General features: G+C 42.4%; 61 protein-coding genes and 1 pseudogene (2 of these 62 running past the window's edge). 20 read left to right on the plus strand and 42 right to left on the minus strand.

Annotated features, from left to right (window positions below):
* The 4 genes from FTV88_RS06260 to FTV88_RS06275 all read right to left on the minus strand — a co-directional run.
* A protein-coding gene (locus tag FTV88_RS06260) for a gluconate 2-dehydrogenase subunit 3 family protein (RefSeq protein WP_153724885.1) crosses the window boundary here: on the minus strand, positions 1-127 show its beginning. 485 nt of this gene lie to the left of the window's left edge; only the first 127 of its 612 coding nucleotides appear in the window; the start codon lies at positions 125-127; its stop codon lies off the left edge, out of view.
* Positions 128-179: 52 nt separating this feature from the next.
* Entirely contained in the window at positions 180-572 is a 393-nt protein-coding gene (locus FTV88_RS06265; RefSeq protein WP_153724886.1) for a hypothetical protein, read from the minus strand.
* A gap of 34 nt (positions 573-606) precedes the next feature.
* Entirely contained in the window at positions 607-984 is a 378-nt protein-coding gene (locus FTV88_RS06270; protein ID WP_153724887.1) for a hypothetical protein, read from the minus strand.
* An 82-nt stretch (positions 985-1,066) separates the two neighbouring features.
* Positions 1,067-2,038 carry an MBL fold metallo-hydrolase gene (locus tag FTV88_RS06275; RefSeq protein ID WP_153724888.1) on the minus strand — a complete coding sequence of 324 codons (972 nt, stop codon included), beginning with the start codon at positions 2,036-2,038 and terminating at the stop codon, positions 1,067-1,069.
* Between the two features lie 551 nt (positions 2,039-2,589).
* Between FTV88_RS06275 and FTV88_RS06280 the strand changes: the two genes are divergently transcribed.
* Positions 2,590-2,793: a 4Fe-4S binding protein gene (locus tag FTV88_RS06280; RefSeq protein WP_153724889.1), complete on the plus strand. Its 204-nt coding sequence runs from the start codon at positions 2,590-2,592 to the stop codon at positions 2,791-2,793.
* Between the two features lie 4 nt (positions 2,794-2,797).
* On the opposite strand, the gene FTV88_RS06285 is transcribed toward FTV88_RS06280, so the two are convergent.
* Complete coding sequence (locus FTV88_RS06285; protein ID WP_153724890.1) at positions 2,798-3,283, minus strand: NUDIX domain-containing protein; 486 nt, start codon at positions 3,281-3,283, stop codon at positions 2,798-2,800.
* A 91-nt stretch (positions 3,284-3,374) separates the two neighbouring features.
* Here FTV88_RS06285 and FTV88_RS06290 point away from each other — a divergent pair, with 91 nt between their 5' ends.
* Positions 3,375-4,706 carry an ATP-binding protein gene (locus FTV88_RS06290; RefSeq protein ID WP_153724891.1) on the plus strand — a complete coding sequence of 444 codons (1,332 nt, stop codon included), beginning with the start codon at positions 3,375-3,377 and terminating at the stop codon, positions 4,704-4,706.
* An 80-nt stretch (positions 4,707-4,786) separates the two neighbouring features.
* Positions 4,787-5,386, plus strand: a complete 600-nt coding sequence (locus FTV88_RS06295) for a YitT family protein (protein ID WP_153724892.1) — start codon at positions 4,787-4,789, stop codon at positions 5,384-5,386.
* On the opposite strand, the gene FTV88_RS06300 is transcribed toward FTV88_RS06295, so the two are convergent.
* From FTV88_RS06300 to nth, 3 genes are all read right to left on the minus strand, one after another.
* Positions 5,387-6,088: a YetF domain-containing protein gene (locus FTV88_RS06300; protein WP_153724893.1), complete on the minus strand. Its 702-nt coding sequence runs from the start codon at positions 6,086-6,088 to the stop codon at positions 5,387-5,389.
* A gap of 111 nt (positions 6,089-6,199) precedes the next feature.
* Entirely contained in the window at positions 6,200-7,150 is a 951-nt protein-coding gene (locus FTV88_RS06305) for a D-2-hydroxyacid dehydrogenase (protein WP_153724894.1), read from the minus strand.
* A gap of 12 nt (positions 7,151-7,162) precedes the next feature.
* Positions 7,163-7,798, minus strand: a complete 636-nt coding sequence (gene nth, locus FTV88_RS06310; RefSeq protein WP_207707946.1) for an endonuclease III — start codon at positions 7,796-7,798, stop codon at positions 7,163-7,165.
* A gap of 98 nt (positions 7,799-7,896) precedes the next feature.
* Between nth and FTV88_RS06315 the strand changes: the two genes are divergently transcribed.
* Positions 7,897-8,160: a DUF896 domain-containing protein gene (locus FTV88_RS06315; RefSeq protein WP_153724895.1), complete on the plus strand. Its 264-nt coding sequence runs from the start codon at positions 7,897-7,899 to the stop codon at positions 8,158-8,160.
* Positions 8,161-8,224: 64 nt separating this feature from the next.
* On the opposite strand, the gene FTV88_RS06320 is transcribed toward FTV88_RS06315, so the two are convergent.
* The 6 genes and pseudogenes from FTV88_RS06320 to FTV88_RS06340 form a co-directional block, all read right to left on the minus strand.
* A complete protein-coding gene (locus FTV88_RS06320) occupies positions 8,225-8,470 on the minus strand; it encodes a DUF3243 family protein (protein ID WP_153724896.1) in 246 nt (81 codons plus the stop codon).
* Positions 8,471-8,619: 149 nt separating this feature from the next.
* Complete coding sequence (locus FTV88_RS16015; protein WP_153724897.1) at positions 8,620-8,949, minus strand: rubredoxin-like domain-containing protein; 330 nt, start codon at positions 8,947-8,949, stop codon at positions 8,620-8,622.
* 111 nt (positions 8,950-9,060) lie between these two features.
* Entirely contained in the window at positions 9,061-9,219 is a 159-nt protein-coding gene (locus FTV88_RS06330; RefSeq protein WP_153724898.1) for a hypothetical protein, read from the minus strand.
* A gap of 11 nt (positions 9,220-9,230) precedes the next feature.
* Positions 9,231-9,449 carry a helix-turn-helix domain-containing protein gene (locus FTV88_RS16020; RefSeq protein ID WP_279236993.1) on the minus strand — a complete coding sequence of 73 codons (219 nt, stop codon included), beginning with the start codon at positions 9,447-9,449 and terminating at the stop codon, positions 9,231-9,233.
* Between the two features lie 15 nt (positions 9,450-9,464).
* Positions 9,465-9,818 (minus strand): annotated as a pseudogene (locus tag FTV88_RS16025) (helix-turn-helix domain-containing protein); the annotation flags it as partial.
* 188 nt (positions 9,819-10,006) lie between these two features.
* Positions 10,007-11,767 (minus strand): beta-propeller domain-containing protein, encoded by a 1,761-nt coding sequence (locus FTV88_RS06340; RefSeq protein ID WP_153724900.1) that lies wholly within the window; start codon positions 11,765-11,767, stop codon positions 10,007-10,009.
* A gap of 199 nt (positions 11,768-11,966) precedes the next feature.
* Between FTV88_RS06340 and FTV88_RS06345 the strand changes: the two genes are divergently transcribed.
* On the plus strand, positions 11,967-12,782 hold the full coding sequence (locus FTV88_RS06345; RefSeq protein ID WP_153724901.1) for a LysM peptidoglycan-binding domain-containing protein: 816 nt from the start codon (positions 11,967-11,969) through the stop codon (positions 12,780-12,782).
* A gap of 252 nt (positions 12,783-13,034) precedes the next feature.
* On the plus strand, positions 13,035-14,381 hold the full coding sequence (locus FTV88_RS06350; RefSeq protein WP_153724902.1) for a sodium-dependent transporter: 1,347 nt from the start codon (positions 13,035-13,037) through the stop codon (positions 14,379-14,381).
* A gap of 10 nt (positions 14,382-14,391) precedes the next feature.
* Here the strand turns inward: FTV88_RS06350 and FTV88_RS06355 are convergent, their stop codons facing one another.
* The 5 genes from FTV88_RS06355 to FTV88_RS06375 all read right to left on the minus strand — a co-directional run bounded on the left by FTV88_RS06355 (position 14,392) and on the right by FTV88_RS06375 (position 18,862).
* Positions 14,392-14,967, minus strand: coding sequence for a TVP38/TMEM64 family protein (locus tag FTV88_RS06355; protein WP_153724903.1), 576 nt, complete (start codon positions 14,965-14,967; stop codon positions 14,392-14,394).
* Positions 14,968-15,164: 197 nt separating this feature from the next.
* Entirely contained in the window at positions 15,165-15,536 is a 372-nt protein-coding gene (locus FTV88_RS06360) for a phage holin, LLH family (RefSeq protein WP_153724904.1), read from the minus strand.
* A gap of 222 nt (positions 15,537-15,758) precedes the next feature.
* The gene (locus FTV88_RS06365) at positions 15,759-17,060 is read right to left on the minus strand and encodes a tetratricopeptide repeat protein (protein WP_153724905.1); all 1,302 of its coding nucleotides are present in this window, start codon (positions 17,058-17,060) and stop codon (positions 15,759-15,761) included.
* 25 nt (positions 17,061-17,085) lie between these two features.
* The gene (locus FTV88_RS06370) at positions 17,086-17,853 is read right to left on the minus strand and encodes an NAD-dependent protein deacylase (protein WP_153724906.1); all 768 of its coding nucleotides are present in this window, start codon (positions 17,851-17,853) and stop codon (positions 17,086-17,088) included.
* A 49-nt stretch (positions 17,854-17,902) separates the two neighbouring features.
* Positions 17,903-18,862, minus strand: a complete 960-nt coding sequence (locus FTV88_RS06375) for a diacylglycerol/lipid kinase family protein (RefSeq protein ID WP_162007926.1) — start codon at positions 18,860-18,862, stop codon at positions 17,903-17,905.
* Positions 18,863-19,124: 262 nt separating this feature from the next.
* On the opposite strand from FTV88_RS06375, the gene FTV88_RS06380 reads away from it, so the two are divergent.
* The 4 genes from FTV88_RS06380 to FTV88_RS06395 all read left to right on the plus strand — a co-directional run bounded on the left by FTV88_RS06380 (position 19,125) and on the right by FTV88_RS06395 (position 21,982).
* Positions 19,125-19,421 (plus strand): zinc-ribbon domain containing protein, encoded by a 297-nt coding sequence (locus FTV88_RS06380; protein ID WP_153724908.1) that lies wholly within the window; start codon positions 19,125-19,127, stop codon positions 19,419-19,421.
* 78 nt (positions 19,422-19,499) lie between these two features.
* Positions 19,500-20,267, plus strand: a complete 768-nt coding sequence (locus tag FTV88_RS06385) for an ABC transporter ATP-binding protein (protein WP_162007927.1) — start codon at positions 19,500-19,502, stop codon at positions 20,265-20,267.
* A gap of 2 nt (positions 20,268-20,269) precedes the next feature.
* Positions 20,270-21,040 carry an ABC transporter permease gene (locus FTV88_RS06390; RefSeq protein ID WP_153724910.1) on the plus strand — a complete coding sequence of 257 codons (771 nt, stop codon included), beginning with the start codon at positions 20,270-20,272 and terminating at the stop codon, positions 21,038-21,040.
* Between the two features lie 96 nt (positions 21,041-21,136).
* A complete protein-coding gene (locus FTV88_RS06395) occupies positions 21,137-21,982 on the plus strand; it encodes a hypothetical protein (RefSeq protein ID WP_153724911.1) in 846 nt (281 codons plus the stop codon).
* Positions 21,983-22,194: 212 nt separating this feature from the next.
* Here the strand turns inward: FTV88_RS06395 and katG are convergent, their stop codons facing one another.
* Complete coding sequence (katG, locus tag FTV88_RS06400) at positions 22,195-24,390, minus strand: catalase/peroxidase HPI (RefSeq protein WP_153724912.1); 2,196 nt, start codon at positions 24,388-24,390, stop codon at positions 22,195-22,197.
* A 342-nt stretch (positions 24,391-24,732) separates the two neighbouring features.
* On the opposite strand from katG, the gene hcp reads away from it, so the two are divergent.
* Positions 24,733-26,361 carry a hydroxylamine reductase gene (gene hcp, locus FTV88_RS06405; protein ID WP_153726542.1) on the plus strand — a complete coding sequence of 543 codons (1,629 nt, stop codon included), beginning with the start codon at positions 24,733-24,735 and terminating at the stop codon, positions 26,359-26,361.
* Positions 26,362-26,566: 205 nt separating this feature from the next.
* Here hcp and FTV88_RS06410 read toward each other — a convergent pair whose 3' ends face one another.
* From FTV88_RS06410 to FTV88_RS06420, 3 genes are all read right to left on the minus strand, one after another.
* Positions 26,567-27,103: a GNAT family N-acetyltransferase gene (locus FTV88_RS06410; protein WP_153724913.1), complete on the minus strand. Its 537-nt coding sequence runs from the start codon at positions 27,101-27,103 to the stop codon at positions 26,567-26,569.
* Positions 27,104-27,250: 147 nt separating this feature from the next.
* Positions 27,251-28,405: a serine hydrolase domain-containing protein gene (locus FTV88_RS06415; protein ID WP_162007928.1), complete on the minus strand. Its 1,155-nt coding sequence runs from the start codon at positions 28,403-28,405 to the stop codon at positions 27,251-27,253.
* 284 nt (positions 28,406-28,689) lie between these two features.
* Positions 28,690-29,856, minus strand: a complete 1,167-nt coding sequence (locus FTV88_RS06420; protein ID WP_153724915.1) for an iron-containing alcohol dehydrogenase — start codon at positions 29,854-29,856, stop codon at positions 28,690-28,692.
* Between the two features lie 539 nt (positions 29,857-30,395).
* Here FTV88_RS06420 and FTV88_RS06425 point away from each other — a divergent pair.
* Positions 30,396-30,746, plus strand: coding sequence for a DUF6568 family protein (locus tag FTV88_RS06425; protein ID WP_153724916.1), 351 nt, complete (start codon positions 30,396-30,398; stop codon positions 30,744-30,746).
* Positions 30,747-31,161: 415 nt separating this feature from the next.
* On the opposite strand, the gene FTV88_RS06430 is transcribed toward FTV88_RS06425, so the two are convergent.
* The 8 genes from FTV88_RS06430 to FTV88_RS06465 form a co-directional block, all read right to left on the minus strand.
* A complete protein-coding gene (locus tag FTV88_RS06430) occupies positions 31,162-31,443 on the minus strand; it encodes a GIY-YIG nuclease family protein (protein ID WP_151620010.1) in 282 nt (93 codons plus the stop codon).
* A gap of 112 nt (positions 31,444-31,555) precedes the next feature.
* A complete protein-coding gene (locus FTV88_RS06435; RefSeq protein ID WP_162007929.1) occupies positions 31,556-32,179 on the minus strand; it encodes a hypothetical protein in 624 nt (207 codons plus the stop codon).
* Between the two features lie 486 nt (positions 32,180-32,665).
* A complete protein-coding gene (locus FTV88_RS06440; RefSeq protein WP_243137373.1) occupies positions 32,666-32,998 on the minus strand; it encodes a nucleotidyltransferase domain-containing protein in 333 nt (110 codons plus the stop codon).
* Positions 32,999-33,369: 371 nt separating this feature from the next.
* Positions 33,370-33,606 carry a hypothetical protein gene (locus FTV88_RS06445; protein WP_153724919.1) on the minus strand — a complete coding sequence of 79 codons (237 nt, stop codon included), beginning with the start codon at positions 33,604-33,606 and terminating at the stop codon, positions 33,370-33,372.
* Positions 33,607-33,717: 111 nt separating this feature from the next.
* The gene (locus FTV88_RS06450) at positions 33,718-34,155 is read right to left on the minus strand and encodes a type II toxin-antitoxin system HicB family antitoxin (RefSeq protein ID WP_243137375.1); all 438 of its coding nucleotides are present in this window, start codon (positions 34,153-34,155) and stop codon (positions 33,718-33,720) included.
* Between the two features lie 39 nt (positions 34,156-34,194).
* A complete protein-coding gene (locus FTV88_RS06455; protein ID WP_153724921.1) occupies positions 34,195-34,410 on the minus strand; it encodes a type II toxin-antitoxin system HicA family toxin in 216 nt (71 codons plus the stop codon).
* A gap of 822 nt (positions 34,411-35,232) precedes the next feature.
* Positions 35,233-35,436, minus strand: coding sequence for a helix-turn-helix transcriptional regulator (locus FTV88_RS06460; RefSeq protein WP_153724922.1), 204 nt, complete (start codon positions 35,434-35,436; stop codon positions 35,233-35,235).
* Entirely contained in the window at positions 35,437-35,739 is a 303-nt protein-coding gene (locus FTV88_RS06465) for a hypothetical protein (protein WP_153724923.1), read from the minus strand. It abuts the gene before it with no gap.
* 464 nt (positions 35,740-36,203) lie between these two features.
* On the opposite strand from FTV88_RS06465, the gene FTV88_RS06470 reads away from it, so the two are divergent.
* The 4 genes from FTV88_RS06470 to FTV88_RS06485 all read left to right on the plus strand — a co-directional run bounded on the left by FTV88_RS06470 (position 36,204) and on the right by FTV88_RS06485 (position 40,848).
* Complete coding sequence (locus FTV88_RS06470; RefSeq protein ID WP_153724924.1) at positions 36,204-37,703, plus strand: S-layer homology domain-containing protein; 1,500 nt, start codon at positions 36,204-36,206, stop codon at positions 37,701-37,703.
* Between the two features lie 292 nt (positions 37,704-37,995).
* Entirely contained in the window at positions 37,996-39,102 is a 1,107-nt protein-coding gene (locus tag FTV88_RS06475) for a response regulator (RefSeq protein ID WP_153724925.1), read from the plus strand.
* A 305-nt stretch (positions 39,103-39,407) separates the two neighbouring features.
* Positions 39,408-39,902 (plus strand): hypothetical protein, encoded by a 495-nt coding sequence (locus FTV88_RS06480; protein WP_153724926.1) that lies wholly within the window; start codon positions 39,408-39,410, stop codon positions 39,900-39,902.
* 82 nt (positions 39,903-39,984) lie between these two features.
* On the plus strand, positions 39,985-40,848 hold the full coding sequence (locus FTV88_RS06485; RefSeq protein ID WP_153724927.1) for a copper amine oxidase N-terminal domain-containing protein: 864 nt from the start codon (positions 39,985-39,987) through the stop codon (positions 40,846-40,848).
* Here the strand turns inward: FTV88_RS06485 and FTV88_RS06490 are convergent.
* The 3 genes from FTV88_RS06490 to rlmD all read right to left on the minus strand — a co-directional run bounded on the left by FTV88_RS06490 (position 40,823) and on the right by rlmD (position 46,275).
* A complete protein-coding gene (locus FTV88_RS06490; protein WP_153724928.1) occupies positions 40,823-43,915 on the minus strand; it encodes an ATP-binding protein in 3,093 nt (1,030 codons plus the stop codon). The genes FTV88_RS06485 and FTV88_RS06490 overlap by 26 nt on opposite strands.
* A gap of 294 nt (positions 43,916-44,209) precedes the next feature.
* Complete coding sequence (locus FTV88_RS06495; protein WP_243137377.1) at positions 44,210-44,542, minus strand: nucleotidyltransferase family protein; 333 nt, start codon at positions 44,540-44,542, stop codon at positions 44,210-44,212.
* A 314-nt stretch (positions 44,543-44,856) separates the two neighbouring features.
* A complete protein-coding gene (gene rlmD, locus FTV88_RS06500) occupies positions 44,857-46,275 on the minus strand; it encodes a 23S rRNA (uracil(1939)-C(5))-methyltransferase RlmD (RefSeq protein WP_153724930.1) in 1,419 nt (472 codons plus the stop codon).
* Positions 46,276-46,431: 156 nt separating this feature from the next.
* On the opposite strand from rlmD, the gene FTV88_RS06505 reads away from it, so the two are divergent.
* Together FTV88_RS06505 and FTV88_RS06510 are read left to right on the plus strand one after the other, a co-directional pair.
* Positions 46,432-47,106 (plus strand): hypothetical protein, encoded by a 675-nt coding sequence (locus tag FTV88_RS06505; protein WP_153724931.1) that lies wholly within the window; start codon positions 46,432-46,434, stop codon positions 47,104-47,106.
* 9 nt (positions 47,107-47,115) lie between these two features.
* Positions 47,116-48,180: a hypothetical protein gene (locus FTV88_RS06510; RefSeq protein ID WP_153724932.1), complete on the plus strand. Its 1,065-nt coding sequence runs from the start codon at positions 47,116-47,118 to the stop codon at positions 48,178-48,180.
* On the opposite strand, the gene FTV88_RS06515 is transcribed toward FTV88_RS06510, so the two are convergent.
* Together FTV88_RS06515 and FTV88_RS06520 are read right to left on the minus strand one after the other, a co-directional pair.
* The gene (locus tag FTV88_RS06515) at positions 48,177-49,808 is read right to left on the minus strand and encodes an amidohydrolase family protein (RefSeq protein ID WP_153724933.1); all 1,632 of its coding nucleotides are present in this window, start codon (positions 49,806-49,808) and stop codon (positions 48,177-48,179) included. The two genes, FTV88_RS06510 and FTV88_RS06515, sit on opposite strands and share 4 nt — an antisense overlap.
* The gene (locus tag FTV88_RS06520) at positions 49,805-50,368 is read right to left on the minus strand and encodes a CPBP family intramembrane glutamic endopeptidase (RefSeq protein ID WP_162007930.1); all 564 of its coding nucleotides are present in this window, start codon (positions 50,366-50,368) and stop codon (positions 49,805-49,807) included. The genes FTV88_RS06515 and FTV88_RS06520 overlap by 4 nt, the downstream gene beginning before the upstream one ends.
* 113 nt (positions 50,369-50,481) lie before the next feature.
* Here FTV88_RS06520 and FTV88_RS06525 point away from each other — a divergent pair, with 113 nt between their 5' ends.
* Together FTV88_RS06525 and FTV88_RS06530 are read left to right on the plus strand one after the other, a co-directional pair.
* Complete coding sequence (locus tag FTV88_RS06525; protein WP_162007931.1) at positions 50,482-51,216, plus strand: DUF4912 domain-containing protein; 735 nt, start codon at positions 50,482-50,484, stop codon at positions 51,214-51,216.
* Positions 51,203-52,807 carry a glycoside hydrolase family 57 protein gene (locus FTV88_RS06530; RefSeq protein ID WP_368277550.1) on the plus strand — a complete coding sequence of 535 codons (1,605 nt, stop codon included), beginning with the start codon at positions 51,203-51,205 and terminating at the stop codon, positions 52,805-52,807. Before FTV88_RS06525 ends, FTV88_RS06530 begins: the two co-directional genes overlap by 14 nt.
* Positions 52,808-53,472: 665 nt before the next feature.
* Here FTV88_RS06530 and FTV88_RS06535 read toward each other — a convergent pair.
* From FTV88_RS06535 to FTV88_RS06560, 6 genes are all read right to left on the minus strand, one after another.
* Positions 53,473-54,720 (minus strand): glycosyltransferase family 4 protein, encoded by a 1,248-nt coding sequence (locus tag FTV88_RS06535; RefSeq protein WP_153724936.1) that lies wholly within the window; start codon positions 54,718-54,720, stop codon positions 53,473-53,475.
* A 61-nt stretch (positions 54,721-54,781) separates the two neighbouring features.
* Entirely contained in the window at positions 54,782-55,147 is a 366-nt protein-coding gene (locus FTV88_RS06540; protein ID WP_243137379.1) for a carbohydrate-binding protein, read from the minus strand.
* Positions 55,148-55,399: 252 nt separating this feature from the next.
* The gene (nifV, locus tag FTV88_RS06545; RefSeq protein WP_153724937.1) at positions 55,400-56,536 is read right to left on the minus strand and encodes a homocitrate synthase; all 1,137 of its coding nucleotides are present in this window, start codon (positions 56,534-56,536) and stop codon (positions 55,400-55,402) included.
* Positions 56,537-56,681: 145 nt separating this feature from the next.
* Positions 56,682-56,897 carry a hypothetical protein gene (locus FTV88_RS06550; RefSeq protein WP_153724938.1) on the minus strand — a complete coding sequence of 72 codons (216 nt, stop codon included), beginning with the start codon at positions 56,895-56,897 and terminating at the stop codon, positions 56,682-56,684.
* A 41-nt stretch (positions 56,898-56,938) separates the two neighbouring features.
* Positions 56,939-57,412, minus strand: a complete 474-nt coding sequence (locus FTV88_RS06555) for a peroxiredoxin (protein ID WP_153724939.1) — start codon at positions 57,410-57,412, stop codon at positions 56,939-56,941.
* A 114-nt stretch (positions 57,413-57,526) separates the two neighbouring features.
* Positions 57,527-57,671 carry the 3' portion of a sugar phosphate isomerase/epimerase family protein gene (locus tag FTV88_RS06560; protein WP_162007932.1) on the minus strand. The gene runs 662 nt beyond the window's last position, so the window shows 145 of its 807 coding nt (coding positions 663-807); its start codon lies beyond the right edge, outside the window — the gene reads right to left on this strand; it ends in the stop codon at positions 57,527-57,529.

The following is a 57,671-nucleotide window of genomic DNA, read 5'->3' on the forward strand; positions in this document are numbered from 1 at the left end:
GGCGATGTAAAGCGGCCTTTAATAAGGCCAACTCTTGAGGCGAAAAAAAAGTAGGCATACCTGGCGCTTTTAGACGCGATTGAATTACATGGTACGTATTTTCATCCCAACGATCCTGCTCTTTCATGACGTCATAATCAGGATATATTGTTTTTACACTAATATCTTTCGCCCCCTTTCTACAGTAAGAGAGCTAGTAAGCCCAATATGGAAAGACCGGAAACCATCAAGGGCAATAATGGAGGTGGACCAACCATAACATTGTTGATGTCCCATCCCCCTACGCGCTGGCTAATACCTTTTCCATGATAATAAAAACCCGCAAGGCCACTTGCTATTTCAATCACTAATAAAATCAAAAAAAGCCAGCGAAACAAGGTCAGATCACGCCAAGTTAATAAAAAACCTACAATTGCCACCAAAGGTAGACCAATGGTCGGTCCCCACATGGCCCAATGCCTAAAATTTTGCCGATAATGAAAAAGCGTTGTTTGCAGCGCCATCACCAGAAAAGCAATCGATGTAAAAAGAATTAAATAGCGCTCCAGAGGCCAACCAAGCCATCGTTCCATTTACTTTCCTCCCGGCCAGAACGAATCTCAGGAATCACACTCCCACTTTACCACCATAGGAAGCCAGCAATTGCTCTGCTTCTTTCGTTCTTTTCTTATCACAAACGACAGTTACGATATAGTTCTCTCCCGTAATCATTGTACTATTATCAGCCATACCGGAAGAAGTTGGCATGGCCGCCGCCAGTGGTGACGTATCGTCGCCACCTTCAATTCCTTCTGTCAAAGCAGTAACAGAAAGACGCTCATCACCTGTAAGGGGATTAAAATAGCGCTCTGCCGTTTGTGGTTCCGGAAAGTGATGAAAATTATCCAACTGCACGATCTCAAAGCCAGCTTGCTTAAGATGTTTCGTCGCATCTTCAGCAGCATCAGCTTGCGAAAAATAAGCGAGGATAGAACTTTCAGGCATAGAAAAACCTCCTTTTCGAGACTATTTTGTCGAAAAGGAGGTTTCCTTATCCTCATAAATCTTGTTCAGGGAAAGACCTTTACTAGTGATACTTTACTTCCTTCTCTTCTCGTTCCCGACCCTGCTTTATCGTCAAAGTACCACCAATTGGAAGAGGATGGGCCTGTTCCGTCAAGTTCTCTTCCCTAGCCGCTTTCTTAAAGCGTTCCCGCGGTTCATCAATCGATTCTAATGACAACACAAAAGTCTCATGATGCATTGGAACAATGAAGCGAGCCCCCATCTCTTGGGCCATCTTCAAGGCTTCTTCCGGATTGCAGTGATCATCATGAAACTCTTCCGGCTTATAAGCAGCAATCGGCACAATGGCACAATCAATGCCATCGGGACGAGCCTGACGAACTTGCTCCGCCAGCTCGGGGCTGTATCCGCTATCACCCACATAAACGATGGAAGAATCACCTTTTTCGATAAGATAGACCAATGTAAGATTAGAAGATAGCCCCATCGCTCTTTTTCCTTCATGTTCCGCTTTAAAAGTTTTGATAGTAAGATCTTCTGACCTATAAGTATCGTTGGCTTTCAGCGTAACTTTTTTCTGCCTTAGGTCTTTAACCACTTGCCCATCCCCTTCCGGCAACACAAGGATAGCCTCATCGGGCAAAGCTTGCAAACTAGCGATATCTAGATGATCATAGTGGGCATGAGAAAGCAAGATATAATCTAAAGAATCAATCTGATCTGGCTGCAAAGCTGGTGCAACAAGACGCTTCGGAAAAACAGCTCTTTCAGAAAAAATGGGATCTGTAATCAGACGCTTTCCTTGCATTTCAAGTACCCAGGTCGAATGACCGACCCAACCAATGGTGACATCATCATCAGGACCCATCGGGATTGTCAACAGATGGGGCGGCTTTTTCACTTCACCGGTAAACTCTCGACCTACATTCAAAGCTAGCATAGCTGCCGTAGGACGGTATTTCGGAAGAAGAAATAAGATCGCAACAGCGGCAAATAGGAGCAGTAAAATGATTCCAATAATAGGTCCGAGCACGGTACATTCTTCCTTTCCCTGTACTCATTGTTGGCTTCCGTTAAACCTATTATTGATTGCTAAGTCGGAAATATACAGTTACAAAAGAGCATCAGTAGAGGAAAGAGCCAGCCTGATACCATACCCCCCAAGATAATGAACTTTTCTTCCTTGCAAAGCCTATTTTTAGAGCAATATCTCAAGCATACCCCCATCCCGTATATTGACAAAGACAGAGCATTCGTCTTACTATGTAAATAGGTCGTTGATTGCGTTAGGGTTACTTCATAGAGGGGCCAGGGCATCACGCTTTCCTCCGCTCTGGACTGGTCCCACGCTGTTACCGCCAGCAAGCTGGCGACAGCTGAGGTCCCAAGTCCCGCTGCGGAAAGCGTGATGACCTGGCCCAGAGGGTTTTTGCTGATTGTTACTCCCGTTGGAATAGCTTGGCGAAACTTCCTTCTATACGCAACTACCTATTGTATTTGCATTTGCAATAGGCTCAAACCCAGTCACAACCAGCAAGATGCACACAAGAAGAAGTGCAAGAAAATAATCAGGAGGTTTTCCCCATGCTTTATATTGACTCCAACAAGTGTGATAAGTTTAAAGGCTGTCCCCCAGCAAAGATCTGCCCCACAGAAGCCATACGAGCCGTCGGTTCGAACAAACTCTTCTGGGTAAAAGAGTGGGTAATTGACGAGGATAAGTGTATTAACTGTAAAAAATGTATTGCTCGTTGTCCTCATCACGCTATTTTAGAGAAAAAGAAATAAAGAGCTAGAGTTCTTCCACTTCTCGACCCAGATAGACTTGATGATTCTGGAAGTTTCTTTCGTAGTCTTGCCAGAATTGATTGCGCAGTATGGTTGGGTAAACAGGTAAAATGGCAGCTCGGATTTCTTTTTCTGTCATGAAGAAGCAGTCAAAAATCATTTGGTCCTTCTCATCCACTTCAGGATCTCGTCCTTTTTGCAAGGTTCCTGCCAAATATTGGACTTGTATGTATAATTCTAGATGATGTATTTTCCGGACTTCATCAAGCCACTCCACCACATAGAGTAGCTTTTGGGCTTTGCAGTGCAGGTTACACTCCTCAAGCATTTCTCTTTCTGCTGCCTCGAAGATCGTTTCACCTTTCTCCACACCACCGCCAGGCGGTGAAAGCCAGTGATACTGGCGCCGTGGATGGCGATGATGGATCAGTAGAACTTGCTTTTGTGCATTAACTAAGATGGCAGCGGCTCGCATACGATGTCGAAACATAGAATCACCACTTCCGTTATAGTAAAAGCTTGCTTTAAAGGATTTCCTCTGCTATTGTCAAAAAAGATCCTACAGAAGGGATGCGTCTTTCATGACAACAGCTTCTTTGTTTAGAAAAGAGCAAGAATTATACGAAGAAATCATGAGCGCTTGGCACTCGTTAGGCTTTTATCGCCCACTAAGAGACGATGAGACTTTACAACTAGCTTACCAGCTTTGTACTCATTTTTATAGATCTTCGAAAGAGTCTTTACAAGTTTCCGATCTGTACTGGCAATTGTTCGAACGTTTGGTTGGCTATAGTGAGCTAAGCAAGGGCGTTCTCATAGGAGACAGTTGGCAAAACTACCTTTTGGATCGCCTCTTAGAAATCGAGACACCCTTTTCCCTCAAAGCCTCTCTTGATGAACCAACAGGGCTTGCTTTGCGTTCTGCTCTTGCTATGGAATACCATTCGCTACAGAAGCTATTTAACCTTTCTGCCACTTGGTGGCAACAAGAAGCAGAGAAGATCCTAGGGCGACCGCTTCCCCTTTGGTCTGATCTTGAAGCGTTACCTTCTTCTCAAGAAGATTGGCTAAGGACAGGCTATTTGCAGATGAAGGATCATCTTGCCAAAGCAGAAGATTGGTCCATGGAACTTCCCGCTCTTGGAGCCTACTACAAACAGTATGGCTCTGGCCTTTTCTCTCGCTATCTTGCTTTTCGTTGGGAAGGAACGCTTATAGGCATTGAAGAACCTGATCCCATTCGATTGGAAAATTTAGTAGGCTATAAGAAGCAACGACAATGGATTGTGGAGAATACAGAAAGGCTACTACAAGGCTATCGTGCCAACAATATCTTGCTTTATGGCGATCGTGGTACGGGCAAGTCTTCTACCGTTAAAGCCTTGCTACATCGCTTTGGACAAGCTGGATTACGGCTCATTGAAGTTCCTAAGAGCCGACTTGGTGATTTTCCTGCGATCATTGAAGCGACGCGAAAATCGAAAGTGCCTGTTATTCTTTTTGTAGACGATCTTTCTTTTGAAGATGGGGAATCAGGGTACCAGGAGATGAAAGCGCTCTTAGAAGGCGCTGTAGCAGTTCGACCCGATCATATGGTGATTTATGCTACATCTAATCGAAGACATTTAATCAAAGAAAAAGCAAAGGATAGCCTTGCGACGATGCAGGAAGAAGAACTGCGCCCTGGTGACAGCTATCAGGAGAAAATGTCTTTGGCCGACCGCTTTGGCATCACCGTAACGTTCCTAGCGCCGAACCAAGAAGAGTACTTGCAAATTGTAGATGCTTTAGCAGCAGAACGCTCTCTTCACATAAGCAAAGAAGAACTGCATAGGCGCGCGCTCCTCTGGGAAAGACGGCAAAATGGGCGTTCTGGTCGTACAGCAAGACAATTTATTGATTCCATCACCTAAGAATCAAGTCATAGATTGCACTTTTGACGACTACTAATGAGTGAATAGCAATCGCTAAAAAGCTTGTTGGGGGTCGTCATATGAATATGAAAATAAAAAAAGCCCCCTCCCTATCAACAATAATCGGTGAGAGAATTTTTCTTCTCGTCGGCTCTTTTTTTGTTGCCTTGGCTTTAGAAACTTTTCTATCTCCTAATAAAATTATGGATGGTGGTACAACGGGTCTCGCCATTATTCTGGCGCACCTTACGCCACTTTATCTGGGGTTTTGGATTGTTTTATTAAATATTCCTTTTTTAATTTTGGGGCATCACTTTTTTGGTGCTCTTTTTGCTCGTCGAACCGTTTTAGCCCTATTATTTCTGGGCTTTTTTATTTATCTGCTTCACTTTGTGCCAACAATAACGAACAATGACTTGCTGGCTTCTGTCTTAGGTGGTCTGGCCATCGGAATTGGCGTAGGGCTGGTAATCCGTGGCAGAGGCTCTATTGACGGCATTGATGTCTTGGCCATTGTACTATCTCGCAGCAGCCGCTTTAGCTTGGGGCAGATTATTTTGTTCTTTAATATTTTCATTCTAATCCTAGGTGGCTTTGTCTTTGGTTGGCCGAAAATGTTTTATTCTTTGATCACCTATTTTTTTGCCTACCAGATTATCGACCTCGTAATTCGCCTCTAACTATTTGGGCCCATCTTTTTTTAAGTCCACATAAAGCTTCCCTTCTGTATCTATCTGCGCAATAAAAACTTCATTGATATCTTTGATACCACGATTACGAAGCTGTGTGAGCAACCATTCTTTGCTTAGCCTAATTTCTCTTAGACGATGCTCAATAATCTGACCGTCTTCTAAGAGTGTTGTTGGTAAGCCTGTATAGGATGTAGAAAGATGAAGATCTTCTGGCGTCACAGGCCTTTTCTGTGATTTTTGCAATACGGAAACAGAACCATCGGTCTCAAGAATGGCAAACTCTATATCATGTAGGTTAAAAACACCTTGTTCACGAAGATTTGATAAGAGATCGTCAAGATTAAAGCGGTGTCGCTGTAACGCTTGCTTATCAATGGTACCGTTAACAATAATAATTGAAGGTTCCCCTTCTACTATTTTTCGAAGCCAAAAGGATCGTAAGGTAAACCAACCTAAAAGGATGGGCAGAACAATCCATACAGCCAAAGCAAGAGCTCCGTCCCAAAAGTTATCACTACCGGCTAAGGTCATATCCGCGGCCAAAGAGCCTATCGTAATGCCTACAACATATTCAAAAAGAGTCATTTGAGAGATAAGTTGACGTCCTAGCAAGCGGGTAAAGAGTAACAAGAATGTATAAGCAGCAAAACCACGAATAAGAATTCCGACAACATCTACATCCATGATCATGATCCTTTACAACCCCTTGCAATCTTCTAAATAGCAAAAGCCTTGCCAAATACGGCAAGGCTTTTGGTTTATTATAGACACTTTACAGAATCTACATGCATTATTGTAAGGTTAATATCCTTTTTCTAAGTCAATAACATTTAAGGGTAGTGGCTTGTCTTCCATAAACGCTTTTAGATTGGTTTCAAAGACTTCTAAGGCACGCTCCATATAACGAGGAGAGCGACCCGCCACATGGGGCGTGATCATTACATTGTTCATTTTCCAAAGAGGGTTATTGGGGGAGAGAGGCTCTTTCTCGAAGACATCAAGGGCTGCACCGGCGATGCGACCTTCTTGTAGCGACTCAACGAGCGCCTTTTGATCGATCACTTTACCACGAGCCACATTGATTACAATGGCTGATTTCTTCATTACATCAAGTTCAGCTGCACCAATTAACTTTTCTGTTTTCTCTACTAGAGGTACTGTTACAACGACAAAGTCTGCTTCTGACAAAGCTCGACGCAGTTGATCGGCTGGATACACTTTATGAACACCTTCTACATCTCTGCCATCGGTATTCACACCAGTGACTCGCATGCCAAAGGCATTTGCTTTCGCAGCAATCTCTTGACCCAGAGCGCCTAAGCCTACAATGGTTACCGTTTGTTCATAAAGCTCATTAAAACGAACGTGATATTCCCATCGAGACTGTTCTTGCATGCGCACAAAGAAAGGCAACTGGCGAACGAAAGCCAACATCACACCGAGAGTATGCTCAGCCACTTGAATCCGGTGAATCCCTCGTACATTCGTTAAAGTGATTTCTCTTTCTTTTAAGGTCTCGAAAGGAATATTTTCTAACCCTGCACTCATGGAATGAATCCACCGTAACTTTTCAGCTCGCCTTAACCATTGTGACGTAAGTCCGTCACCATAAGTGACTAATACATCGGCTCTCGGTAAGTATTCAAGCGCTTCCCCAGTGGAACGACAAACGCGCCAGTGAACGCCTGGATACATATCTTCCAAGCGATCAAGATAAATCTCTTTGATAGCCATCGTCGTAAGAACTTTCATTGTTTGTCCCCCTTACTTCGAGCCGTCAGCTCCTAGATACATTTTACAGTGCAGTGCAAGTTGGCAACCGTCACAGGCTGGTTTACGAGCATGGCAAACTTGTCGGCCATGAAAGATAAGGCAATGATGAAGCTGTGACCACAATGATTCTGGAACCTTCTCCATCAAAGCTTGTTCCGTCTTCCAAAGATCTTTGCTATCAGCAAGACCCAGTCGATTAGAAACACGAAATACATGGGTGTCCACAGCAATGGTCGGTATGTTGAAAGCATTGCTCAGCACCACATTGGCCGTTTTTCTACCTACACCTGGCAGAGCTTCTAATGCTTCTCGATTGGCTGGTACGTCTCCACCATGCTCTTCCACCAAGATCTTACAAGTTGCTAGAATATGACGTGCTTTATTTTTATATAGGCCAATCGTCTTAATTTCTTTCTCTAGTTCTTCTTGAGAAAGTGTGAGAAAATCTGCTGGTGTGGGGTAGCGTGAGAAAAGAGCTGGTGTAATCTGATTGACAGACTTATCCGTCGCTTGAGCGGCCAAAATAGTAGCAATAAGCAGTTCAAAAGGATTATTGAAGAATAATGCACAACAAGCGTCTGGATACATCTCTATAAGTGTTGATACAATGAGACTGTCTCTGTCCAGAATGGTCACCCCTGTTCTTTTTTCACCGCCTTAATAACCTGTGTTCAGTATTCAAGTTTACCACATTCATGAACCGAGAGAAAGGAGACTTTATCCAAATGATACCGAAAGAACTCATTGAGCGAATCAACGAACTGTCTCGCAAGAACCGCGCAGAAGGTCTGACTGACGAGGAGAAAGTCGAGAGAGATGGCTTACGTCGCCAATATGTAGAAGCCATGAGAACTCGTTTCAAAGATGTCCTTGACAACGTAAAAATTGTGTCACCAGAAGAAGCCGCCTCGTTGAATACAGAGAAAGGCAATGGCCTGCCTACAGATAAGACATGCAGTTGCTGCAGTCATGATCATAAAGTGCATTAAGTAAGGACCTAGAGACGAAAAAAGGCGCAGGCAAGCGATCCTGCGCCTTTTTTTAGAAAAAATGTTAATGCAAAGCCTGCTTACCGTAGCGCAAAAGAACATTGGCCAAAACTTTTTTCTCATCTTCTGTGCTAACTTCCCAAAGTTCTTTCATTAGCTTTTCTTCCGGCTTATTCGCAGAAAAGAAATGAACAGCAATATCAGCTAGATTGACAATGCCTTCTTTCATAACATCATCGGAGATACCATGTTCTTTCCCTTCTGCAATTCTTGAAGCCAGCCGTTCTTTGAAACCTTCAATATCAACCATTGTTTCTCCACCTCTTACATAATGAACTTAACCCTTATTAGAATTTTCCCTAAGAGTACAGGACCATACATGGGCTTTTGAGTTATTTTCAAAAAAAAGCAAAGAGCCGAGAGTCTCAAAGACCTCGGCTCTTTGCTTTTTCTACCTTATTATCCCCATTTTCCTTTGTTCATATGACCTTGTAGTTCTGCTTTAATAGACTGTCTATACTCGATGGCGCTCTTTTTGATTTCATCAAAAAGCTTATTACAGGGAGGATCAAGATCTTCTTCGCGACCTTCTTCAGCAAGAACGATTACACTTTCTAAGTTCGCGAGCAGTTGAACGTAAATATCGTTGGTAACACGGGACTTTTCAACTAAGTTAGCCCCTTCTTCTGAAAGCTGGGTAAACTTTTCTTGTGGAGCGCCGCACTTTGGACAGACTTTAGGAGCTGCATCGCCTTCATGGATATAGCCACAAACACCACATTTGAACATAGAGCAGAAACGCCACCTTTCTGATAATTATGATGGGAAGTTTTTCCCATCTCTTTACTGTTTATTCGACAGCCTTTCCCTAGTTCCTGCTTGATCTTGTTCCATAATACTCTAGCAGCACTCTTCTTCCACTAGATCCTTAACTCTTACGGGCCGCTCCTCTTTGAGGAGACGAATCATACCAAAGATAAAACGCAATTCATCTTCCTTAAGATCATAAATCATACGTAAAACGGATTGCACTTTCGGATCTTTTAGTAAATTAAGCATATCTTCTCCCATTAGTGCAGAAGACTATCAAGGGAAGGCTGGGGTACAAGAAAGTAACAAGGTGTAACGCCAAGCACTTCAGAAATGCGTTCTATGGTGCGTAAAGAAGGCTGTACCTTCCCTTGTTCTAATTGACCGATCAAGCCAGGAGAAACACCGGCTTTTTCGGCCAATTCTGCTTGTGTTAACCCTGATTGCTCTCGCACTGTGCGCAGGCGCGTCGCAATCATCGTTACTGTACTAAAAAGCTGAGAAGTAGAAATATGTAAAGCTTCGGCAATCGCTTTCAACGTCTCTATATCAGGCTTGATATTTCCATTTTCAATTTCCTGAAGCAACCCCGCTTCTATACCACTTATCTTGGCTACATCAGAGACAGACAAGTTTTTCTTTTCTCGAAACATTTGTATTCTCTGTCCTAAGCCCACATCGCTCTCAGATAGAGGCTTAATAACTTCTTCTCGTGGCACCCCCAGCGCAGAGGCAATCTTAATCATCGTTTTCGTTGCGCCTTCTTTGGCACCTCTTTCTATTTCACTAATATAGGAAACAGAAACACCTGAAAGGCGTGACAATTCATGCAGGGACAGGCCCTTCTCTTCTCTTTTTTTTTCGAATCCAAGATACTGACACCTATCTTCTCTCCTTCGTAACTACAGGCGAATATATTTTTCATTTTAAATAACAGGGAAATCATGAATAGCACACTAAAGGTATCCCATTTATCTTTATTTTTCAATCAAAATTTGTCGAAAAAAGGAGGAAGCTTTCAAAAAAAACTTCCTCACTAGGGAAAACGTAGTTCTCCGCGATATTCCAGTTGCTCTAGCCCAAAAACTTGTACCTTGCTAGGAGAAACAGTGTAGAAATTTTTCTCAATGGTAAAGATCCTTCCCGTCCAACCTTCCTCCCAATCTTTTTGCGCTTCTTCGATTTTACCCATTAAATGAAATCCTTTCTCTTCATCAAACCGGTATACATAAAAACCAAAAAAAGCTTCTTTTTCCTTATCTTCTTCAGTAATTTTTACCGGAAAGGCTATAATTTTGCTATCTTTTCCTATGAATAAAGAATGCTGATCCCGAAAAAGAGGCGTATCGCTACCGTAGTGCCCTACTCTCTCTACGAATTTCTCATTGGATACAGGCTGATCCGGGTCTGAAAGATCGAAAAAACTGAGAAGAATCCCTTTGTCTTTTCCCAAGCCAAGCAAGCTACGATCGCCATAAGGATAAAGAAGGTTATAGTAGCCTGGGAAATGCATTATCTTGGTCAAGTTCAACACTTTTGAATCGGTTTCAATAGCAATTCTGTGTAAGGTAGACTCTTCTTGAAAAGTAACAAGAAAGATTTCCTTATCCAAAAAACAAAGTGTCGTAAGCTGTTCACCTGGCGCAATCTCTTCGAGCTTACCGGCGATAGACAAGGTTTCGTCTAAAAGATACAATTGCTGCCTAGCGCCACCTTCTCCCTCCACCCAGGGGTTTCCTTTGGTCGTTACAATTCGCAATTTTCCCTCTTGTTCATCCATGGAATAGCGATGTAATAAGGTGCCCGGTACAGTACCTTGCCCTTTGAAAACCAACTTGCCATCTTGAATCGCAAATTTATAAATCGATGTATGCTCATCAAGAGTGAGACTTCCTAATGGATTTACCCGCTCTTGCTCCGGTGCTACAATCAAGGGATTCTTCGGATTATATTGTGTTACAGCTACATAGAGGTTTTTGGGGGAGGCATAGACATACTCTCCAGCACCGAGATAGGCTGCTATCTGGGCTTTTTGTTCATGTTGTAGCATGTTAAAAGAGGCAACCAGTAAATATTCAGGTTCTACATAGTAAGGAAAATAATGTATTTCCGGAACATCTATCACTGCCGGATTTTCAGCACTTGCTGTATCAAAAAAAGCTGACCAGACTTCCTTTTGATCCCCTTCTGAAGGGTGGTAGCTCCTACTTCGGTTGGCTATCAAGTATAAGACCGCTCCAACACGTCGCGAGCTCAGATAACGTCCTTCCAGCAACACCTTTCGTTTAAGCTGCAGTTGGAAATAATCATCGATTTCATAGACCAGTGCTTTCACCGAAGCTGGCGTAAAAAAAGCTCGATCTTGTTCTACCGAATCTTCATAAACAGCCCGATCTTTCTCAACCGTTCCAATCAAAGCGAGATGACGACCCTCTACAAATAGATCGACAGGATAAAAGCCATCTTCTATTTCCACCACTTGAAGGATTTTCATCTCATCTACAGGCATAATCTGGGCAATAAGAAGCTGATTCCCTTTAACTGTATAAAGATAGCGATCGTCCCATTGTAACAAGCCGCCTTCTTCTACTTTTTCCTTTTTTTCTATCTCTTTCAGATCAGGCATAACTTCATCAGAATCATTCACTGGATGATTCGTTCTATTTAACACAGGAAGGTCTTGATTATAAAGGTTTTCACCTTGCTTTTCAGCACCACAAGCGCTAAGCAAAGGTAACGTAAGAACTGCTAAAAAAGCAATTACTATATTTTTACATACCCTTGAGAAGTCACGCACGATAGTCTCCCCTTATAACATCCTTATAGGATAAGCATATACCTGATGAGCTACTTTCACACCTTATTTTCTAGGCAACTTTTTTCTTTGGAAATAAAAAGAATCCATTCTACGGGCATAAATAGAACCCCCTACACTCGAATGGTTATATTGACAGCAGAGCAGTGTTGTTAATTATTTGTTGCAAAAGGAGAAAAGAATGAAAAAGAAAAAGTTGCTATATCCCGTGAGCGTCAGCCTTCTCGCCGGTCTTCTGCTTCTCCCAAGCCTCTCTGCCGCGTCGCAGGCTACATATCAAGTAAAGTCTGGTGACTCTCTCTGGAAGATTGCTACCTCTCATTCCATGACCGTGCAAGAATTAATGCAGATGAATAATCTGAACCATACTATGATCTACCCCGGACAAACTCTTCATATCCAAAGTGGCCGATATACTGTCCAAGCAGGCGACAGCATGTTCAGAATCTCTCAAAAATTAGGTATTAGCCTGCACAGCTTTATTGCTGCCAACCCTGGCATCAATCACAATAACATTCACGTCGGTCAAACTTTGAACCTACCTGCTCAAAATGCACCGGCTCCTGCTCCAGCACCAGCACCTGCACCTGCGCCTGCGCCTGCGCCTGCTCCACAACAACCAGCTCAGCAATCTTTTGAGCAACAAGTGGCCAACCTAGTCAACCAGGAACGTGCCAAAGCAGGCTTACAGCCCATGAGCTTCGATGCAGCGCTTAGCAATGTAGCTCATATTAAAGCCAAAGATATGATCGACAATAATTATTTTTCTCATACCTCTCCAACCCATGGCTCTCCTTTTGATATGATGAGAAGCTACGGCATTCAATATCGCACAGCCGGCGAAAACATTGCTCGTGGTCAAAGAACGCCCCAAGAAGTGATGAATGCTTGGATGAATAGCCCTGGACACAGAGCAAATATCCTAAATGCCAACTTTAATACCATCGGTGTTGGCTACTACCAAGGTGCTTGGGTGCAAATGTTTGTCGGTCGCTAAGATAAAGAAAAGTCGAAAAAGAGCAACTCTGCACAAAGAGTTGCTCTTTTTCTTTTATTTGCTATAATTTAACTGTTATTGATTGTTCTCTCATCTGCGGTCCCAAGTTCCGCACTTTTTCTGTAAAATTATAATCCTTTTTACTCTTGCATAGACTACATCTTATTGTCTGATCTTTAACAATGCACCATAGTTCTATTTTGCTATGCTGGTTTTATAGATTATTCAATAAAAAGCAAGGAGGAGTTTCTAGTGAACAATGGCCACCGAGAACAATGGGCCTCCCGAATTGGTTTTATTCTAGCTGCCGCTGGATCGGCTGTAGGACTAGGTAACATCTGGCGCTTTTCCTATGTAGCTGGTGAACAAGGTGGTGCTGCCTTTGTATTCATCTACCTCATCGCCATCCTTTTAATCGGCTATCCTCTTATGGTCACAGAAATTGCTATCGGTCGTAAAACACAAAAAAATCCGATTGGAGCCTTCAAGAGTTTAGCACCCGATACCCCTTGGTGGATTGTAGGCGCCTTAGGTGTACTCACTGCTTTTGTCATTCTCTCATTCTATTCTGTTGTTGCTGGTTGGTCATTGGCTTATACCTTTAAAGCCTTTGGTGGCTTTGTGCCTGGCTTGGACTATGAAGGAATTTTTATCTCCCATATTACGGACGTCTATATGCCCATTTTCTGGCATGCTGCTTTTATGATTCTGACACTCGTCATTATTGCTTCTGGTGTCGTCAAAGGAATTCAGCGGTGGTCTAAAGTCTTAATGCCTCTCCTTTTTGCCATATTGCTGGCTTTAGTAGTTCGCGGATTGACTTTAGAAGGGGCTGGTGCAGGTGTCGCTTTTTATCTGACGCCTGATTTTACAGAAATCTCTGGTGAAACCTTTCTAACAGCGCTGGGGCAAGCCTTCTTTACCTTAAGCCTTGGTATGGGTGCCTTAATTACCTACGGAAGTTACCTTTCTCAAAAAGAAAACGTATCTGATAGCGCCGGCTGGGTTGTCGGTATGGATACCCTAGTAGCCCTCCTTGCGGGCTTTGCCATCTTCCCTGCTGTTTTTGCCATTGGCTTTGACCCTGCAGGTGGTGTTGGCTTAGCTTTTATCACCTTACCCGCCGTTTTTGCAGAGATGCCGCTGGGAGGCCTTTTCGGATTTCTCTTTTTCCTCTTGCTCACCATCGCTGCACTTACTTCTGCCATCTCCCTCTTAGAAGTGGTCGTTGCCTGGCTTATTGATGAAAAAGGCTGGGATCGGCTCAAAGCCTCTATGCTCATGGGCTTAATCATCTTCGTCGTAGGACTTCCACCTACCTTGGGTTACAGTGTACTCAGTGGTGTCACCATCTTCGGTATGGATATTCTAGACACCTATGATTTTCTCAGTGGTAACATTTTGCTTCCCTTGGGTGGACTTCTGACTAGTATCTTTGCCGGCTACATTTGGAGAGCAAAAAGTGTAATAGATGAGGCGAATAACCCCAAAGGTAAGATCGTCTTTGGTCAGTGGTATGGCTATGTCATTCAATACCTTTTACCTCTTGCCATCGGCGCCGTCTTGATCTGGGGCATCATTAGCACTTTCATTGAATAAGTCCAGACCTTCATAGCCAATAGCGATTGATAAAGTCAATCAGGTAGGTCGCACCACTTCCTAGTGCAGCCATTACTAGAGCTATTGGAAAAATGGCCAAAGCAGAAGTCCAAAGATAACGGCCAAAAGGCACTTTCCAAAGAGGTGCCACATATTTGACGATATCGCTGCCTACAAAAGGAATAAATCGTACACCGATCAAGAAAAGAGGCGAAGATACAGGTATGTTCCGAATCAGGGGGGGCAATTTCTCCATATAGCGGGAGAATTTGGCCTCCTCGGCACTATGATATATAAGCCAGTATCCTACAATTGAGCCGGTAAGAGATCCTATCCAATTTACCAAAGTACCTAGCCAGATTCCATAAATAAAGCCATTGGCCAAAGCCACAGGTTCAGACCCCATCGGTGAAACACTTAAAAGAACATGCAAAGGAATGGTAAAAAACAAAGCCACACCACTATGTTCACGAACATGATCAAGAAAAGCAACCAGGTCAATGCCGAGATAGGTAACGACAAAAGGAAGAAGCATCAGCACTATCAGAAGAGTCAGAGAGCGATATTGACGTATAATTTTGATCATAAGCTCACCTCATAAAGGCCGACGCATCAACAGGGCAAGGAACTTTTTTCCTCACTTTGATCACCATCCTCTGTCACATCTTACTCCCTTGTCTCCTATCTCAATACAACGAAAAAACCTCTTTCTGTTCCTTTTTGCGAACGGAAAGAGGTTTTTTTTAGGACCTTCTATAGGACCAGCACCCTATGCATAAATTCTTAATTCTCATCTATCTTTTTTGACAGTGATTGCAATAAACCTGCTTTTTTGGCTTCTTCATAGGCTAACTCCAAAAGTCCTTCCATCTCTTCTCGACTGATAGGAATTCCTTTCTCCACCAAAGCCTTGTTAAAGTAATCAATGGCCTGCGTAAACTGTTCTTGACCTGATAAGTGACCAAAACGATTTCTCGCAAATAAGACGGCACTGCGAGCCAGAAAAGCAAGCAATTCCCGTTGCTGTTCCGTCGTTTTACTATTGATATACTCTACGATAGAAGGTCCAAAGTTACGAATTACAAATGTTACAATCGCAATGAGACCAAAGATCATTATATAGAGAGCAATTACCATGAGATCGCCATATGGCACGAAAAAACACCCCGCTTCATACAATTTGCTCTATCATATGCAACAGGGCTCTAAAGTGAAAAAAAAATGACCTGCCTTGTATAGGCAGGTCAATATAGATTGGATGTGAGAAAAGAAGGTTAATGTAAGTATACAATCATTATAGAAAAAGCGCCTCCAACTACAGACCCATTTTTTATGAGTTAATAGTCCCGAATTGTCACAACATTACGTCCTATATGGTTAGGACATTTCTTCGTACCAAAAGGTAGCACCTTGTTGTAGCATCGCTTCTGCCACCTCTGTTTTTTCCATTCGATATAGTAGCAAAGAATAATTTAGGTAGAATCGTCCTGAATCATCGGTGCTATAAGAATCTTGTTGTAACAAGAGCAATGCTTGTTCATAATAGTTTTCGCTTTCATGGAAAGTTCCTTCTATTTCCGCCAATTCAGCCAAAACCATTAATGCTTCTAGTTCATGATCCTTAAGAGCTAACACTTCCAACCATGCTTGACGACAATCTTGGAAAATCTGCTGCCTCTTACCTTTTATTTTTTCTTTTTCATTACCATAATACCAAGCCAAAAATGCCCTAGCCAAATATAGCGCCAAAAGGCTGTCATTTTTTTGACGCCAGTTGGCTCTTTGCAACCAGTAGACAGCTTTTTCCCATTGATGTTCCCGAAGGTAGCTTCTTCCTAGAAGAGCCTCCACCTTTGGCTTATCCCAGAGGGACAGGTAGCGATTTCCTTCTTCTAGGATAGGCATCAAAAAAAAGTCTACTCTACCTTCTTTAAGAGACCATTGGGCCAATGTTTGATAAATGCGCACTTTTTGCTGCTTTGTAAGCAGGGAACAATCTTCCTTCTGAACCTGTTCACCCAGCCACTGCACGTCTTCTTCAGTTAAATCTTCTTTATAAAAGCGAGCCTTGATCAAACGATCATGACAGCGTCGATGAACTTCCTCTGCAGAAGGAAAGCGACCTGCTTCCCACAAATAAAAGCCCAGAACTTCCTTCAGATCGTCGCAAAACCAAGAAAACCTGCTAAAGTTCTCATCTTGCATCAATAAATCTCGACTGTCATATTGCCATAGCATTTCATCTTGCACATCTATCGCCTTGGCATAATACTTTAGTGCTTCAGGTTCCATGCTATTTTTCTCCTCATAGGAAAGAGCCACAGCCCAGATAAGAAAGGGATCATGAGGAAGCAGCTCCAGACTATAACGATACAGGGGCAAATAGCGCCAATCAAGACCTCTGTAGCCAATATCGCCATGACAACGAAGTAAAAACCAAAGCGGATCGGACCGCTCGGGATCGGCTTTATCAATATAATAAATATCACTACAGTAGTAAGGATCCCACAATTCTGTGATGCGGTAAAACCAATCATGATCGCCACGCAAAATGCTCAAAGCCAATGCGATCTTAGCTTCTGTCGCATCTTCATCCCAGCCAACGAATTTTGAAGCTAGACCATAGCGTCGCGTTGCTAACAAAAGTTTAAGAGATGGACTGATTTTGTACCGTTCCATAGGATTTTATCAACTCCAAAGCCTCTCAATCCCCAGTCTGACTCTTCTGAACAATGACGGGCAAGATTTCTCCTACCTTGGCATGAAAGACATAATCAGCCTCTCTATCGTAAGGTGTTGCTTCTAAATTAATAATAACCAGTTTGCTATCATGACGACGATGCTGCAGCAATGTATTAGCTGGTGTCACTGTCAAAGATGTACCGAGACAGAAGATAAGATCCGCCTGGGCCATCCAGATTTGTGCTTTTCGAAATTCTTGCATATCAAGGGGATCGCCAAAAAGCACAACCTTCGGCTTTAAGATGCCACCACAATCACAAAGAGGTATCATCTTATTTTCTAGTTTTTCCTTAATGCCATTCATTACTTTGGCGGTTCCACATTTTTGACATACAGCATGCCGCAAATTGCCATGCAGTTCTATAACCTGCTTCGATCCAGCTACTTGATGAAGACCATCAATATTTTGCGTAGCAATGCCAACCCACTTGCCCTGTTCATTCTCTAGATCGGCCAGTGCGAGATGTCCCTGGTTCGGTTTGATATCAGTCCAAGAGAGAAACAGTTGACTAAAATAGTAATAGAAGCGTTCAGGCTGTCGTGAAAAACAAGATCGTGTGATGGCTTCACGCACTTCCTCTTTTTGCCAGAGACCATTAGAGCTGCGAAAGTCTGGTATCCCTGACTCCGTAGAAATCCCAGCACCACTTAAAACAGCAATCTTAGAGGCACTTTGTAAGAAAGCCGCACAAGCTTCTATCTCTTGCTCCCGATTGAATGGATAAGACATACCCTTTCACCTCCATCCAGAATACCAAAAAGACCTTGTCACCCTTCTCTTAACCTTTCGAGCGCAACCGCAGCCTCTTTTTTCCATTTTGTTCTGGAACGAACACTTGTAAGGCACGAGGCAGAACTCCTATGTCCCAGGGTAGGGGTGGCCCTATCTCACCATCAAGATCCGTTTCCATGCTTTCAGGTCCCTGTAATAGATAACGTTGTGCTTGATGATACTTCACCAGGGGAGAACGAACATGGTCACCTTGTAGAACACTTAGAAAGAGTCCAACAAATTCACTGATGGAACAAGATCGAAAAACGACCAAATCAAGCAAAGCATCATCAATTTGTGCTTGAGGCGCCAATTGCGAAAAGCTGCCTGCTCCAGCACTGTTGAGTACCAGAAATAATAAGGTATCGCCTTCGTAAATCTTCTCACCGGAAGGCAATTGCACCTGCAAAGGAAAAGGACGAAATTCTGGCAACTGCTCAAGTGCCTTTAGATAGTAAGCAAATTTCCCCAATTCCTGCTTTAAAGCTTGATCCACTTTATGAGAAACGTCTGTCAACAAGCCTCCGCTGGCAACATTCAAAAAGTAACGACCGGCAAGAGCGCCTATATCAATCTTTTTTTTCTTACCTTTAACAATAATATCACAGCAAGTTTCCACATCTTTGGGAATGGATAAGTAAGAAGCTAGATCATTGGCTGTTCCTGCTGGTATAATACCTAGGGTCGGAAGGGGTCTCCCTTCTTCGACGAGTGAGACGAGACCGTTCATGACTTGATGAAGTGTACCATCGCCACCGACAGCCACAACAGCAGAGCAACCTTCATCGATAGCATGGTGCGCTTCTGCCACAGTGAGCTCCGCCTTTCCTTCCGTTCGATAGGTGAGAACTTGCCATCCCCCACTTTGAAGAATGCGAACGGCCAGATCCAATCGTGTTCGAAAAGCAGCCGAACCAGCCTCTGGATTATAAATGAGCTTCAACCGTTTTCTAGCTTGATATTGCACCTTTTTCCCCCCTTTAAAATTATACGTCATCTTTGCAGAATAACCAAATGCAGGTGGAAGATAAAAGAAAAAATTCTTGGCAAAATTAAAGACTTTGCGTATAATGGTATTAGCCACGGTTCGGAGGATAAACCTTCCATGTAAAGTCAACCCGTTCTATTATCGGCGTCTTTGTCCGGGGAATGATTGGTTGCTTTCGTTATAGGTAAGGCCCGGACCAAGATATCATTTTTCTCCGATTGGAAAGGACGGGATCTTTTTAATGTTCCAAGATCGTACCCTAGGTTGTAAGGAATGTGGAGTAGACTTTTTGTTCACAGCTCGAGAGCAAGAATTTTATGCTGAAAAGGGCTTCCAGAACGATCCTTCTCGTTGCCCCGACTGTCGCGCTGCGCGCAAGCGTCGCATGGCTGAAAACGGTGACGTTCGCCCTCAACGTGAAATGCACGAAGTCGTCTGTTCTTCTTGCGGTGTAGATACGACGGTTCCTTTTAAACCAACGGGACAGCGCCCCGTATATTGTCGTGACTGCTTTCAAGCACAACGTGCTGCCTATTAATTATTAAGATATTTGATAAGGTATCGGGGATCAATCCCGATGCCTTTTTCTATTTTTAAGGTAGGTGATAGACCGATTATGTCAACACCAGCTCCTTATCGCACAATAAGCTTTTCCCGTTCCTTATTACAATGGTCTCAATTATCCCTTACATTGCCTTCCGAACAAAAAAACGAAAATGAAAGAAGGATTCTGCAAAACTTACAAGGCCTTGTCTCCGGTGGTGAAATTGTTGCCTTGCTCGGCCCTTCTGGTTCGGGCAAAAGCACTTTATTAAAAATGTTCAATCGCCTTTTAGAGCCAACGACAGGCACAATCTTTTATCAAGGGCAGAAAATCGAAGAGATGGCTGTCACAGAATTACGCAGACAAGTCGCTTACATCAGTCAACAACCCTATTTGTTCCCCGGGACGGTAGCCGACAATCTAGCCTATGGCGCCGATCTATGGAATTTATCTTATGACGGCGAAAAATGGCTAGAAAAAGTCAACCTGTCGCCGACCCTTCTTTTACAGTCAGGAGAGAACCTCTCAGGGGGAGAAAGGCAACGTCTGGCCCTAGCTCGCTCTTTACTACTTGAGCCGACTTTGTTATTGCTCGATGAGCCGACAGCTGCTTTAGATATTCATAGTACAGCTATCATTGAAGGCTTAATTAAAGGATGGCTCCATCAAGATAGAGCCGTTTTATGGGTTACCCACGATCCAGGTCAAGCCAAGCGCGTGGCTCATCGAATTTTACTCTTAGCAGAAGGCACATTACAGTGCGATTTATCTACAGAAGTATTTTTCTCACCACAAGCGCCTGAGGTTGTGCAATCATTTCTGACCGTAAAGGAGAAGTGAGCGTGAGTCCTTTTCTTCTTGTTATGAGTCTCTCTTTTATTGCGATCGCTTTGTTCATTTCCTACAAAGAAAAGTTGGCATTAGAAAAAGATCTATTTATTGGGACAATACGAGCATTTATTCAACTTTTTATTATCGGTTTCCTATTACAACTGATTTTTGATCTGCGTTCTATAACAGGGATGGTGCTCATCATCGTCGTGATGATTGCTGTGGCTGGACAAAATGCTGCCCAGAAATCAAATTATCTTCCTCGTACCAAAGCAATGGTTTCTATTGTGGGAGCTCTTTTGCTTGCTGAAGTCCTAACCATGGGTTTGCTTTTAATCATGAATATTATACCATCAGAACCTCAATATATTATTCCGATTAGTGGCATGATTATAGGCAATGCCATGGTTGCAGCAGGTCTTACCATTAATCGACTACAAGCTGAATTGGCCGCGCAGAAAGGGCAAGTCCTAACGGCTCTTTCACTAGGTGCAACATCACGTCAAGCTGCTACATTATCGATTAAAAAGGCCCTCCGGGCAGGTATGAGCCCCTCGATAGATGGTATGAAAACAATTGGACTGGTACAATTACCAGGGATGATGACAGGTTTAATCATCGCTGGCGCAAGTCCTATGGAAGCAGTAAAGTATCAAATCTTAATTACACTCGTTATTACAGCTTCTACAGCCATCTCGAGTATCACTGTTGCTTTACGTTGTTATAAACCCTTTTTTACGAAACAACATCAACTTTCTCTATACTATCCAAAAAATGAGTAATTTTTTTAATGTTTATATAGCAAAATAGTTTTAGCTTGTAACAAAACGTTGTATACTATAATCAATAAGATTATAGTAAAGGACGGTTTGATAAAAGTGCGTCACAAAGAAACTTTAACAGCGCAAGAAAAAGCTTTACAAGAACTTGATGCTGAATATCTCCGCTATCGCAAAGCCATTGAATTTGCTTTTATGACGGCTGAAACAATGGTCGAAAACGCTTTAAGACCTGTTATGGCAGAAATTTCTTCCCTTCGTCAAGTTGTAGAAAGCAAACTTCCCCAAGAAAAAGACACTGTAATTCGCGTTGAAGTCGCCACTGAGAAAGAAGAAAGCCCCGCTGAAAGAATGAATTCGGAGTTAGAAGCCTGTTCTACTTGTAATGTAGAAACCTCTGTGAACGCCTTCTCTTCTTTTTCTTCACCCGTTGAGCCTAGCTTTGAGCAGGATGAAGCAACAGATGTAGTACATCAAGAAAGACCTCTTCACGTTGTCGTGAATGTTCCAGAATCGAATCAAGTGATAACTCCACTAGAAGTAGTCTCAAAAGATGTGGAAGCTCCCTTAGAAACCACTCCCCCTGCAGAGAAAAAGAGCACCCGAGGACGTAAGAAAAAAGTCCAGACAGCAGAAGTTGCTGAATTAGAAATGAAAAGCCCACGCATTCGCTGGGGTAGCACGGAAGAGGAAGTAAAAAAGACTGTCTTTGAAAAATTAAATGATTTAGAAAACCAAGGACTTGAGATCAGTGTTAATAACATAAAAAGCCACTACGCCAGCATGATGCGCTATATTTATGGCAAAGAGGCTATCTTTAAAGGAATCGGCGCACTCCTAGATGAGTATGAAGACTACAAGCAACCACTCGCTTCTTCGAACGATACAGAACGCTTGACCAGTGTTCAAGCAGAAGAAGAAAGCTCTATCGCAGATAAAGAATAAGGGTCGCCAAGTCCTGCCAATATTAAGTGCTCTAACGCGCTGTCTATTGCTAGCGCCAGTTGTCTCTTTTATTATTATGAAAAGCCCTTTCGGCCACAAACCGAAAGGGCTTTTCATAATTTTCCTATAGAAGCTAAAAAACTCAAATCTACTTTTTCGTGTTCTTTGGAGTGGTGGCATGACTCTAGTTCAAGTATCTAAGACTGTTATGATCAGACCAGGTCGAAACGATCTGCGTTCATCACTTTATTCCATGCACGGATAAAGTCGTAAACGAACTTCTCTTTCGAATCGTCACTTGCATAAACCTCAGCGATGGCCCGTAGCTCAGAATTTGAACCAAAAATAAGGTCAACGCGAGTTGCAGTCCACTTGAGCTCATTCGTCTTGGCATCTCTGCCTTCAAAAATGTCCCCATCTTCCGATGTCGCTTTCCACTGGGTTCCCATATCGAGCAAGTTAACAAAGAAGTCATTGGTCAGACTTTCCCGATTCTTCGTAAATACACCGTGCTGTGACTGCTTGTAATTCGCCTCTAATACCCGCATGCCGCCAATTAAAACGGTCATCTCCGGTGCCGTCAAGCCCAGCAGTTGAGCACGATCAACAAGCATTTCCTCTGTAGATACAGCGTACTTGGCTTTGCTGTAGTTGCGGAATCCGTCTGCTTTTGGTTCTAGAACAGAGAAGGAAAGAACATCGGTCTGTTCCTGCGATGCATCGGTGCGACCCGGTGTAAAGGGAACGGATACAGTAACACCAGCATTCTTAGCCCCTTGTTCAATCGCTGCGCATCCGGCCAATACAATGAGATCGGCAAGGGAAACTTTCTTGTTCTCAGATTGTGCACTGTTAAAATCATTCTGGATCTTTTCAAGGACTTGCAACACTTTTGCTAACTGTTCTGGTTGGTTCACTTCCCAGTCCTTCTGAGGTGCCAAGCGAATCCGTGCTCCATTGGCCCCGCCCCGCTTATCAGAACCGCGGAAAGTTGATGCCGCTCCCCAAGCTGTAGAGACAAGCTCAGAAATCGATAAGCCTGCGCCAAGGATTCTAGCCTTGAGTTCGGCGCTATCTTTTTCATCGATCAGCTCATGATCTAGGGCTGGCACGGGATCTTGCCAGATCAGTTCCTCCGCAGGAACCTCTGGACCGAGATAGCGAGAGATGGGACCCATATCGCGGTGCGTCAGCTTGAACCAAGCACGCGCAAAGGCGTCGGCAAACTCATCGGGATTTTCTAGGAAGCGCTTCGATATGTGCTTATAGATAGGATCCATTCTCAGAGCCAAATCGGCCGTTGTCATAATTGTTGCATGTTTCTTCGATGGATCGTGACCGTCTGTTACAAGATCTCCATCCTCAGGTTCAGTGGGCACCCATTGCCAAGCTCCAGCAGGGCTCTTCACGAGATTCCAGTCATACTTAAAGAGAATCTCTAAATAGCTCATGTCCCATTTGGTTGGAGTGGGCGTCCAGGCTCCTTCGATACCGCTTGTAATCGTATCACTGCCTTTGCCGCCACCCATACTGTTCTTCCAGCCAAGTCCTTGTTCTTCAATGCTAGCAGCTTCCGGCTCAGGACCTACATGGGTGGGACTTCCTGCACCGTGACATTTTCCAAAGGTATGACCGCCTGCTACCAGGGCAACCGTCTCCTCGTCGTTCATGCCCATGCGTGCAAAAGTCTCGCGAATGTCTTTACCGGAAGCAAGAACATCAGGCTGACCATTCGGTCCTTCTGGATTCACATAAATCAAACCCATCTGCACCGCAGCAAGAGGATTCTCAAGATCTTTCTCTCCAGAATAGCGCTTATTGCCAAGCCATTCGTCTTCGACACCCCAATAGATATCTTCTTCAGGCTCCCAAATATCCTCGCGACCACCGCCAAAACCAAAGCTCTTTAAGCCCATAGACTCCAAAGCGCAATTGCCTGCAAGAATCATGAGGTCGGCCCAAGAAATCTGCTTTCCGTACTTTTTCTTGATCGGCCATAGCAGACGGCGTGCTTTATCAAGGTTTGCATTATCAGGCCAACTGTTCAGAGGTGCAAAGCGCTGGCTGCCCGTACCTGCGCCACCACGACCATCTCCCATGCGGTATGTACCGGCACTATGCCAAGCCATTCGGATGAATAGAGGTCCATAATGACCATAGTCTGCAGGCCACCACTCCTGTGAATCGGTCATAAGAGCATATATATCCTTTTTCACTGCCTCTAGATCAAGCTTCTTGAATTCCTCAGCATAGTTGAAATCTTCACCCATGGGGTTTCTCTTCGGTGCGTTCTGATGAAGCATTTTAAGATTCAACTGGTTCGGCCACCAATCCCGATTCGTTGTGCCACCACCAGATACGCTTTTCTTGGTCATACCTGTTACAGGACATTTGCTTACTTCACTCATCCAGAATCCTCCTTTACCATTTGAAACACAGAATAGAATCTTATGTAAGATTCCTTATTAGGATTTATTCCTATTGTAAAGTTTTCTCAAGCACTTTTCAATAGAAAATGTACAATTAAATTAAAAATGTTGCATCTTCTTACCAAGGGTGGCGTCCCTTCAGGCTTTCTTACTTCCATTGAATAGCGCTTTGGCGTTAAAGCAAGTCCAGGGGTCGTCGCTTATGTCGAATCATTAGGAAAAACCCCACAATGAACAAGGATTTGCACAATCTTCGTCGAAGGTTTTACCTATAAAGGTTTTTTATAGCCGTAAATAGACAAGGAGGTTTTTGTTTTGACCATGTTCTGTAACCAATGTGAACAAACAGCAAAGGGCACAGGCTGTACTGTCGTTGGTGTCTGTGGCAAGAAGCCTACCGTAGCGGCACTACAAGATCTCTTACTTTATGCACTGAAAGGCCTGGCCATTTTCGCCCATGAAGGACGCAAGCAAGGTATTATCGATGAAGAGGTAAACCTATTTACGTACCAAGCTCTTTTCTCAACTGTTACAAATGTAAACTTTGATGAACAACGACTTCAAGATCTGATCACTCAAGCCATTACCCTACGTGAAAAATTAAAGTCACAATTGGTAGGCCAAGGCGGAAAGATTACTTCTGCTGACCCTGCTGTAGCTTTTCAACCTGCTTCAGACCTCGATGCACTGGTGGAACAAGGCCAAGCGGTCGGTCTTCTCACTGACAAAGAGGCAACCGAGGATATACAGTCTCTGCAATTAACAATGCTCTATGGCATGAAAGGCTTAGCGGCTTACGCAGACCACGCTTACATCCTTGGCAAAAGCGATGACCGCGTCGCCGCCTACCTGCAAAAGGCTCTGGCATCCATTGGTGACAATAATCTAACGCTGCAAGATTGGATTGGGCTAACCTTACAATGCGGAGAAATCAACTACCTAGCCATGGAACTCTTAGACAGCGCCAATACAGAAGCCTACGGACATCCTGTGCCAACAGCTGTTCCACTAGGCCATAAAAAAGGAAAAGCCATTCTCGTATCAGGTCATGACCTAAAAGATCTAGAAGAGCTTCTCAAGCAAACAGAAGGCAAAGGAATCTATATTTATACACACGGGGAAATGCTACCAACTCATGGTTATCCTTTTCTGAAGAAATACAGTCATTTTTACGGTCATTATGGAACAGCCTGGCAAAATCAAAAGAAAGAGTTCAAAGATTTTCCCGGTGCCATTTTAATGACAACTAACTGTATTCAAGAGCCACAAGATCTTTATAAAGATAATATCTTCACTTCTGGTTTAGTCGCTTGGCCTGGCGTCAACCATGTAAGCAAAGGTGACTTTTCACCTCTTATAGAAAAAGCCTTGGGTCTTCCAGGTTTTACTGAAGACGAAGAGAAAGGCCAAGTGCTTACAGGCTTTGCTCGCAACTCTATCTTAAACGTAGCAGATGCGGTCATTGAAGCTGTCAAAAAAGGCGCTATTAAACACTTCTTCTTAGTCGGTGGCTGTGATGGTGCCAAACCTGGCCGCAGCTATTATACAGATTTTGTTGAAAAAGCACCCAAAGACACGGTTATACTAACACTAGCCTGTGGAAAGTTTCGCTTCTTTGATCGGCAGCTTGGCGACATCGGTGGCATTCCTCGCCTGCTTGATGTAGGACAGTGTAACGACGCCTACTCGGCCATTCAAGTTGCCGTAGCTCTATCGAAAGCTTTTGACTGTGAAGTCAACGACTTGCCTCTTTCCCTTGTACTTTCCTGGTATGAACAAAAAGCCGTAGCTATTCTACTTACTCTGCTCCATCTAGGCATTAAGAACATACGCATTGGCCCCTCTTTACCAGCTTTTATCACGCCCAATGTGTTACAAGTTCTCGTGGATAATTTTAACATCAAACCGATTTCTACCGTTGAAGAAGACTTGGCAGCGATCTTAAGCTAAATCAATCGTCAAAGCAAAGCCTGACAGAGGTAATAACCCTCAGTCAGACAAGGGTTTCCAAGCATTAGAACCTCTGGTAGCAAAGCCGCCAGAAAAGTTCAATGCTCGGAAACCCTTTCTTTATAGACATTTTCTACAACCTTACTTTTTCCGCTAATGGCTTAGTAGGTGGCAAGGCAAGCTAAGCGAAGTGTCCCTTTGCCACTTAAAATCTTAATGATTCATCTAGCATTGAATTTGCAGCTTTGTACTCTTCCTGACTTGCCTGATACTTCTTTTCTTTAGGCGGGAATGATTTGTCAAATTCTTCAACCTCTTCTTCATTCACATCGAACAGGTCTGAAAAAGCTGCATAACCGGATATATTATCCAGCGCTCCCTCGTAAAGAGGCAAAACTAACAGACCTTTATAGAACTCTCCATCAGGCATGGAGATATTATATTTCTTGCCACCTAAAAATCCGTATGGCTCATAATGATATGGATATCCCAGTGTTAGAATTGCTCGATATCCCATTTCTTTAGCAACTTCAATAGAGTGAGTAATGAGCTCTTTTCCAAGGCCCTCTCTATGGAACTCCGGAGAAATGAAAACAGGTCCAAAACTAATTGTTTTATACTCTTTATTATCCTCTGATACTATTTTTGAATGCGTATAAAAAATACCGCCTTCGACTTGACCGAAAGGAAAATCTTCTTTCCTAGCTTGATCAAGCAACTGGGTAAACTTACGCTCCTGCATCTTTATCCTCCTTCCTTAGATAAAAAAACAGACCGACCGAAGATATGTTTTTAGGTAAAATGTAAGATTCCTTTTTTAGCTAGCTGTTGTGGTCACAGCTAGCTTTTTTTCAAGTTGGCAGGTAAAATCTTCTTGAGAAAATTCTATTTATCTTTTCTCCAGTATCTGAAGAAGCGTAGGCATGATTTTATATGGAGCAGCAGCAGCTGTTACCTGGCTTACAGTTCCAGCAAGGATTAAATCTAGCTTGGGACAATAAAATAGCCAAGACCCCACAGCACCAGAGTGCCCTATGACTTCTGGGATCGGCTTGAAGGGGGTAAAAAGACGAGGGACTTGAAAACGCATCATGCCGAGGCCATACTGGATGGGCCAGCCAGGTGCTATGGGGCTAAGGGCAAAGCCAAAAGTTTGCCACATACTACGCATCAAGTCAAACGTATCTGGTTTATCAAATACTTTACCATGGAGTAGCGCCCTCTTAAACTCGATTAAATCCTTTGCTGTGCTATTGAGATCGCCAAAGGATCTCAATGCTTGCGGTTTGTTATCAAAGGCTGTTTCTTGAAGCCAAACTGTAGCTACAGGTCCCACTGGTTCTAGCGGTTTAGACCCCGGGTGAAATGTGTTTGCTAAATTCAATGGTTGAAAAAGCATATCCCTAAAAGCATCTTCTATAGACTTTTTTGTTACTGCTTCAATAATAGCAATCAGCATTTGAAAGTTGGTATCTGAATAACGGATTCGGTATTTCCTTTGGGTTAAATTTTGAGGTGGGAAAAGTGGAGCATTCGCCTTCCGAACAATCTGAAGTATGTCCTCAATAGACCAAGACATGTCTTTTTCTTCTATCACTTGATCGATTATTGTTTTCTTACCTGTGATCTTTATCTCTAGATAGTCTGGAATTCCTGAGGAATGACTTAATAAGTGTCTAATCGTTAACCGAGCATAATAATCTACGCCATTTATGACATGCACACCCTTGAGCAGATGCTCTGGAAGATACTCTATAACAAGATCATCAAGGGAAAGCATGTTTTGTTCGTGTAATTTTAGTATGGTGGAAGCGATGTAGAGTTTGGTCACACTGGCAATCCAAAAAGGTGTATCAGCCTCCATAGGTGTCCCATCAGGCTGGGCAATACCTTTAGCCCCAACCCAGCTTAAGGACTCATCTCTACTCTCTACAGCCATAATGGCATGCCTGACACCCTTCATGTTCATTAACTCATCCAAGAGGCCCTGCAGTAGCTTGATTTGAGTATCACTTATTGTTTTCTTCTTCGTATGATTCAACATTTCTATTACCTTCCTCATCTAAATTCTTTTCCAGACAGTTTACTGACCCTTCTGCAAAACTCATTCCATTCATTTGGGTACCTATTAATTCCATGCATGTAAAAAACATGGTTATAGAGCATAGCTTTCCCGACAACAAAACGACCCGCTATGCACGAGTCGTTTTCTTATTTTACTGTTGTTTACCTTTCGTGGTAATCCCCAAAGATTTGGCGTTAAGATCTTCTGCGGCCTGGGCTACTTCCACTGTGGGATAATCTAAGTGGTCCCGATAAGTAGGTAGATTACATTGCTTTCTCAAGAATTTTTTGGCTTATTTCTGGTGTGAGATCCTGCGTTTCTGAAAGTGCAACCATGCCGTGAGCCTTCAATTGTTCAACAACATCCGCTATTTGATTCTCTGTAACGCCATGCTCAGATAGACGAGTTTTTACACCTAGGCTTTCGAAGAATTCTCTTGTTTTCTGAATGGCCAGGTAGATCTTTTCGTCTTCATGGTCGCTCTCAATTTTCCATATGCGTTCTGCATATTGCAAGAGTTTGGCTCGTTTTTGCTCCCTTCTTACATCCAGCAATGCTGGTAAGACGATGGCCAAAGTTTGCCCATGATCAATGCCAAATTTGACCGTCAGTTCATGTCCAATCATATGAGTGGCCCAATCCTGTGGAACACCTGCACCAATTAATCCATTCAAAGCAAGTGTAGCACTCCAGACCAGATTGGCACGGGCATCATAATTTTCAGGTTCTGCCATTGTGGCTTCCGCGATTTCAATTAAGGTAAGCAAAAGACCCTCGGCCAATCGATCTTGTACGATGCCATTCACAGGGTAGGTTAGGTATTGTTCCGTGATGTGAACAAAAGTGTCAATAATTCCATTGGCAACCTGAATCTTAGGAAGTGTATAAGTAATGGTCGGATCTAAAATTGAAAACTTCGGGAAGGTCAAGGGGCTCATCACGGGAAATTTTCCGTCCCCGTAACTAATTACGGCTCCACTATTCATTTCAGACCCTGTAGCAGGTAGAGTAAGAACGGTACCGAGGGGAACAACTTTGCCAACGATCTCAGAAGTAATAGGTCTAAAGCCGTGCTTCAACAAATCACGAGTATCTCCCTCGTAATAAGCAGCCAGTGTAATGAATTTCGTTCCGTCGATAACGGAGCCGCCACCTACAGCAATAATAAAATCAATCTTCTCCTTGCGTACAACCTCTACGGCCTTCATCAAGGTCTCGTACCGGGGATTGGGCTCGATGCCGCCGAATTCATAGACTTTCCTGTTCCCGAGGATCACTTTCACTTTATCAATCAGGCCACTTCTTATGGCACTTCCGCCTCCATAGGTAATTAAGACAGTGGCATCGGCGGGAACATGACTGTCCATTCGAGCAAGTCTATCTTTGCCAAATATAATACGTGTGGGATTGTGAAATTCGAAGTTTAACACAGGCAAGCCTCCTAGGAATTTTTTCATCGTTATTTCCATTCTTTTTAGTCATACACAATCCTTCTTTTAAGTTACGATCAATCACTTGTTTTTAATAACATGATTTGGTAGGTTAATGTTGTCTGCTGATTTTTTGAAAGATTCATACTAATACTTACTTCTCCTGGCTCTGTCAATTCGTTTTTTTCTTAGCCAAAGACCAAAAGCTAAATATGCTACGAGTGGTATAATACCCGTCAATGGATTAAACAAAGTATCTCCTTGACCTGTACCCGATTTGTTGAACACCTAAGAGTGAGATAAAATACTCTTAGGGAGAGCGATGAAAATGCCAAGAACGGAACAATATATAGTGAAGAATTCAAGAAAAATACCTTGGAACTGATTAATGAACAAGGCCGAAGCGAAGCGTACAGAGCGTGGCCAAAGATTTAGGCGTCAGCGATCAGATATCTATCGCTGGATGGAACGTGAAAGTGTAATTTATTTGAGAATTTACACGTTCTTAATACTGAACATTAGAAAAAGGAGATTGAGCGATGATTACTACTTATGAAGAAAATGTGGCTAGTTTTGATCAAATTGATTCTGCAAAAGCACAGGAATTGGTAAAAGGGGATGGTGAAGCTGTTATCTATATTGGCAGGGCTGTATGTCCTTATTGTCAAATATTCATTAAAAAACTAAAAAAAGTGGCTGAAGAAACTGATACTCACGTCTATTATATTAATAGTGCGGAAGAATCTGATATGGAAGGTATTACGGCCTTCCGAAATGAATACGACATTCCAACGGTTCCTGGTTTCATCTTTACTAATGGTGACACCTTAAACGTGAAATGCGATTCATCCATGTCAGAAGAAGAAATCAAGGTTTTTATGAATAAATAACTCAATTCTAAAATGCTGTGTTTAATTATACAATAACGACACCCCAAGCCCCATTGACTTAATTCCCGACTCATTTGCTTAACCACATCAACCCACAAAACTTTGACCTGTTACCACTAGTATAAAAAACAAGGGTTTCCAAGCATCAGAACCTCTGGCCACAAATTCGCCAAAAAAGTTCAATGCTCGGAAACCCTTTATTTGTAGACATCATCAACTACCTTATTAATCATCCCTTGACATCAATACGACACACTCGAGGTGAGAGGAGGGGTAAATAAGCTTCCCTCTTTAGAGTTAAGGTTTGAACCCCCTTCACTTCCATTTTTCGTTATGTGAAGTGAAGTTTCTATGGTATACCCTTTTTTGTCTACTATATTGACAATATTGGCAATATAGGATTAAAGAAAATTCCTTATACCTTTAATTTAGGCCATTGATTATAGCCTATACTCGGATTGTTTGAATTATAATACTTTATGTATTCTACTTCTTTACGATTAACTTCTTTGTCTGTAGCAGTTTCTGAGTCCCATAATATTTCTTTCTTAATTGTAAAATTTCTTCTTTCTTCCCTTGTAAAGTCTTTCTCAATTAATTTACTGTCTGCACTACCAAAATAATTAATACTGTCAGTTAAATCTTTACCAATATAAATCTTCCCGTTTGGATAAGTAATTTTGTAAATCACTTTCATAATTGATTTAAGCCCCCTATTTCAATACAGGTAATACTTCTCTTTATTTTTAACATAAGCCTATGAGTCTAAAAGGATAAATAATACTATAGATGACACCTTTAAATTTCAGTTATATTTCGATTTCTACAGGAAGTCCATACAATTTATGTGAGCAAACATTTTTTACTTTAATTGGTATTTCATAATTAGATCGGCCCCTCAAAGACATTCCACCATCAATTAAATCAGCCCACGGTTCTTTTGAACTATAGGTATTTATCAATATGGCTGCTTCAATTCTTTCTCTTTTCCTTCTGTCAGCAATTTCACTGATGAATAATCTATAAGCAATCAGTTCTTTTTCAGCAAATTCTAATATGACATCTTTGTTTTCCAAAAAGATATTCTGGTGTTCTTTTGCATATTGCCATCCATGCCACAATTCTTTCCTTACTCCATTTTTAGCAGATTCAACATCTAGCAAAGTGTAATTTCCTTTCTTATATTCACGTGTATGTTCAGTAAATCTCCTCTTCATGGAGTTTGTTACACCAACTGAACGCAAAATATAACCATCTAAATACTCAAATGTAAAAAGATAAACTCCTGCAATATCTGGGATGGGTTTGACTTCATTAATTTGCTCGTACCCAATCCAAGAGAATGGTCCCTGCCATATTAAATCTTCTCTTTTAATCATACAAGCATCTCTTATCCTATTAAAACTCCAGAATTGTGGTAGTGCATTTTTCATGTTCTTTTCACATCCCCTTATGCAATATACTGGTAATACATATTTACTTGCGTTCATTTTTGAACCTTATGTATGCGGAGACATCTCATGTTTTTAGCTATTTTTTGAGAAATCTAGGTATGAGGAAACATATCTATTTAACGTATAGTGTTATATTTCCTTCACTGGACGAACCACACTGTCATCTTCATCTTCCATTCAGCAAGCATCATCCTCCGCTTTTTACTGTACATCAAAACATATTTCACTATCATCTCCCATATCCGGAAGTGATAGTACTAACAAATTCAAGTTGGAATATGCTTATTCTCTAAAAGGAATCCCCCTTCAGGTGATGTTATTTTTATTGTATTTGCTCTTCTTGTGCCATTCTTGGAGCTAAATTTATAATAAAATCTCTAATTGATTTTGCATTTATTAGTGCTTCCTGCATGTCTCTTTCTTCTAGCATTAATTGCATTGGATACCTAGGTTGCACTTGTTACATTATCCATAGACCACCATACCTTCCTGCGCTATTTGGCGCTCTATAGATGGAGTATACTTTCGTTGATCGAATTTGTTTTTCTTGTTAACTATTACATCTACTGGCATTGTTTTTTTATCCCTAATTGCTTTGTTTATCAGTTTCATTGCATCGATTTCTCGGATATCAATATCCTCTTTTATTACTACAAAAATATCTAAGTTTGAATCAGCATGTGGTGTACCAGTTGCATAGGAACCGAAAAGAAATATCTTTTCCACAGGGACAATCCTTATAATAGCGTCTATAAGTATTTGTATTTCTTCCTGTATTATCTTATCCAACCTCAACACCTCCGCTTGCTTTCCATTTCCACTAATTCTAATACAGCAATTACCAATAGTCAATAATTTGATAAGTGCGTTTATGTGGGAACATGTCGAGGGAAGCTTTGTTCATCAGGTAGCTTACACTTTTATGTCTGCCTAATCGGGTATAGGTCACTCTTCTAAATCTCAATGGCTACTCCTTCTAGCTGAGATTTGAGAATGGTAAGCTGGTCTTGCAAGTTGTCTTGCATAATCTTTGCCATTTCGGCAGCAGCTGTTGGTTTGCCCAAACGAGTGATAGCACCGTGCAAAGATGTACCCGATTAACTGCCTTTAATCACCGCTCTAACTCCGCTGTCTCTTTGGCGTCTTTGCCTTTTGTTTCAACGGCTTTTCTATGGGCTTGTTCTAAAACGGATACTCTTTGTTTTTGGATTTCTTTTTTGTTTCGTCAAAGACTGTGATTGTAGGCGTAGTCTATCGAGCGCACTACCGTGGTTACCCATTTGGGCACTGGCCAGCTTAAACTCGGCCTGCACTCTGCGCATTTCTCGGTTCAGAAGGCTGATGCCGTTTTGAAAGCCCATGGAGTCTAAGCCGATTCGTACCGTTAAGCTACCGATGTCGGACATCTCACCACCTCCTTGAGGTCCCTGCCTGCCGAGCGCCACAGCCTCTTAATGTAAATGACGCAGGTGGTAAAAAAGTAAAACGACCCGCTATACACGAGTCGTTTTCTTATTTTACTGTTGTTTACCTTTCGTGGTAATCCCCAAGGCTTCTTTTATCGAAGCCTGCAAAAGCTGAGAAAAGTTAAGACCTGCTGCTTCGCCAGCGTCGCGTAACCATCTAGGAAGAGTACAGTTTTTTGTTACAGCTTTATTCGCTGCTTCATCACGATAGGGAGGCATATAAACCTCTATAAATACAATTCGATCGGTTGCATCTAACAACTCGATACTAGCTGGCTCAGATGGCTTTGGTAGCACTTGACCCTGTTCTTCTTTTTCTAAAACAAGATTGGCAAGCATCTCCTTCGCTCGCTTTATCCCATCTGATATACTAGAAGCCAAAATAGCTGTTCCAGGAAAGTCAGGAAAATACATCCCTATGCCACCATCTTCAGCCTTTTCGACTACAACAGGATAAATAATGTGATTTTCATAGGACAAAAGAAACACTCCCTTCTAAAATAATTGCAATTATCTGCTGGGCAAGGATTAGAACTTAATCCCTGATGTGCGTTCTATGTTTTTAAGAGTTCCTTTCGGTATTACCTGACCACTGCTGTGATAGCTTATGTCAGCATATCTCTCTGGATTATCTTTGTGTATATATCGTTGGTGACTGCCACCACTTTTATGAGTTGGGGATTTGATAAAGCCTTCTTTCTTAAGGGTCTGAAGCAGTTTTCTAACTGTGACTTGCTTCCCCAATATTAGCGCCCCCCTTTCTGACTCCATCTTAACACGCATTGAAAACACGCGTCAAGGAAACCTTATTGCTTTTTCTTGCATTTTTGTAAAAAAAGTTCATTGCCGAGAAGTTGGGTACGGTGTTAACTGATTTAGTCATGCGTTAAGGCTGGGCATAAAAAATACACCTTTTGGAAGGCGCTAGAGAATTTCATCGATATAGCTTTGGGGCTTTTCCATTTTGCGCTTTAAGAGTCTAAGATAGTAGAAAATGTCCATCTGGTCGATTTCAGATGCATCCCACCAAGGTAGGAATCAGTTCCTTAGCTCCATAAACATCCCCTTTAATTTTTTCTGTATACCCAATCTAACAATTTATGAGCAAGCCACGTGAGGCCAGCTCCAGCCAATATCTTAGCAGCCCACACTAACGGGGTCGCTTGTGGTTGTACAGTATCTTGATCAACATATCCTTCATCATTAATCAATAACTTGATAAGTTCGTATCAGGAGTACTGTTGTCTTCTTTGGCACAGTCAAGCACGTCTGTTTTTTTATGAATTTTTGATGCCTATTGTTTCTGAATAATTCCAAGTCACTGTATATTCGTCAACACACTAAAGTTTAGGTCGTCTCTCCATTGGCACTCACCTGACGAAGTCTTGCTTCGCCTTTTGCCGTAACGCTCACCACCATGGCTTTTGACCATAGCAGCTTACGGTGGTTTGAAGCCTCCACCTGTATGGCGGCTCCGAGGGGCCCACCCTCATCTTCAGTTAAGCAAGCTCAGTGTTGCTTTTGCAGCACTGAGCGTCTGACACACAAGCGTCCCCCTGCCATCCCCTAAGATATATCACCATCATTCACAAAAAGTTCATCGACTGTGGTGTTAAGTATAGAAGCTAATTTAAAAGCCAATTGTAAGGTAGGGTCATACTTGTTATTTTCAATGGCATTTATTGTCTGTCTTGTCACTTTACAACGTTTTGCTACTTCCTCTTGCGATAGATTTAAAGATTTTCTTAGTTCCTTAATTCGATTCTTCATCTACCCACCATATTTCTTCTTATAGTAAAATAATGTAATTAGATACATACCTGATATTATTATGAGTAATGCTGCAGGCTCAATACTTGTATATGTTTTATCCGTCCAGATGGTAAAGTAAATGGATTTTCCAGTTTCAAATATCAACCAAAAAATAACAGTAGCAAAAGCATAAGACTGGGCTTTCATTTTGATTAAATCTTTTCTTTCATCACCCAATTGTGGCAATGTTACAAGTGTTGCAATAATTAGAACTACACAGATCACCAACCAGGACAAGAAAGCGATATAAATCCAATCCATAAATCTGCTCCTCCTTATCTTTATGGTGTAAAAAACTTTTTACATTTTTCATTGTATTTTATCAGCCGTAAAATGTCAAATGTTTTTTACACTTTTAAGTAATATCGACGTTGGATCTTCAAAAACTCCATCATCTAATCCGTCAACTCACCCTTATCTACCTTCACCCCCCGACCTGTTACCACCAACATAAAAAAAAGGGTTTCCAAGCAGTAGAACCTCTGGCCGCAAAGGCGCCAGAAAAGTTCAATGCTCGGAAGCCCTTTATTTATATAGCATTTTCAAAAGCCTTACTTTTTTCCCCTTGACATCCGCTAATGGCTTAGAAGGTGGCAAGCGAAGCGTCCCCTTGCCATCTTCTTGATGAAAATTTGATGAAAACAATCCTGTAAGATGAACTATGATTAAACGCTCCAAATGGAAGTCAAAGGATCAAAAACTCTATACAAGGGGTGAAAAGGAAATTGCCAAATAAAAAAATAGTAAGTTTTTTCCTCACCCTAGCTCTGCTTGGTCCGCCATTGAATAGTGCTTTAGCGGAAGTGCATGATAACATCCCATCAGCTACATCCATTGTTACCTTTACAACGATGTCTATACCTGAATCTTCAAGCAGTCCTCGCTCTTCTAATGAATCAGCACAGAATGAATCGGCGCCTAGCGGTACAACTGAAAGTGCTACTGTTGTTATTGTCAACGGTGAAGAACAACTTGCTGGCATTGAAACTGTAAAAATGGAAGATAACAAAGTACTTGTCTCAATAGAAGTAGATGAAAATGTTATCAATCAAAAAATTACAGAAATTATTGAACAAAGAATGCTCCAACCTTTAGATGCACCACAACAGAACATTGTAGAAATTCCTGTTAGTAATCAAAATGCTGATCAAATCGTTATCAACTTGACCCAAAATATGGTGAAAGCCATGGCCGATGAAGGCTTTAGACTCTCCATCAATAGCGGAAATACCAATTTTATCGTTCCTACACAAGAATTTGCACCTGAAGAAATTAGTAAAATTATTGGCACAACAGTAACAGATGTAACTGTCAACATCACCATAGAAAAAACAGATGCTCAGAAAACAGAAGAAATCAAGGAAAAAGCCAAAGAACAAGGTCTTGAAGTCTTAACGGCACCTATCCATTTTACCATTTCAGTAACAGGAAAGGATAGTCAAGGTCAGGTTCACAGCGTCAGGCTGTCTCAATATAGTCAATACACCCAACGGATAATCAAAATTCCCGAAGGTGTAGACTCATCCAAAATTACAACAGGGATTTATTACAATACTGATGGCTTTTTGTCCCACATCCCTACTGAAGTTTTTACCGACAACAATGGGAACTGGTATGCTACAATGAATTCATTAACAGACTCAGACTATACCGTCGTCTATAACCCTGTAACTGTTGAAGCGGTTGCCAATCATTGGTCAAAAGACCATGTCAACGATATAGCATCCCGCTTGATTATCAAGAATCCTGCAACTTTTCAGCCCGACCAGGCTATTACGCGCGGTGAATTCGCCGAGTACATCACCAAGGCCCTAGGAATTTATCGTACTCAAAAAGCTCGAGAAGGTATTTTCAGTGACATAGAAAGCCATCACCCCCTGGGTGATGCAATTACCATTGCCTCTGATTACAATCTTATACAAGGTTATCCCGATAGAACCTTCCGTTCCCATAATATCATTACACGCGAAGAAGCTATAAACTTATATGCTAGAGCCATGACAATCGTTGCCTTGGAAAAGGAACGGAATCAGCTTATTGAAAATTACAGTGACAAAGAAAAAATCTCCCCCTGGGCCTATGATGGCGTACACAAAGTCATCAGCGCTGGAATTTTTAAAGGAAAAACAAGCGAAACTATAAACCCACAAGATATTTTTACCTACGCAGAAGCAGCTACAGCCATTAGAAATCTTTTGACAGAAGCCACCTTGATCAATCAATAAGAAAAAATGAAAAATGAATCAAAAAGCCCCTGAAGCTGGCAAAATGATATGCTCCCCTTGTGGTAGACAGTTAAAATAAAAAAACTGTCCACCATAAGGAGGAGCATATCAAAAAGGCCGATCAGTGGCTTTTTCTATTACTTCTTTCCATTTCTTTTTTTTTTACCAACTGTCGATGGTAAAATAGAGTATAGTAAAAGTGGACCATGAGGCTTCCTATCAACAGCAGTCCTACGACAGGGACGATAGTTACATGGTATTTCCCCGTAGATAGACACAGGAGGGAGCAAAAGTGATCTCGGCAATACTTATAGATGATATGAGACCAGCTCTGCGGGAGCTGGAATATTTACTGAAAAAGTATCCAGACATTTTTATTACAGGCGTCTACACAGATCCCATAACAGCCCTTGAGAAGGTTGGGGAACAAAAGCCCCAAGTTGTTTTTCTAGATATTCACATGCCCCAACTACAAGGCATCGATGCTGGCTCAAAGATATTAGATTTAAGTCCCCAGACAGATATTGTCTTTGTAACGGCCTTCGATCAGTATGCTTTAGAAGCTTTTGAACTCCATGCGCTGGACTATTTGCTAAAGCCGATTGACGAAAAACGCTTGGAAAAGACGATTGCCCGTTTGCGTCAGAAGAGTTACATGTCCAAGGAGCAACCAGCAAAAAATTTGCTCATCCGTTGCTTCGGGCGCTTTCAGCTACGCTGGTACGGCCAGGTACCTGTTAAGTGGCGCTCAGAAAAAAACCGAGAGCTTTTTGCCTATCTGCTACAAAATGCAGAGCGGAGTATCTCAAAAGATGAGCTCTTAGATCAGCTTTGGCCAGAAGGAGACCATACAAAAGCCCTTCGTCAGCTCTATAATGGCATTTACTATATTCGCAAGACTTTGCAGGACTACGGGATCGATCACAGCCTGATTAGCATCGACAGCACCTATAACTTGAATCTCGGGCCGGTTGATCTAGATGTGAGCTATTATGATGAATTTGAAAAGGGCCATTATACTGAAAGCATCGAGGCGCTAGAAGGATTAGAGGCTCTTTATCAGGGCGATTATTTGGAAACTGAATATTATTCATGGGCTGATTTTGAGAGAGAGAGACTGAGTATTTTGCACCTGCAATGCCTGACCAAGCTTGCCCAGCTCTACCTTAAACAAAAGGACTTTGCCAAAGCAGAAAGCAAATTGCTCAAAGCCTATAGGAGAAACCCCTATGAAGAAAGGGTTACGGAGCTTTTGCTCAGACTTTACATAATAACAGGAGAAAAAACAAAAGCCATCAAGCAGTTTGAAGCTTATTCTACGTTGATAAAGGATGAACTTGGGATCAAGCCCAGCCAAGAGCTCGTTGCGCTGTACCAAGTAGTAACAGATAAAAGATAAGCTTGAACTAGAATGAAAATGCAATATCTCTTTTGGGAGCCCTCGGTCTGTTACGTTTGGCAGCTGGGCTTTTTTTTATAAGCTTTTTTGATGAAAATTTGATGAAAACGTCTTGGTAGAATCAAGTTAATTCCTGTACCTGCTTTGCTCAGCACAACGGGATAAGCTGTAAAACACGTACGCAGAGTAGAGCAAAGCAACTAAGCAAAGATTTTCCATTATTGACCGGGAAGGAGGAGGTGAGTGTAGTATTGTTCTTTCCACGGCAACCTTTGCATACTTTTTGAAAAGGAGAGATCTTTTCCGTGAAAAAGTTAATCATTGTTATAGCAACTTTATTTCTGGTCTTTTCGGTTGCAGGAGCAGCTTCCGCAGCAACAGCTGACAGCACAGTAACGTTCAGAACTGAAAGTGCAGCTGTGGGTATGTCCGTAGGCGATGTAGATGTAGGTGTAGTTAAATTTGGAGATTTCGAAACTGGTACTATTGGTCTAACATTTACAAATATAGCCATTGATTACAATCTTAAAGCATCGGTAGAACCAGGTGATCCTAATGATTGGGGAGAACTAGGTTTAACATTAATAACGGATGATAGCATTCCTCTTGCAGGTCAAGTGGCTATTAATTTTGCAACACAACAGAGTGCAGGTTCTCCGAGGGTGGTAACAACTATTGCTGAAGGAACTACAAGCCGTAATATAGACTTTGAGCTAACATTAGGCCCCCGTGGTTCAGTGCCCTATGATACAGAATTTGACATAAAAGTTGATTGGGAGTTACAACCAGTGAATTTTTAAGATAAACCCATCTCAAAGAAAAAAGTTTGAGATGGGTCCTTTTTGTACGCTGACACCAATTGTTCCATAAGGAGTGGCTAAATTGAGAAAAAAAACATTTTTTACAATGCTATTATTCTTTTTTTTAATACCCCTTCATGCTCATGCAGATGAGGGCAAAGGTTTTTTAGTCGGCCCATCAAGAATTGAAGCAGAGCAACCTTTAACACCTGGGAACACTTATCATCTTCCTCCTCACACCGTATACAATAACACAGCCAACAAGATGCAGGTAACCGTCAGTATAAATGAACAAGGGGAGGGCTTACTGGCCCCTCCGAAGTGGTTTGAACACACTCCCGCCAATCAAGAGGTACTGTCAGGAGAAACAGGCGAATTTGCAAGCACGATAACAGTACCAAAAGATGCTGAACCAGGCCATTACATCGCATGGTTCAGGTTTTACGGCGAACCGTCACAAAGGGGTGCTTTTACACACACTTTTGCTTTGAGCGTTCCTTTTTTGTTTGAAGTGTTACATGCCGAACAGGCCGATTCTACTGCGAGTTATACGGAACAAGAAATTATTTTGGAAATAGGTTCAAGTACAGCCATTGTTCAGGGTAAAGAGTTCACCCTTGATGCACCGCCCTATATAAACTCTGCAACTTCTAGAACCATGGTACCCCTTCGATATGTTAGTGAACAGTTGCAAGCTGTGGTGCAGTGGGTACCAGAATCACAGCAGGTAATCATCCATACCGAAGAAGTAGAAATTGTTTTAGCCAAGGATTCTGAAAGAGTTCTTATAAATGGCGTCGAATTCACCTTAGACAGTCCATTAGCAATCAAAAACGGTAGAGCTTTTGTTCCGTTACGATTTGTAAGCGAGGTCTTAGATGCTACTGTGCAATGGAAAGCCGAAGAACAGCGTATCATTATTAAAAGGGTGTCGTTAAGGGGATAGACCAAGTAACCTCTGTACCCCTATTGGGACTGCTACTGATTTGAAGGCCTTTTCCATAAAGCTTCTTAAGCCTGTTGTCTATATTGGACAGACCAATACCGCCTTCTGACTCATCTGTAAAAAGACTTCTTAATTTATCCTGCTCCATCCCTACACCATCATCTTTTACCTGAAAGAGCAACATCTCTTTATCCTTTTTGATAGAGATTTCAACTCGACCTCCTTCTCTTTTTGGCAGTATACCGTGGAGTATGGCATTTTCCACCACTGGTTGCAGCATCAATATGGGGACTTTAACCTCTGCGTCATCGGGATAGCAAAGGCTCACTTCAAGGCGTTCCTCATGCTGTGCCTTTTCTATATGCAGGTATGCCTTTACCAGCTCAATTTCTTGCTTTAAAGGGACAACCTGGCTTAATCCCTTAAAGTCGAAGCTACACCTAAGATAATTGCTGAAATCCACCAAAAGCTTTCTCGCCTGCTCCACGTCATAACGGGAGATGGAAATGAAGGTATTGATGGCATTGTATAAGAAATGAGGCTTAATCTGAGCTTGTAAAAAGGCCAACTCGGAAGCGATTGACTTGTCCACTGACTGTTTTAGCTGAATAAGGATATTTACTCTTGCCAGAAGCTCTTCTGTATCAAAGGGCTTGGCAAGATAGTCATTGGCACCAGATTCTATACCCATTACGATATCCTGCGTTGAGGTCCTAGCTGTCAACATCAAAATAGGTATCTCAGAAATTGTATAATTCTTCCTAATCTTACGGCAGATCTCATAGCCTGACAATCCTGGCATCATGACGTCAAGAATAATGAGAGATAAATTTTTTTCCCTTTTAAATTCTTCGAAGAAAGACTCACTGGAAGTAACTGCGGTAATTGCGTAGTTTTCCATTTTTAGAATATTGGTAAGAGCCATCAGATTGGCTTCATTATCATCTAGCACCATAATCTTAGGACCCCTCCCCTGATGTCTGAAGGGGAATTCATCAATATACGTTTGGTTGTATCCAGCAGCTATTTCTTCTGCTGTTTCAAACTTCCATTCTTTCTCCTTGGAAGATGAAAGTTCCGTTGAGACTGGTACAGTAACATAGAATTTTGAACCTTCTCCAACTTTAGATGCAACCCATATTTTTCCGCCATGGGCTTCAACCAGATATCCAGTAATAGGAAGCCCCAGTCCTGTACCTCTGTTTTTTCTAGTAAGGGAATCTTCCAGCTGTAAAAAGTGTTGAAATATTTCGTTAAGCTTGTCGTCGGGAATGCCGATTCCTGTATCCTCCACACAAATTTCCACCATTTCACCCGTTTTGGTAGCTGATACTTTGATGTATCCTGCTTCAGTGAATTTTATAGCATTGCCCATAAGATTGTACAGAATCTGCAGCAATCTGTTTTCATCCACATAAATATAGGGGAGGTCATCAGGAATGTCTATCAACATTTCTATCCTTTCAGATTTATTTAACCCTCCAAGGACTTTTACAACACCTTCAACAGTGCGTTTCAGATTCACAGGCTGAGGTGTCAATTTTAGATCAAAGTTTTTGATTTTGGCATAATCTAGAATGTCATTGATCAAATTGGTAAGACGTTTACCACTACTTATAATCGTGTCAAGAGCTGCCTTCTGGTTTTTATTGACAACCCCTTCGGATCCTCTAGATACTCCGTCTGCAATGCTTATCATAGCATTGAGGGGTGTCCTCAGTTCATGAGAAGTATTGGCAAGAAATTCATCCTTTAGCTTGTCTAGCTTCATTAGCTTTTCCGACAACATTTTTGTGTCTTGAAAGGCTTGTGAAAATCTTCTTGCCAGAATAAAGGCATTTAAGAACAGCATAATTAAAAATCCCAGGGATGAAAATTCACCAAAACCATGAAATATGATGTTGTTATGGTAAAGTATGTCATGAACACCAACCAATACACCGATAAAAGTTCCAATTAGTATAAGGATAGAGTCGCTCTTTAAATTCGAATAGGCTTTTATAGTGCAAGTTATTGTATAAAGAACTATAACCAATACTATAGCTTCAGCAAAAAAAGCAAGCTTTGTGAATAAGCTTATGGGTATTAACACCGTAACTATGGACATTACAAAGGCATAAAGTACAAATGCCCTAAGCACCTTTTTTGAAAATTGTTCTGGAAAAAGCTTGCCTATAAGCAGGGCAAAGACAACTGGAAACCAGTAAGCTGAAAGGTAATCTATGGTAACTTTATGGTAATAGGTAATCCAGGTGAAAATATTGCTTATAGAGTAATCCCCATATATTACAACCCTTGCCATAGCAATAATACACAACAAAACAAAGTATAAGCTGCTCTTATCCTCCCGTCTCATAGAGAAAATGCTAAGATAATAGAGTGCCATAATAAAGAATGCTCCAATTAAGAACAAATCTTTATAGGCTATATTTCGGTCATATGCTTTAATGCCATCTACAGAACCCATATAGATGGGATACCAAAGACCTCCACGAGCATAAGAAAAATTTGAAACCTGAATAATAATATCAAAATTACTTGTTTGTGGAGTGAAATCAAAAGTAACAGGTCGGTATTCTGGTATAAAGTTAGCTTTGTTCGCACTGACTTGACCATTCGACGCAAGCAATTGATCATCTATGTAAAGACTATAGGCAGTGGAAACTGTAGGCATTCTTATAGATAGGGGTTGTCCTTCATGAGCGTTGATAACTTTCAATCTATAAGTTGCATATCCAAAGCCCGGCAGGTTCTTGTCATTGACTGTATAAGCATTCCATACTTTAGGTACTTGGGCCATCAAATCAGGTTCTACGTTGTTATTATGATTATGAAGATCATCGTAAGTAAGCAGTTTTGACCAGTAAAATTCCCATTCACCATTAAGGCTCATCATGCTATCATCGGTACTTGGATTCCAACCAGCAAGGTCTAGAGTACCGTCGTCAATGTTTTTTAGGGGATTGTAACCTTTTGCAAGTATGTAAAATGACCCCAATAGTAGGCTAACAATAATGAAACTCACTATGGCTTGTCTGTATATTTTTTTATTTTTGAATAATCTCAAAGTGCCACCTCACTTCTAGGCTCAGCACCAATAAAAAAACATCTCATGTGACTTTTATAGCACGAGATGTTTCTTCTGCATTATTCTCTATTTCCCTTCTTTTGCAAGCAAAGTGTCCTCCTGTCACCGACGCCTGCCCATCGATTTACTCTTCTTGTGCCGTTCTTGGAGCTATATTTACAATAAAATCTCTAACAAATTATTTCGATAGGAACAGGCTGCATCTTAAGAAGATACTCTGCACTCATTAAATCCATTTCTGCAAACTTTCGCCATTCCTTTGCACTTGTTACATTATCCATAGACCACCATACCTTCCTGCGCTATTTGGCGCTCTATAGATGGAGTATACTTTCGTTGATCGGATTTGTTTTTCTTGCTAACTATTACATCTACTGGCATTGTTTTTTTATCCCTAATTGCTTTGTTTATCAGTTTCATCGCATCGATTTCTCGAATATCAGCATCCTCTTTTATTACAACAAAAATATCTAAGTCTGAATCAGCATGTGGTGTACCAGTTGCATAGGAACCGAAAAGAAATATCTGTTCCACAGGGACAATCCTTATAATAGCGTCTATAAGTATTTGTAATTCTTCCTGTATTATCTTATCCAACCTCAACACCTCCGCTTGCTTTCCATTTCCACTAATTTTAATACAGTAATTGCCAATAGTCAATAATTTGATAGGTGCGTGTCAGGGGTACTTTTATTGATATGACATGACGTCCTGAGTCATACACCATCTACCCTATCTCCTCAACCCCTTCAAAAATCCCCATCATCTAATCCGTCAACTCACCCTTCTACCTTCACCTCCCGACCTGTTACCACCAACATAAAAAACAAGGGTTTCCAAGCACCTAGAACCGCTGGCCGTAAAACGCCCAAAAAGTTCAATACTCGGAAACCCTTTATTTATAGGCATTTTCAACTGCCTTACTTCTCATCCCTTGACATCAATACCACACACTCGAGGTGACCTGTCTGCGGAAACAGATCAACAGGCGTAACCTTTTTGATAGACCATCCTCGCTGCGTTAGAAAAATCGTATCACGAACTAGACTGGCTGGATCGCAGCTTACATAGACAATTCGTTGTGGATTCATGGCATCGACAGCGGCCAATACTGTTTCAGAACAGCCTTTGCGCGGTGGATCGAGGAGACAGACATCGTAGGTGACGCCTTCCTCTACGAAAGCAGGCAAAAGTTCTTCTACTTTGCCAGCAAGAAATTCTACATGACCCACCTCATTGCGCAGGGCGTTTTCCTTGCCATCTTCTACAGCTTGTACAACTTCTTCAACACCTGTAACAGAGCGACAATGGGGCGCTACATAAAGACTGATGGATCCCACACCACAGTATGCATCAAGTACCTTTTCATTTCCTGTCAATTGAGCAGCCTCTAAAACCAGCTGGTACAGTCGATCGCTTTGCTCTGGATTCACTTGTAAAAAACTCGCTGGACCGACTTGTAATTCCAAGGCTTTTTCTGTGGAACTCTCTATATTTTCAAGAAGCATCTTTTCTCCCAGATAAAAGGGGAAATATTCTCCTAGAACAGGTCCTTTATCATTTTTATTACGATTGATGTAGAAAGACTGCAAAGACGGTTCTTCTTTCATCAGCTTTTGGGCCAGTTCTCCACAGAGATCTTGATAATTCTTTTTCCAACGCTCTAAGACTAGAATCATCATCAAGGAAGTGGCTTGTTCTGCAGAATCATCACTGGAAGAACGAACTGATTTGATCAAGACATGCTTAATGGGCAATTTTTTCTCGCGATCAACAGCAGGAAGAAAAGTACGAAAGAGCTTGAGCAAGCGGGAAAAAACAGGAGGAATCAATAGACAGCCATCATACTCTATCAATTGCCGACTGGCTCGGCGATAATAGCCTATCTGAAGAGGCTTTCCGACTTGCCAAGTTACATGCATCTGTACCTTATTACGATAATTCCAAGGATTCGTTGCACCTACGATAGGATCGATAGGTAGATCATAAAAAGAGCCGAGACGTTGAAAAGTATCTTTCAAAGACTGCTCTTTCAACTGTAACTGTCTTTGATAATCCATCATCTGTAATTGACAACCACCACATTGCCCAAAAACCGGACAAGGAGCTTTTATTCTTTCCTGCGCTGGTTCTATCACTTCGAGAAGCTCTGCACGACCATACTTTTTTTTGACTTCACGGATCTTCGCTTTTACTCGATCCCCAATAAAGGTATAAGGGATAAAAAGGGCCATGCCATTATGCCGCGCGACTCCTTCCCCCTGTAAAGTTTCACCTACAATTTCAAAGCTATCTACGTGACCAACTCTTATCAGATCTGCTTGATTCAATTCTTTCATTGTTGGTTCCCATTCCTTTCCTGACTCTCATAGAAAATTCTACATTTCATGGACCTTATGATACCATTTCATCTTTACAAGCATGTTCAAATGCTAATTCATGGAAAATCGAACCCCTTTTGTTTAGCCTTTATCGGTAGAAGTGATACTAACAGCATGAGTGAACAATATTCTTTCGAAGATGGCCAAGCCTACGATGATCTCTATCACTGGATCTGGCAATTTCGAAAAATTCTATCGGGAGACTGTGCTCGTCAGGAACGACAACTTCCCATTTCAGACCAATACATCGATTTAAGCAAAGGCCTTTTACTGGAAGACCCTGCTATTTTAGAGCCAATCATCCTTCCTGAGCTTGATTGTGTCACTGTTGCCTTTGAGCAACTTCTTCAGGCTATGGCTGAACACCGCTGGGTTAGAGTTCGCTATGGCATTAATGAGTTTCTAAAAGTCTATCTCTATCATATCCTGCAGAGCACCTCAACAGAAGATACAAAAAAAGAAACAACTCGTTATTTGTCGGTCATTCGACATATTTTTGAATACGGTCTCTCGCCTTCCTTTCCTTTTACAGAAAGCTTATGGTCTTTTTTAAGTACCTGCTTAGAAACAACAGGTCTAACTCTCGCTCGATATGACCAATGGCAAGCCATTGAAGTCTTGTTATTGGAGACAGCCACAATGGGTCGACTAGCTGCTCGTGAAGGTTTACAAACAGCGCCGCTTCAACATTTTTTTCGCCGTCTGGAAAATCAATGTCGCCTCCAAGGTGATGAAGAAAAGAAAATCGCCAACCTCGCTCGCAACCTGCGCTTTAACCTGGAGGTGTGAGGTGCTACTGTGTTTTCACTAGAACAATTTCTATCTTTTCTCGGCTCGGCGGCTGCAGGCTTATTAACGCTGCTCGGCTCAACAGGTATCTTCGTCTCTTTGGTCGTTCAGCGACGAATGGAGCGTTTGCAGACCATTTTAGAAGATTTCCTTGAACTTCCTTATTCAGAAAACAAAAATTTAGCCGGTTCTATGGTTCATCTTGTTCGAAAATATCAAATGCACTATCTTTTTCCCAATCGGCCCGGTCGTACCATACTTTTGTATCTTGACTTTACGCTTACCATCATTGCTACTTTATGGCTTACGATTTTAGTATTAACCTTTGAATGGCCCCTGCAGCCTTTTTTTTGGTTTCAATGCCTACTTCTACTCTTAATCTCTGGCAATATTTATCTTTTTCGTCGACTTTTACAACAGACCATTAGCCCTACAGAAAACCCACTTTTTAACCCCATTATTCCAGCACCCTATCGACTGCGAAGCATCTCTTACCTTTCACGGTATGTAAATGTTTCGGTAAAATCGGTGTTACAGCAAGCTAGATTTGCTTTAGCAATTACGGAAAAAGGAGAATTGCGCCTAAAGCAAGAGCTGTCCTTTGATGATTTCTACTATTTTCTATACTGCCATGAAAAAGAGTTCATCGCTTGGGGAGAGCTACGTCTGCACTTTCCATCTGATCCAATCACGAAAAAACCAATCCCGCTTCAACGAAATATAGAAATTCCACTGGCGCAACTCTCGGAAGAGACCATGGGCTCACCGCAGGACATTCTTCATATCACTTTCTATGTTTTTCCCCAAGGTGAAAAACATCCTATACAGTATGACTTTCTCTTGAACCAGGAAGATAGAAGCTACCACTCACGGCCTTTTCCAGAAATGACAGTGCAATCTTCCATTGTCTTTCAAGTGAAAGAAAAGCAGTTGTTCCTCTTAGAAGGAGAAAATCAATTGCCTCACCACACTCTGTACACCCATACCTACCAATGGGATGGCCAACGCTATTACAGCGAAAAACCGGCAGAGGGTAAACCCTGCCGGTGTGTCGCATCACCTGAGATATGCTAGCGATTTCTCTGTAGAAACCGTCCTGGATACTGTTCTACCTGTTGACCTTCGCTATAGAGAAGTACACCATTGACAAAAAGGTACCGCAGCGGATATTGATTTGCGTCCTCACTGGGGAGATTCGTTGCTTCTGTAGAATCAGTCATGTCCAGAATATCATCTCTTTGTACTTGATGGGGAAGGTTTCGATAGCTCGATAAAAGCCTAGGATCGATGACGGTAAGATCGGCCCATTGATCTACTTCAATGGTGCCACGATCGGTTAAACCTAAAAAGCTAGCAGGCTCTAATGATAATTTTTTTGCAGCTTCTTCCCAAGAGACGAGTCCTTGTCCCACTTGACGATGTAAATAATCGAAGATAGGATTCTCATCGGTTCTTCCCGAAAGATCCCAATGCGTCGTTAAAAAAGTATAGGGTGACATAATAAATCGGTCATAGCGCTCCGGCTGAAAAAAGCGCACAACAACTTGTACAGAACCACGGGCCATTAAAGTTTGCGCTGTCGTCGCAACATCGCTTGAGCGCTCCATGGCCACCTCTGCTAAAGTTTTTCCAATGAGATTTGATTCGTTCTGACCATCGACAGCAACGATCTCAATCATTGAGGCAGGGTAACGCGCGAAAGCTCTTTGTAAAGGTTGACGCAGCCCCTCGCCTTGCGTCGCAGAAGGGTAGAAAACCATTCGAATAAACTGGCTTTCCTGCGCTTCCTGCAGAATTTCCGTAAGCACAGCAACCAAGCTTTCTTCAGCAGTAGCCAGATAGTCCCAAGGTGTTAACAAAATTGTAACCTCGGTCTCTTCTTGTAATCTGATTAACCGCTGTAACAAAGCCACAGGATCTTGTGGATCTAAGGGCATGGAAAGAATCAATACCTTATCCTGTTCTTTCAATATAGTGGCTAATATTCTCACATCATCATAGGTTAACTTTCTGCCCGGCGCTTGATCAAAGTCGATATAAAGACCCATCGCACCGGCTGCCATCGCTTTTTGAACTTCTCTCTGAAGCTCATAATTGACGAGTCCATGATTCTGGGCCAGTTGATAGCTATTATACAGAAAATCATGCTCCTCCATCAAAGCATCTCCATAGTCTAAATCATAAAAGAGGTCATAGGGCTCAAGAAACTCGGCCAGCCCTTTATACCCTGTCACCAAAGCACGATTGACAGGCCAGGGGTTTTTCCCTTGCCTTTGTAACACGGAGATTCCATGATCCGAACTCAATTCACCAAAACCAGCCAAAACTGACGTAACGCCTTGTTGTACTAGCTTTTCAAAGTCCTGGCCCTGAGCCCGATCCAGATCAGCCGGTGAGTAAAGATCAACAAATCCGGGCAGGATGTACAAGTCAGTGGCATCTATGACTTGTACATGAGCAGGTGGCTCAATAATTCCTATGAATCGGATCTTCCCTTTGCGCAAAGCTATATCACCTTGATATATTTCGCCACCGGTACCATCAATGATTGTACCGTTTTTTAGGACGTAATCATAGTCAAAAGCGCGCTCACCCAACTCAATTCCGTATTCATCTAGTAGAGCTACGCCACCATAGATCGCAGCAAAAGATAGCGCAAACAGTATCAACAAGGCTGTTGTTAGAATGAGTAAACGCTTCAAAAGGCGCCTCCTTTCATTAGCCACCACATAAGAGTAAGGCTACTAAAATTCCACACGCCATGGGCTAGTACAGCTACCATCAAGCTCCCCTGCTGTAAAGCAGCCCGTCCGATCAGATAAGACGCACCATAAAGGGGAAGAAAACGCAAAGGATCTAGGTGAAGCAAGGCAAAAAAGAAAGACGTCAAATGAAGCGCCCACCTTGTTCCCCATCGAATTTGCAACGTTGGTAAAAGGAAGCCACGAAAAAATATTTCCTCCGCCACAGGCGCTATTACGACAATGGCCAAAGCGATTAGCACAATTTGGTATGGACGAAAGACAAAGTCTTTGAAAATATTTTCGATAAGATGAGGCGCTACAGGAAAAAGTAAACTTGTTAGCGCACCCAAAAGCAGTACCAGTAGAAAAACTTTAAGCCCTAAAGTCACTCCTTCAAAAATAGTCTTTCCGTTTATTTTCCAAGGAAGAGGCAAAGTTGACTTCTTCCCTATCCATCGGGCGCCTCCATAGGCTAGAAGGATAAAAAAAACAGCCAACGTAAGGCTTTGAAAAAACATGATTTCTGCCATACTGTTAAAGATATTAAACATAGCATTGTAATTTTCGAGACAGTGGAGTGAAATCCCTGCCCCTTAATCATATTTAAAAAATTTGGAGGAGGTGCCTTCATTTGCTTTCTTCTATTACCGTCGGCTTGGTCCTTTTTCTAGTATTGCTACTTGCAACGACAGCTTTGTTCACCTATTCAAGGTACCAACAAAAAGAAGCTCGACGGCCACAGGATACCCCGAAAAAAAGAAATTTTGCCGAAGAATTCGCCAATGATCTGACACCTTTGATACCGAAGCAAAGGTTTGATCATCAGCTTCCACCACTCCCTCATCGTTATGAGCAAGATTTTATTACATTACTATCTCGATCACCCTACTCGCTCTACGGTTACTGGGAAGTATCGGCGCACCTAGAAGAGCAAGTTAAGAATGATTGGGACTCTCAGACTTGGACGGAAAGTCCTTTCGTGTTACGCTTCTACGATATTACCGCTACAGACAATCTTGAAGAAGCGCCCTATGAGGAGTATTACATCTCCGGTCATGATGATCACTGGTATTTTAACAAGCTACAACCAGCACACAAATATTGTTTTGCCATTGGTCGATTGTTACCAAATCGCTTTGTTCCTTTGCTCATCTCGAATGAAGCAATAACACCGGCTGATAGTCCCTCGTCTATTATCGATCCAGAGTGGCCACCGCTAGCAGGCTTAGAGGTGCTGTATGAAGTTACCAATAGGGACAAGGGTGTTTCTCCTGTAACTGGCTGGGGCATTACCTCACCAGCTGGTCCATGGAGTATTCATAAAAAAGAGCAACCCTGTAAGAGGGAGGTCGTTGGAGATTCATAAAGGAATGGTAGCCTTTGTTCTTCATGCCCATTTGCCTTTCGTACGGCATCCCGACCGTGAAGATTATTTGGAAGAACGTTGGCTTTTTGAAGCAATTACAGAATGCTATTTGCCTCTATTAAAAGTATTTGAGGGCTGGCATCGCGATGGCATACCAGCCCGTTTTACAATGACGATGAGCCCTACCCTGATGACGATGCTTGCCGATCCCTTATTGCAAGAACGTTACAGCAAGCACCTAGATAACCTTACATTATTAGGTGAACTAGAAATCGATCGAACGGAAGAAGACAGGGCTTATGCTCACCTAGCCCATCTTTATCGGCATCGTTTTTATGAAGCGCAACAAGTTTTTGAGCATCGTTATGGATGCGATCTTATCGGTGCTTTTCGAGGATTAATGCAAAAAGGCGTCATTGAAATCATCCCTTGTCCTGCTACACATGGCTATTTGCCTCTGATGCGTCTACAACAAGAAGCTCAAGTTGCCCAAATCGCTGTAGCTGTTGATACCTACGAGCATTACTTCCACCAAAAGCCAAAAGGCATTTGGCTATCTGAGTGCGCCTATCATGAAGGCTTAGAAAATCGTTTGGCACAATTCGGCATTCAATACTTTCTTACAGATGCACACGGTATCCTTTATGCCACGCCGAGACCACGCTATGGTCTCTATGCTCCCATCCAAACACCAGCTGGGGTAGCAGCCTTTGGTCGCGACCTGGAATCGTCACGGCAAGTCTGGAGCCGCGAAGAAGGATATCCAGGCGATGGCGATTATCGAGAATACTATCGAGATATAGGATTCGATTTGGACTTTGAATATGTGCGCCCCTTTATTCATCCTGAAGGATTAAGACTCCACACAGGATTTAAGTACCATCGTATTACAGAGCGAGATTCCGATCACAAAGAACCTTATGTACCCACTTGGGCTGAAGCAAAAACATCTCTCCATGCTGGCGACTTTCTCTTCAATCGAAGCAAACAAATCGAATACTTAAACCAAGTGATTCCCGATCGTGAACCGATTATCATCTGCCCTTACGATGCTGAACTTTTCGGGCATTGGTGGTACGAAGGTCCTCTCTTTCTCGATCAAGTTGGTCGCCAGGCGCAACAAGTCAGCCCTGGAATAGAATTTGTAACTCCTTCAGACTATCTGAAAAAGTACCCTCGTATCCAACCATCAACGCCTTGCGAGTCCAGTTGGGGTGCCGATGGCTACCACGAAGTGTGGTTAGAAGATAGCAACCACTGGCTCTATCGCCACCTTCACAAAGCGGCTGAAAGAATGATCGGCCTCTCCAAGGAGCGACCTCATACGGAAGGTCTGCAACGAAGAGCCCTCAATCAAATGGCTCGTGAGCTACTTCTCGCCCAAAGCAGTGACTGGGCTTTTATCATGAAAACAAATACAACTGTCCAGTATGCTATCAATCGCTCCGTATACCATCTTAATAATTGCTCATTGCTTTACGATATGGTTACCGGTGAAAAGCCTCTGCGTGAAGAACTGGTTAGCGAGCTAGAAGAAGTGAATCCAGTTTTTCCTCGCATGGATTATCGTTTGTATAGTGGACAAGTCTAGGTCTCGGTCTAGGCGGTGATGATTTGTATGTATAAACGTTTGGCGCTTGTAATTGTTGCTTCTTTGCTTTATGTTGGGTCGATTTATGTGGGCGTGAATTTGTTTTTGTACTGGGCTATGTCTAAGTGATCTTTCACGCAATTTTCATCTTTAGTTGTGCCCGACCGGGCATGCCTGGTTACTTCGAAAATAGTTACCCTGTGTTGGGGGCAGGCGTTATGAATTCCTTCCGAACGGACTCATCCCACGCCATGAGCGGCAGCAAGCTGCCGATGGCTGAGGTCTGAAGTCCTCTCTACAGGAATTCATAACGCCTGCCCTAGTTACATCTTGCTGGTTGAGACGAACCAATTGCCTATTGCAAATACAACAGCCAGTTGCGTATAGCCAGTTGCGTATACATAGCAGGAAGTTACGCCAAGTTATTCCAACGGCGGGAGTAACAATCAGCAAAAACCTTCTGGGCCAGGGCATCACGCTTTCCGCAGCGGGACTTGGGACCTCAGCTGTCGCCAGCTTGCTGGCGGTAACAGCGTGGGACCAGTCCAGAGCGGAGGAAAGCGTGATGCCCTGGCCCCTCTACAAGGTTTCTCTATCATCCCTCGTCGTAACACAGATGGACCATGCAACACATCTATCTCAATGAAGAGGCAACGAACCCCCTTTTACGCTCGTTGCAAAAGCTGTGCCAGACGCTTTCTACCTAGATCTATAGGATGTACATTAGAAGGTTTGACATCAGGCTGTTCAAATACTTGCTCATAAACAGAGGCCGTTTTTTCGGCGATGGCCGACCAAGCATAGACGTCTTGGACTTCTTGGTAAGCGTTGCGAACCATATAGTCGACAAGACCTGGATCGGATAGAACACGATGAATCTGTTGGGCCAGTGAAGATGGTTGGTTTACATAGGCTTTCAAGCCATTTCGGCCATGATGGATAATCTCGCTGAGTCCGCCTGTATCAGATGCAACAACCGGTGTTTCGGCGGCCATGGCTTCTAAGGCAACGATTCCAAAAGGCTCGTAATAACTGGGAAATACAGCAACGTCAGCGGTGCGCATGAGGCCTACTTTTGTCGAATCATCGATATAGCCGGTGAGCATTACTTTTTCACCAACACCCATACGGTGTGACAAATGACGAAGGTAGTTCATTTGTGTGCCTGTACCTGCAATTATGACTTTCACATAAGGTTGCTGTTGTAGTAGTTCTGGCAGGGCTTGAATCAGCACTTGAATTCCTTTTTCCCAGACCAATCGTCCTACATAGAAGATAATTTTTTCATGATCAGCAGCAAAGTCGGAACGACGGAAGTTATCGCCAACTTTATCAGCATGAAAATCAGCAGGATGAACGCCATTGGGGATAATATCTAACTTATCACCAGGTATTTGGAAGATACGTTCCAGTTCACCCCTCATATGTTGACTGCAGACGATTATCTTTTTGGCTTCATAGCAAAGCCACCATTCTATCTGGCTGATGTATCGATGGAGATCATTATGAAGGCCATTGTGACGGCCCCATTCGGTCGCATGAATGGTTGCAACGAGAGGCTTGTTCCAACTTTGCTTTAAGAGGCGAGCGCTAAAAGCAGCCAACCAATCATGGGAGTGAATAATATCAAAAGGACCAAAGCGCTTTTCGATGGCAATGGCTTTTTCTACAAAATGAAAATTCAAGTGATGTATATAACCAATAAAATCTAAAGACCATAAACCGGCTGGTTGAATGCGATGAACTGTAACACCACGATCATTTTCTTCCTCTGGCAAATCATCGCCGCCCTGGGTAATGACATGTACTTCATGTCCGAGACGGACGAGCTCGCCTGTTAAACCATGAACGTGTGGCGCCAGTCCACCTACAATTTTTGGGGGGTATTCCCAAGACAACATAAGAATTTTCAAAGCCTAAATAACCTCCTGCTCGAGCAAAAAAAGTATAGAATTGGAAGGGGCCTTAGGCCCCTTACCCGTTGTGCACCTGGAAGGTCCAGTTTACGCCGGCGTTGTTATCCCAGTTCTGAGCCGAATCGTGGAAACATAGATGAAGATTGCCGCTTTGTTCAACCGGTATCACTTTCGCCCATCCCCAGCCTACCTTTTCCATACGATGATCGTTTACACTGTTCCATTGGTCTGATTGACCATAGCCTGTGTGTAAATAGACTTGATCCGCTCCACTATCATTTAACATACCGGAATAGAAGACGGTGATCTCTTGCCCTGCTGTAATCGGAAGAGGATCGACGCGCACACCACCAGAATAGGTGTTTTGGCTCATGACTTCTAAACGATTATCAGCACTGAAATTACTATACTTCAGATTGGACACACCATCACCTCCGTAAATTTTCAGAGCCTTCCAGGTAGGTGCTTTCCACCCTTCTTAGTATGGGATGAGTAGAGGCTCACTATGAATCTTTAAGCCAGAAAAGTTTAAGAGAAAAGAGCAATGAATACCCCTGTTCAAGAAAAAGAAGCAAAAAAAAGACCTGCAAGCCAGCGCTTTGGCTTACAGGTCTTTCTATCACTTATCAATATTCTTTTGGTCCTTAAGACCTATCTTTACTATCAGATCTTCGATCTAGTGATCAGGATAGCCGTAAAGCTCTTCATAAACATACATAATCTCTTTATCAAAGAGAGTACGCTTTAGCTCAACAGCAGCAGTCCGGACTTTTTCCAGAATTTTAGCAGCTTGCTCTTCTGTGATATCGATCTCGAACTGACGGAATTTTGCTTTAATGGATGCAGTACCGGAGTGCTTACCAATGACGATCTGGCGCTCCAGACCGACTTCTTCCGGTGTAATAACTTCATAAGTCTGTGGGTTCTTCATGGCGCCGTCAGCATGAATACCTGATTCATGGGCAAACATGTTCGTGCCAACGATAGCTTTCCAAGACGGTAAGAAGCGACCAGACGCGCGAGCTACATAATCACAAACTTCATGGAACTTGTTCGTCTTGAAGCCGAGGTCAATACCTTCAATATGCTTAAGAGCCATAACAACTTCTTCTAAAGCTGCGTTACCAGCACGCTCACCGAGACCATTCACAGTAACACCCACATGAGTTGCGCCTGCTTTTACGCCGGCTAAAGCGTTTGCAGTTGCAAGACCAAAGTCATCGTGAGTGTGCATCTCAACATCAATATCTACAGCTTCACGTAACTTCTTAATTCTCTCATAAATTACGAAAGGCTCTAAGATACCTACTGTATCGCAATAACGAATCCGATCAGCACCTGCTTTTTTCGCTTCCGTAGCGAACTGAATCAGGAATTCAAGATCAGAGCGAGAAGCATCTTCGGCATTTACAGAGATGTACATGCCCTGGGACTTGGCAAACTCTGTTGCCTTGATCATGGATTCTAGAACCCATTCTCTTGAAGTCTGCAACTTGTATTGAATATGGATATCAGATGTAGAGATAGAAATCGCTACAGCATCACAACCACAGTCAACAGAATGTTGGATGTCAGAAATAACTGCACGGTTCCAGCCCATAATACTAGCCTTAAGGCCTAGTTTCACAATGTCCTTGATAGCCTGCTTTTCGTCGCCGCCCATGACAGGAATACCAGCTTCAATCTGATGTACTCCTAGATCATCAAGCATTCTAGCAATACGGATTTTTTCTTTGTTCGCAAAAACTACACCAGCTGTTTGCTCCCCGTCACGCAGGGTTGTGTCTACAATAATGATGTCTTTTTTAGCCAAAAACCCTCACCCCTTGCAAGTATTGTAATTCCTGATGCTTTTGATAGACCTTATCATTTTAGCATAAAATAAAAATCACGCAAGACACTTCTTCCTTATAATGGTATGTATTGGAGTATCTCATACTAGATTCTATACAGAATTATCAATACAACAATTGTACAGCCTTAATTCTTTGTAATGGAATCATCCAACTTTGTGCATCTACCATATCGTCAGGACGAACATGCACATAGAGATGCTCCATCTTTAAGACATAAAAAGACTTTACAGAACCATCAAGGAAGTGGACTTGCACCCTTTTTTCCTGTTCGGCTGCTTCTTCCAGAATACGGAAGACATCGGCTCGAATCAATCCCATGCGCTTGATTCCTCTCCCTATCCTATCCTTGAAAGCAACCTTTATGCTTGCCCTTGTAGCGTTCTCAATACTTGCTGGGCATGCCCGGCAGCTTTCACTTTGCGAAAGATATGCGAAAGAGAACCGTCAGAATCGATCACAAAAGTAGAGCGTTCTACCCCGATAGTCTTCTTACCATACATGGTCTTCTCTTTGAGAACCTGGTAGAGAGCGCTAACGGAACGGTCTTCATCGCTAACAAGCAAAAAAGGAAGATCATGCTTGACGATAAACTTCTGATGGGAGGAAGGGGTATCTCGGCTAATGCCTACAATGACTTTATTAAGAGCTTTAAACTCTTCGTAAAGGTCACGAAATTCTACAGCTTCTTTGGTACAGCCTGCTGTGTTATTTTTAGAATAAAAGAAGAGCACCACACCTTGCCCGCGCAAGGCGCTTAAAGTAAAGTCGTTACCGTCGGAAGCAGGCCGCGTAAAGTCAGGCGCCGCTTGACCTATCTCGAGTTCAGCTGTCATAACTACAATCCTCCCAGCTTTCCGAACAGGAATTGTATACTGTTTTCTCTTTAGAGTACGCTTTCTCCTGCATAAACAGTCATCAAAAACAATAAATGGAAGTTATTATTTTCATTAACTTTCCCCATCAAAGAATGGCAGTTTTCTCAACCTATATACCGCTTCTAAAATAACCTCAACTGGAACAGCATTATTATACTCCAAAATCAAGGCTGGCGATGCGGTACTTTCGGCTAAGGCTTGCCATATCGGTTCCCAT

The sequence above is a fragment of the Heliorestis convoluta genome (assembly GCF_009649955.1).
Lineage (GTDB): Bacteria > Bacillota > Desulfitobacteriia > Heliobacteriales > Heliobacteriaceae > Heliorestis > Heliorestis convoluta.

Bases quoted from the DNA above. Each gene is read 5' to 3' on its own strand.
- FTV88_RS06265 (WP_153724886.1), bottom strand. From the start codon at position 572: ATGGAACGATGGCTTGGTTGGCCTCTGGAGCGCTATTTAATTCTTTTT.
- FTV88_RS06270 (WP_153724887.1), bottom strand. From the start codon at position 984: ATGCCTGAAAGTTCTATCCTCGCTTATTTTTCGCAAGCTGATGCTGCT.
- FTV88_RS06280 (WP_153724889.1), top strand. From the start codon at position 2,590: ATGCTTTATATTGACTCCAACAAGTGTGATAAGTTTAAAGGCTGTCCC.
- FTV88_RS06285 (WP_153724890.1), bottom strand. From the start codon at position 3,283: ATGTTTCGACATCGTATGCGAGCCGCTGCCATCTTAGTTAATGCACAA.
- FTV88_RS06290 (WP_153724891.1), top strand. From the start codon at position 3,375: ATGACAACAGCTTCTTTGTTTAGAAAAGAGCAAGAATTATACGAAGAA.
- FTV88_RS06295 (WP_153724892.1), top strand. From the start codon at position 4,787: ATGAATATGAAAATAAAAAAAGCCCCCTCCCTATCAACAATAATCGGT.
- FTV88_RS06300 (WP_153724893.1), bottom strand. From the start codon at position 6,088: ATGATCATGGATGTAGATGTTGTCGGAATTCTTATTCGTGGTTTTGCT.
- FTV88_RS06305 (WP_153724894.1), bottom strand. From the start codon at position 7,150: ATGAAAGTTCTTACGACGATGGCTATCAAAGAGATTTATCTTGATCGC.
- FTV88_RS06315 (WP_153724895.1), top strand. From the start codon at position 7,897: ATGATACCGAAAGAACTCATTGAGCGAATCAACGAACTGTCTCGCAAG.
- FTV88_RS06320 (WP_153724896.1), bottom strand. From the start codon at position 8,470: ATGGTTGATATTGAAGGTTTCAAAGAACGGCTGGCTTCAAGAATTGCA.
- FTV88_RS16015 (WP_153724897.1), bottom strand. From the start codon at position 8,949: ATGTTCAAATGTGGTGTTTGTGGCTATATCCATGAAGGCGATGCAGCT.
- FTV88_RS06330 (WP_153724898.1), bottom strand. From the start codon at position 9,219: ATGCTTAATTTACTAAAAGATCCGAAAGTGCAATCCGTTTTACGTATG.
- FTV88_RS16020 (WP_279236993.1), bottom strand. From the start codon at position 9,449: ATGATTGCGACGCGCCTGCGCACAGTGCGAGAGCAATCAGGGTTAACA.
- FTV88_RS06345 (WP_153724901.1), top strand. From the start codon at position 11,967: ATGAAAAAGAAAAAGTTGCTATATCCCGTGAGCGTCAGCCTTCTCGCC.
- FTV88_RS06355 (WP_153724903.1), bottom strand. From the start codon at position 14,967: ATGATCAAAATTATACGTCAATATCGCTCTCTGACTCTTCTGATAGTG.
- FTV88_RS06365 (WP_153724905.1), bottom strand. From the start codon at position 17,060: ATGGAACGGTACAAAATCAGTCCATCTCTTAAACTTTTGTTAGCAACG.
- FTV88_RS06370 (WP_153724906.1), bottom strand. From the start codon at position 17,853: ATGTCTTATCCATTCAATCGGGAGCAAGAGATAGAAGCTTGTGCGGCT.
- FTV88_RS06380 (WP_153724908.1), top strand. From the start codon at position 19,125: ATGTTCCAAGATCGTACCCTAGGTTGTAAGGAATGTGGAGTAGACTTT.
- FTV88_RS06385 (WP_162007927.1), top strand. From the start codon at position 19,500: ATGTCAACACCAGCTCCTTATCGCACAATAAGCTTTTCCCGTTCCTTA.
- katG (WP_153724912.1), bottom strand. From the start codon at position 24,390: ATGAGTGAAGTAAGCAAATGTCCTGTAACAGGTATGACCAAGAAAAGC.
- hcp (WP_153726542.1), top strand. From the start codon at position 24,733: ATGTTCTGTAACCAATGTGAACAAACAGCAAAGGGCACAGGCTGTACT.
- FTV88_RS06410 (WP_153724913.1), bottom strand. From the start codon at position 27,103: ATGCAGGAGCGTAAGTTTACCCAGTTGCTTGATCAAGCTAGGAAAGAA.
- FTV88_RS06415 (WP_162007928.1), bottom strand. From the start codon at position 28,405: ATGTTGAATCATACGAAGAAGAAAACAATAAGTGATACTCAAATCAAG.
- FTV88_RS06425 (WP_153724916.1), top strand. From the start codon at position 30,396: ATGATTACTACTTATGAAGAAAATGTGGCTAGTTTTGATCAAATTGAT.
- FTV88_RS06430 (WP_151620010.1), bottom strand. From the start codon at position 31,443: ATGAAAGTGATTTACAAAATTACTTATCCAAACGGGAAGATTTATATT.
- FTV88_RS06435 (WP_162007929.1), bottom strand. From the start codon at position 32,179: ATGAAAAATGCACTACCACAATTCTGGAGTTTTAATAGGATAAGAGAT.
- FTV88_RS06445 (WP_153724919.1), bottom strand. From the start codon at position 33,606: ATGTCCGACATCGGTAGCTTAACGGTACGAATCGGCTTAGACTCCATG.
- FTV88_RS06460 (WP_153724922.1), bottom strand. From the start codon at position 35,436: ATGAAGAATCGAATTAAGGAACTAAGAAAATCTTTAAATCTATCGCAA.
- FTV88_RS06465 (WP_153724923.1), bottom strand. From the start codon at position 35,739: ATGGATTGGATTTATATCGCTTTCTTGTCCTGGTTGGTGATCTGTGTA.
- rlmD (WP_153724930.1), bottom strand. From the start codon at position 46,275: ATGAAAGAATTGAATCAAGCAGATCTGATAAGAGTTGGTCACGTAGAT.
- FTV88_RS06505 (WP_153724931.1), top strand. From the start codon at position 46,432: ATGAGTGAACAATATTCTTTCGAAGATGGCCAAGCCTACGATGATCTC.
- FTV88_RS06520 (WP_162007930.1), bottom strand. From the start codon at position 50,368: ATGTTTTTTCAAAGCCTTACGTTGGCTGTTTTTTTTATCCTTCTAGCC.
- FTV88_RS06550 (WP_153724938.1), bottom strand. From the start codon at position 56,897: ATGGGATTGATTCGAGCCGATGTCTTCCGTATTCTGGAAGAAGCAGCC.
- FTV88_RS06555 (WP_153724939.1), bottom strand. From the start codon at position 57,412: ATGACAGCTGAACTCGAGATAGGTCAAGCGGCGCCTGACTTTACGCGG.